This window comes from Streptomyces sp. NPDC052301, assembly GCF_044593395.1.
GTDB lineage: Bacteria > Actinomycetota > Actinomycetes > Streptomycetales > Streptomycetaceae > Streptomyces.
This window is the reverse complement of sequence record NZ_JBIUBE010000021.1, coordinates 57242-112137: the sequence shown is the minus strand read 5'-3', so window position 1 is coordinate 112137 and position 54896 is coordinate 57242. Positions and strand designations below refer to the sequence as shown.

At 69.2% G+C, this 54896-nt stretch carries 53 protein-coding genes, 1 tRNA gene and 7 pseudogenes (1 of these 61 cut by a window edge); 23 read left to right on the top strand and 38 right to left on the bottom strand.

The window, feature by feature from the left end; all coding sequences use genetic code 11:
- Positions 1-262, top strand: partial view of an STAS domain-containing protein gene (locus ACIHEJ_RS37835; protein WP_400142381.1) — the 3' portion only. Its footprint begins 77 nt before the window's first position; 262 of the gene's 339 nt are visible here — the last part of the coding sequence; the start codon falls outside the window, past its left edge; its stop codon occupies positions 260-262.
- Positions 263-304: 42 nt separating this feature from the next.
- Here ACIHEJ_RS37835 and ACIHEJ_RS37830 read toward each other — a convergent pair whose 3' ends face one another.
- Together ACIHEJ_RS37830 and ACIHEJ_RS37825 are read right to left on the bottom strand one after the other, a co-directional pair.
- A complete protein-coding gene (locus ACIHEJ_RS37830) occupies positions 305-634 on the bottom strand; it encodes a WhiB family transcriptional regulator (protein WP_400142380.1) in 330 nt (109 codons plus the stop codon).
- Positions 635-1040: 406 nt separating this feature from the next.
- Positions 1041-1886, bottom strand: a complete 846-nt coding sequence (locus ACIHEJ_RS37825) for an RNA polymerase sigma factor SigF (protein ID WP_400142379.1) — start codon at positions 1884-1886, stop codon at positions 1041-1043.
- 344 nt (positions 1887-2230) lie between these two features.
- On the opposite strand from ACIHEJ_RS37825, the gene ACIHEJ_RS37820 reads away from it, so the two are divergent.
- Positions 2231-2458 (top strand): hypothetical protein, encoded by a 228-nt coding sequence (locus ACIHEJ_RS37820; protein ID WP_400142378.1) that lies wholly within the window; start codon positions 2231-2233, stop codon positions 2456-2458.
- A gap of 604 nt (positions 2459-3062) precedes the next feature.
- On the opposite strand, the gene ACIHEJ_RS37815 is transcribed toward ACIHEJ_RS37820, so the two are convergent.
- Positions 3063-4652, bottom strand: coding sequence for a SpoIIE family protein phosphatase (locus ACIHEJ_RS37815; protein WP_400142377.1), 1590 nt, complete (start codon positions 4650-4652; stop codon positions 3063-3065).
- Entirely contained in the window at positions 4649-5179 is a 531-nt protein-coding gene (locus tag ACIHEJ_RS37810; RefSeq protein ID WP_400142376.1) for a methanogen output domain 1-containing protein, read from the bottom strand. The genes ACIHEJ_RS37815 and ACIHEJ_RS37810 overlap by 4 nt, the downstream gene beginning before the upstream one ends.
- Positions 5180-5995: 816 nt before the next feature.
- On the opposite strand from ACIHEJ_RS37810, the gene ACIHEJ_RS37805 reads away from it, so the two are divergent.
- Both ACIHEJ_RS37805 and ACIHEJ_RS37800 read left to right on the top strand, forming a co-directional pair.
- Positions 5996-6637 (top strand): hypothetical protein, encoded by a 642-nt coding sequence (locus ACIHEJ_RS37805; RefSeq protein ID WP_400142375.1) that lies wholly within the window; start codon positions 5996-5998, stop codon positions 6635-6637.
- A 1250-nt stretch (positions 6638-7887) separates the two neighbouring features.
- Entirely contained in the window at positions 7888-8307 is a 420-nt protein-coding gene (locus ACIHEJ_RS37800; protein ID WP_400142374.1) for a hypothetical protein, read from the top strand.
- A 13-nt stretch (positions 8308-8320) separates the two neighbouring features.
- Here the strand turns inward: ACIHEJ_RS37800 and ACIHEJ_RS37795 are convergent.
- Positions 8321-8580 (bottom strand): annotated as a pseudogene (locus tag ACIHEJ_RS37795) (transposase family protein); the annotation flags it as partial.
- 196 nt (positions 8581-8776) lie between these two features.
- Positions 8777-8896 (bottom strand): annotated as a pseudogene (locus ACIHEJ_RS37790) (IS5/IS1182 family transposase); the annotation flags it as partial.
- Positions 8897-9056: 160 nt separating this feature from the next.
- On the opposite strand from ACIHEJ_RS37790, the gene ACIHEJ_RS37785 reads away from it, so the two are divergent.
- Entirely contained in the window at positions 9057-9758 is a 702-nt protein-coding gene (locus tag ACIHEJ_RS37785; protein ID WP_400142373.1) for an SDR family oxidoreductase, read from the top strand.
- 313 nt (positions 9759-10071) lie between these two features.
- On the opposite strand, the gene ACIHEJ_RS37780 is transcribed toward ACIHEJ_RS37785, so the two are convergent.
- Both ACIHEJ_RS37780 and ACIHEJ_RS37775 read right to left on the bottom strand, forming a co-directional pair.
- The gene (locus tag ACIHEJ_RS37780; RefSeq protein WP_400142372.1) at positions 10072-10524 is read right to left on the bottom strand and encodes a hypothetical protein; all 453 of its coding nucleotides are present in this window, start codon (positions 10522-10524) and stop codon (positions 10072-10074) included.
- Between the two features lie 152 nt (positions 10525-10676).
- Positions 10677-10994 (bottom strand): hypothetical protein, encoded by a 318-nt coding sequence (locus ACIHEJ_RS37775; protein WP_400142371.1) that lies wholly within the window; start codon positions 10992-10994, stop codon positions 10677-10679.
- Between the two features lie 262 nt (positions 10995-11256).
- Between ACIHEJ_RS37775 and ACIHEJ_RS37770 the strand changes: the two genes are divergently transcribed.
- On the top strand, positions 11257-11397 hold the full coding sequence (locus ACIHEJ_RS37770; protein WP_400142370.1) for a hypothetical protein: 141 nt from the start codon (positions 11257-11259) through the stop codon (positions 11395-11397).
- A gap of 799 nt (positions 11398-12196) precedes the next feature.
- Here the strand turns inward: ACIHEJ_RS37770 and ACIHEJ_RS37765 are convergent.
- The 4 genes from ACIHEJ_RS37765 to ACIHEJ_RS37750 all read right to left on the bottom strand — a co-directional run bounded on the left by ACIHEJ_RS37765 (position 12197) and on the right by ACIHEJ_RS37750 (position 13704).
- Complete coding sequence (locus tag ACIHEJ_RS37765; RefSeq protein WP_400142369.1) at positions 12197-12814, bottom strand: hypothetical protein; 618 nt, start codon at positions 12812-12814, stop codon at positions 12197-12199.
- A 107-nt stretch (positions 12815-12921) separates the two neighbouring features.
- A tRNA-Met gene (locus ACIHEJ_RS37760) sits at positions 12922-12995 on the bottom strand.
- Between the two features lie 281 nt (positions 12996-13276).
- Complete coding sequence (locus ACIHEJ_RS37755) at positions 13277-13576, bottom strand: hypothetical protein (RefSeq protein ID WP_400142367.1); 300 nt, start codon at positions 13574-13576, stop codon at positions 13277-13279.
- Entirely contained in the window at positions 13573-13704 is a 132-nt protein-coding gene (locus tag ACIHEJ_RS37750; protein WP_400142365.1) for a hypothetical protein, read from the bottom strand. Before ACIHEJ_RS37750 ends, ACIHEJ_RS37755 begins: the two co-directional genes overlap by 4 nt.
- Positions 13705-13773: 69 nt before the next feature.
- Between ACIHEJ_RS37750 and ACIHEJ_RS37745 the strand changes: the two genes are divergently transcribed.
- Together ACIHEJ_RS37745 and ACIHEJ_RS37740 are read left to right on the top strand one after the other, a co-directional pair.
- Positions 13774-14340 carry a hypothetical protein gene (locus ACIHEJ_RS37745; protein WP_400142363.1) on the top strand — a complete coding sequence of 189 codons (567 nt, stop codon included), beginning with the start codon at positions 13774-13776 and terminating at the stop codon, positions 14338-14340.
- A gap of 53 nt (positions 14341-14393) precedes the next feature.
- Positions 14394-14744, top strand: coding sequence for an SDR family oxidoreductase (locus tag ACIHEJ_RS37740; protein ID WP_400142361.1), 351 nt, complete (start codon positions 14394-14396; stop codon positions 14742-14744).
- A 76-nt stretch (positions 14745-14820) separates the two neighbouring features.
- Here ACIHEJ_RS37740 and ACIHEJ_RS37735 read toward each other — a convergent pair whose 3' ends face one another.
- Genes ACIHEJ_RS37735 through ACIHEJ_RS37715 form a run of 5 tightly spaced genes read right to left on the bottom strand, consistent with a single transcriptional unit; the run spans position 14821 to position 19772 of the window.
- Entirely contained in the window at positions 14821-16098 is a 1278-nt protein-coding gene (locus ACIHEJ_RS37735) for an ABC transporter substrate-binding protein (protein WP_400142359.1), read from the bottom strand.
- Between the two features lie 5 nt (positions 16099-16103).
- The gene (locus ACIHEJ_RS37730; RefSeq protein WP_400142357.1) at positions 16104-17357 is read right to left on the bottom strand and encodes a branched-chain amino acid ABC transporter permease; all 1254 of its coding nucleotides are present in this window, start codon (positions 17355-17357) and stop codon (positions 16104-16106) included.
- Positions 17354-18235, bottom strand: coding sequence for a branched-chain amino acid ABC transporter permease (locus tag ACIHEJ_RS37725; protein WP_400142355.1), 882 nt, complete (start codon positions 18233-18235; stop codon positions 17354-17356). The genes ACIHEJ_RS37730 and ACIHEJ_RS37725 overlap by 4 nt, the downstream gene beginning before the upstream one ends.
- 5 nt (positions 18236-18240) lie before the next feature.
- On the bottom strand, positions 18241-19017 hold the full coding sequence (locus ACIHEJ_RS37720) for an ABC transporter ATP-binding protein (protein WP_400142353.1): 777 nt from the start codon (positions 19015-19017) through the stop codon (positions 18241-18243).
- A complete protein-coding gene (locus ACIHEJ_RS37715; RefSeq protein ID WP_400142351.1) occupies positions 19014-19772 on the bottom strand; it encodes an ABC transporter ATP-binding protein in 759 nt (252 codons plus the stop codon). Before ACIHEJ_RS37715 ends, ACIHEJ_RS37720 begins: the two co-directional genes overlap by 4 nt.
- Positions 19773-19960: 188 nt before the next feature.
- Between ACIHEJ_RS37715 and ACIHEJ_RS37710 the strand changes: the two genes are divergently transcribed.
- Positions 19961-21256, top strand: coding sequence for a PucR family transcriptional regulator (locus ACIHEJ_RS37710; RefSeq protein WP_400142349.1), 1296 nt, complete (start codon positions 19961-19963; stop codon positions 21254-21256).
- A 62-nt stretch (positions 21257-21318) separates the two neighbouring features.
- Positions 21319-21918: a TetR/AcrR family transcriptional regulator gene (locus tag ACIHEJ_RS37705; protein WP_400142347.1), complete on the top strand. Its 600-nt coding sequence runs from the start codon at positions 21319-21321 to the stop codon at positions 21916-21918.
- A 180-nt stretch (positions 21919-22098) separates the two neighbouring features.
- Here the strand turns inward: ACIHEJ_RS37705 and ACIHEJ_RS37700 are convergent, their stop codons facing one another.
- From ACIHEJ_RS37700 to ACIHEJ_RS37660, 9 genes and pseudogenes are all read right to left on the bottom strand, one after another.
- Entirely contained in the window at positions 22099-22881 is a 783-nt protein-coding gene (locus tag ACIHEJ_RS37700) for an SDR family oxidoreductase (RefSeq protein ID WP_400142345.1), read from the bottom strand.
- Between the two features lies 1 nt (position 22882).
- Positions 22883-24145 (bottom strand): acyl-CoA dehydrogenase family protein, encoded by a 1263-nt coding sequence (locus ACIHEJ_RS37695; protein ID WP_400142343.1) that lies wholly within the window; start codon positions 24143-24145, stop codon positions 22883-22885.
- Between the two features lie 206 nt (positions 24146-24351).
- Positions 24352-24609, bottom strand: a pseudogene (locus ACIHEJ_RS37690) (enoyl-CoA hydratase-related protein); the annotation flags it as partial.
- 172 nt (positions 24610-24781) lie between these two features.
- Positions 24782-24943, bottom strand: a pseudogene (locus ACIHEJ_RS37685) (enoyl-CoA hydratase/isomerase family protein); the annotation flags it as partial.
- Positions 24940-25758, bottom strand: a complete 819-nt coding sequence (locus ACIHEJ_RS37680) for an SDR family oxidoreductase (protein WP_400142341.1) — start codon at positions 25756-25758, stop codon at positions 24940-24942. The gene ACIHEJ_RS37680 and the pseudogene ACIHEJ_RS37685, both read right to left, overlap by 4 nt.
- A 433-nt stretch (positions 25759-26191) precedes the next feature.
- Positions 26192-26881 carry a TetR/AcrR family transcriptional regulator gene (locus tag ACIHEJ_RS37675; RefSeq protein ID WP_400142339.1) on the bottom strand — a complete coding sequence of 230 codons (690 nt, stop codon included), beginning with the start codon at positions 26879-26881 and terminating at the stop codon, positions 26192-26194.
- A 56-nt stretch (positions 26882-26937) separates the two neighbouring features.
- Positions 26938-28464 carry an AMP-binding protein gene (locus tag ACIHEJ_RS37670; protein WP_400142338.1) on the bottom strand — a complete coding sequence of 509 codons (1527 nt, stop codon included), beginning with the start codon at positions 28462-28464 and terminating at the stop codon, positions 26938-26940.
- A 147-nt stretch (positions 28465-28611) separates the two neighbouring features.
- Entirely contained in the window at positions 28612-29304 is a 693-nt protein-coding gene (locus tag ACIHEJ_RS37665; protein ID WP_400142336.1) for an HAD family hydrolase, read from the bottom strand.
- Positions 29305-29524: 220 nt separating this feature from the next.
- Complete coding sequence (locus ACIHEJ_RS37660; protein ID WP_400142333.1) at positions 29525-30724, bottom strand: acetyl-CoA C-acyltransferase; 1200 nt, start codon at positions 30722-30724, stop codon at positions 29525-29527.
- Between the two features lie 367 nt (positions 30725-31091).
- Here ACIHEJ_RS37660 and ACIHEJ_RS37655 point away from each other — a divergent pair, with 367 nt between their 5' ends.
- Complete coding sequence (locus ACIHEJ_RS37655; protein ID WP_400142391.1) at positions 31092-31934, top strand: alpha/beta fold hydrolase; 843 nt, start codon at positions 31092-31094, stop codon at positions 31932-31934.
- A 46-nt stretch (positions 31935-31980) separates the two neighbouring features.
- The gene (locus ACIHEJ_RS37650; RefSeq protein ID WP_400142331.1) at positions 31981-32802 is read left to right on the top strand and encodes a hypothetical protein; all 822 of its coding nucleotides are present in this window, start codon (positions 31981-31983) and stop codon (positions 32800-32802) included.
- A 202-nt stretch (positions 32803-33004) separates the two neighbouring features.
- Here ACIHEJ_RS37650 and ACIHEJ_RS37645 read toward each other — a convergent pair whose 3' ends face one another.
- Complete coding sequence (locus ACIHEJ_RS37645) at positions 33005-34117, bottom strand: catalase family protein (protein WP_400142329.1); 1113 nt, start codon at positions 34115-34117, stop codon at positions 33005-33007.
- A gap of 1708 nt (positions 34118-35825) precedes the next feature.
- Between ACIHEJ_RS37645 and ACIHEJ_RS37640 the strand changes: the two genes are divergently transcribed.
- Entirely contained in the window at positions 35826-36491 is a 666-nt protein-coding gene (locus ACIHEJ_RS37640; RefSeq protein ID WP_400142327.1) for a peptidoglycan-binding protein, read from the top strand.
- Between the two features lie 87 nt (positions 36492-36578).
- Here ACIHEJ_RS37640 and ACIHEJ_RS37635 read toward each other — a convergent pair whose 3' ends face one another.
- Both ACIHEJ_RS37635 and ACIHEJ_RS37630 read right to left on the bottom strand, forming a co-directional pair.
- Entirely contained in the window at positions 36579-36728 is a 150-nt protein-coding gene (locus ACIHEJ_RS37635; protein WP_400142325.1) for a hypothetical protein, read from the bottom strand.
- The gene (locus ACIHEJ_RS37630; protein ID WP_400142323.1) at positions 36728-37726 is read right to left on the bottom strand and encodes a hypothetical protein; all 999 of its coding nucleotides are present in this window, start codon (positions 37724-37726) and stop codon (positions 36728-36730) included. The genes ACIHEJ_RS37635 and ACIHEJ_RS37630 overlap by 1 nt, the downstream gene beginning before the upstream one ends.
- Here ACIHEJ_RS37630 and ACIHEJ_RS37625 point away from each other — a divergent pair.
- A complete protein-coding gene (locus ACIHEJ_RS37625) occupies positions 37702-37893 on the top strand; it encodes a helicase associated domain-containing protein (RefSeq protein WP_400142321.1) in 192 nt (63 codons plus the stop codon). The genes ACIHEJ_RS37630 and ACIHEJ_RS37625 overlap by 25 nt on opposite strands.
- 69 nt (positions 37894-37962) lie before the next feature.
- Here ACIHEJ_RS37625 and ACIHEJ_RS37620 read toward each other — a convergent pair whose 3' ends face one another.
- Positions 37963-38085, bottom strand: coding sequence for a hypothetical protein (locus ACIHEJ_RS37620; protein WP_400142319.1), 123 nt, complete (start codon positions 38083-38085; stop codon positions 37963-37965).
- A 259-nt stretch (positions 38086-38344) separates the two neighbouring features.
- Between ACIHEJ_RS37620 and ACIHEJ_RS37615 the strand changes: the two genes are divergently transcribed.
- A complete protein-coding gene (locus ACIHEJ_RS37615; protein ID WP_400142317.1) occupies positions 38345-38920 on the top strand; it encodes a hypothetical protein in 576 nt (191 codons plus the stop codon).
- Positions 38921-39012: 92 nt separating this feature from the next.
- Here the strand turns inward: ACIHEJ_RS37615 and ACIHEJ_RS37610 are convergent, their stop codons facing one another.
- On the bottom strand, positions 39013-39555 hold the full coding sequence (locus ACIHEJ_RS37610) for a hypothetical protein (protein WP_400142390.1): 543 nt from the start codon (positions 39553-39555) through the stop codon (positions 39013-39015).
- On the opposite strand from ACIHEJ_RS37610, the gene ACIHEJ_RS37605 reads away from it, so the two are divergent.
- Positions 39436-40284 carry a hypothetical protein gene (locus ACIHEJ_RS37605; RefSeq protein ID WP_400142395.1) on the top strand — a complete coding sequence of 283 codons (849 nt, stop codon included), beginning with the start codon at positions 39436-39438 and terminating at the stop codon, positions 40282-40284. The genes ACIHEJ_RS37610 and ACIHEJ_RS37605 overlap by 120 nt on opposite strands.
- An 896-nt stretch (positions 40285-41180) precedes the next feature.
- Here the strand turns inward: ACIHEJ_RS37605 and ACIHEJ_RS37600 are convergent.
- Positions 41181-42377 carry a helix-turn-helix domain-containing protein gene (locus tag ACIHEJ_RS37600; protein ID WP_400142315.1) on the bottom strand — a complete coding sequence of 399 codons (1197 nt, stop codon included), beginning with the start codon at positions 42375-42377 and terminating at the stop codon, positions 41181-41183.
- A 107-nt stretch (positions 42378-42484) separates the two neighbouring features.
- Between ACIHEJ_RS37600 and ACIHEJ_RS37595 the strand changes: the two are divergent.
- Both ACIHEJ_RS37595 and ACIHEJ_RS37590 read left to right on the top strand, forming a co-directional pair.
- Positions 42485-42921, top strand: a pseudogene (locus tag ACIHEJ_RS37595) (IS5 family transposase); the annotation flags it as partial.
- Between the two features lie 664 nt (positions 42922-43585).
- Positions 43586-44011 carry a GNAT family N-acetyltransferase gene (locus tag ACIHEJ_RS37590; protein WP_400142313.1) on the top strand — a complete coding sequence of 142 codons (426 nt, stop codon included), beginning with the start codon at positions 43586-43588 and terminating at the stop codon, positions 44009-44011.
- A 656-nt stretch (positions 44012-44667) separates the two neighbouring features.
- Here the strand turns inward: ACIHEJ_RS37590 and ACIHEJ_RS37585 are convergent.
- Entirely contained in the window at positions 44668-45633 is a 966-nt protein-coding gene (locus ACIHEJ_RS37585; RefSeq protein WP_400142311.1) for a DUF1152 domain-containing protein, read from the bottom strand.
- Positions 45634-45958: 325 nt separating this feature from the next.
- Between ACIHEJ_RS37585 and ACIHEJ_RS37580 the strand changes: the two are divergent.
- Positions 45959-46236, top strand: a pseudogene (locus ACIHEJ_RS37580) (transposase); the annotation flags it as partial.
- 135 nt (positions 46237-46371) lie between these two features.
- Here the strand turns inward: ACIHEJ_RS37580 and ACIHEJ_RS37575 are convergent.
- Positions 46372-46881: a hypothetical protein gene (locus ACIHEJ_RS37575; protein ID WP_400142309.1), complete on the bottom strand. Its 510-nt coding sequence runs from the start codon at positions 46879-46881 to the stop codon at positions 46372-46374.
- 326 nt (positions 46882-47207) lie between these two features.
- Here ACIHEJ_RS37575 and ACIHEJ_RS37570 point away from each other — a divergent pair, with 326 nt between their 5' ends.
- The gene (locus ACIHEJ_RS37570; RefSeq protein ID WP_400142307.1) at positions 47208-47987 is read left to right on the top strand and encodes an IS5 family transposase; all 780 of its coding nucleotides are present in this window, start codon (positions 47208-47210) and stop codon (positions 47985-47987) included.
- On the opposite strand, the gene ACIHEJ_RS37565 is transcribed toward ACIHEJ_RS37570, so the two are convergent.
- On the bottom strand, positions 47935-48444 hold the full coding sequence (locus ACIHEJ_RS37565) for a hypothetical protein (RefSeq protein ID WP_400142389.1): 510 nt from the start codon (positions 48442-48444) through the stop codon (positions 47935-47937). The two genes, ACIHEJ_RS37570 and ACIHEJ_RS37565, sit on opposite strands and share 53 nt — an antisense overlap.
- Before the next feature lie 1219 nt (positions 48445-49663).
- Here ACIHEJ_RS37565 and ACIHEJ_RS37560 point away from each other — a divergent pair.
- Complete coding sequence (locus ACIHEJ_RS37560; RefSeq protein ID WP_400142305.1) at positions 49664-50434, top strand: transglycosylase SLT domain-containing protein; 771 nt, start codon at positions 49664-49666, stop codon at positions 50432-50434.
- Between the two features lie 359 nt (positions 50435-50793).
- Positions 50794-51583: pseudogene (locus ACIHEJ_RS37555) on the top strand (IS5 family transposase).
- Between the two features lie 16 nt (positions 51584-51599).
- On the opposite strand, the gene ACIHEJ_RS37550 reads toward ACIHEJ_RS37555, so the two are convergent.
- The 3 genes from ACIHEJ_RS37550 to ACIHEJ_RS37540 all read right to left on the bottom strand — a co-directional run bounded on the left by ACIHEJ_RS37550 (position 51600) and on the right by ACIHEJ_RS37540 (position 53943).
- On the bottom strand, positions 51600-51821 hold the full coding sequence (locus ACIHEJ_RS37550; RefSeq protein WP_010981499.1) for a helix-turn-helix transcriptional regulator: 222 nt from the start codon (positions 51819-51821) through the stop codon (positions 51600-51602).
- A complete protein-coding gene (locus tag ACIHEJ_RS37545; RefSeq protein ID WP_400142302.1) occupies positions 51821-52312 on the bottom strand; it encodes a DUF2975 domain-containing protein in 492 nt (163 codons plus the stop codon). The genes ACIHEJ_RS37550 and ACIHEJ_RS37545 overlap by 1 nt, the downstream gene beginning before the upstream one ends.
- A 1025-nt stretch (positions 52313-53337) precedes the next feature.
- A complete protein-coding gene (locus ACIHEJ_RS37540; RefSeq protein ID WP_400142300.1) occupies positions 53338-53943 on the bottom strand; it encodes an MFS transporter in 606 nt (201 codons plus the stop codon).
- On the opposite strand from ACIHEJ_RS37540, the gene ACIHEJ_RS37535 reads away from it, so the two are divergent.
- Positions 53860-54402 carry a dihydrofolate reductase family protein gene (locus tag ACIHEJ_RS37535; RefSeq protein ID WP_400142298.1) on the top strand — a complete coding sequence of 181 codons (543 nt, stop codon included), beginning with the start codon at positions 53860-53862 and terminating at the stop codon, positions 54400-54402. The genes ACIHEJ_RS37540 and ACIHEJ_RS37535 overlap by 84 nt on opposite strands.
- Positions 54403-54896 lie beyond the last annotated feature (494 nt).

The window sequence follows — 54896 nt, the reverse complement described above, 5'->3', positions numbered from 1 at the left end:
CACCGCTCCCGACCTGCACGCCACGTTCGCCGCGCTCGCGCTCCGGCCGGGCCAACGCCTCGTGCTGGACCTGGCGGGCATGGAATTCTGCGACTCCAGCGGCATCACCGCGCTGATCGCCGCGCGCCACCATGCCCACGCCGCCCAGGCCGACATCGCGCTCGCCTCGGTCCCGCACCCCACCCTGCGCGTGCTGCGCATCGTCGGCCTCGACCAGATCTTCACCCTCCACCCCGACAGCGACACCGCCACCCGCTCGTAATCCGTGACGTGCCGGTGTCCCCGGTGGCAGTGGCCCAGCCGTTCAACCACTGGCACTCCAGCGCTCGCGCCGTGTGTGCTCGGCACGGGCCGCTTCGAGCAGACTGCGCCAGGACATCACGGTAGGCCGCCGACGCAGTAGAGCACGGCGCTCCCGCTCCGTCATTCCTCCCCAGATGCCGTGCTCGATACGGCGGTCAAGGGCGAAGGCCAGGCATTCGGTGCGCACCGGGCAGCCGCTGCAGACAGTCTTCGCGCGGTTCTGGGCCGCGCCTTCGACGAACAGTTCGTCCGGGGCAGTGCCACGGCACACCGCATAGGCGCCCCATTCCTCATCAGCAATCACGCAGACGCCGTCCTCTCCACACCCCAACCCGCCGTCTGCCTCGCGACGGGGCGATCAGCGCAGACCGTACGACGGCCGCACGAGGCAAAGAACCCTGCCGACCAGCGACAACCCCTTCGGGTGACCTGTCGCTGACCGGCAACGGCCGCAGCAGACTGGCGCTACGCCCACGCGGCGGCACGATCGTCGCTGTCGTGCCCGCCACGTCACACCCGCCTCTCCCTCCACCCTGCTGCCCGGCCGGAGCCGGTTACGCACCCTGGCGGCAGAACCGCTGCACCTCGCGACCTGCCGCGTGTGCCTTTCCTGGACTGAAGCGGCCTGAGTCTGCCCGTTCATGGTTGTTGGTCCAGGCCCGGATCGACTGATCCGTGGATCAGTGGTGGCCCGCAGCAAGACGCGGCCGCCCACCGCCCAGAGGGCAGCTCCTGTCTCAGTTGGTGGTCAGCATGCCTTCCCGCAGCCGGGCCAGGCAGCGCGAGAGCAGCCGGGAGACGTGCATCTGGGAGACCCCAAGGTGCTCGCCGATCTGGGCCTGGGTGAGTTCCTCCACGAACCGCATGTGGATGATCCGCCGGTCCCGCTCATCGAGGTCGGCGATCAACGGGGCGAGGGCGTGGAAGTCTTCCACGAGTTCCAGCGCCGCGTCCTCGGTGCCGATGAAGTCCTGCAGGGCGCTCTCGCCGTCCTCGCTGCTGCTGATCGCGGCGTCCAGCGAGGAGGAGTTGTAGCCGTTGGAGGCCAAGCGGGCCTCGATCACTTCATCCTCGGGCAGACTCATCAGCTCCGACAGTTCCTTCACCGTCGGCGTCCGGCCCAGCCTGCTGCGCAGTTCCTCGGTGGCGCGGGCGAGCTGGACGCGGGCCTCCTGCAGCCGACGCGGCACGTGCACGGCCCACGTGGTGTCGCGGAAGAACCGCTTGATCTCACCGACGATGTAGGGGATGGCGAAGGAGGTGAACTCCACCTCCCGGGTCAGCTCGAACCGGTCGATGGCCTTGATCAGACCGATCATGCCGACCTGGACGATGTCCTCCATCTCCTCCGGCCCCCGGCTGCGGAACCGGCCGGCCGCGAAGCGGACCAGGGACATGTTCATCTCGATCAGCGTGTTCCGCGCGTAGCTGTACTCCGGCGTTCCCTCCTCCAGCACCGCCAGCTGATCGAAGAAGACCTTGGACAGCTCGCGGGCGTCCTTCGGCGCCACCTGAGAGGGATCGGCGACCTCCGGCAGACCGGCCACGCTCGCGTCCGTCTTCGCCGCAGTCACTGTCGCCATGATGCTTCCCTCCCCTTATCGCTGCACGCCGCCGACCTGCCTCGGGCCGACGACCGGGCGCCTACCCCGGCATCCTCAGGCCATGCCCGCAAAGGAGAGCCGGCGCGTCGCCTGTCCGCGATCATGACCAGCCCGGTCACAGCAACGCTCACGTCGGCAACAAGGTATGTGAGACACGCGAGGGGGTAGGCGCGCCAACCGAAACAGATGCTTCCGGATCGCTGGGCAGCCCGTGCCGCACGGTGACTACGCGAGGTAGGGCGGAGCAACGAGGAAATGAGCATGAAGGTGACGCGTCGGATAGTGAGTGCAGGCGTGTTGCCGCGATCGCGGGAGGCATCGTAGTGGCCGGCGGCAGCTCGGCGATGGCGGCTACTCCCGGGACGGCCGAGCATCACCAGGTCCTCAGCGCGACGGCCCCTGCTGAAAGCCATGGCACGGCCCGACAGCCCGCGGATCCGTGGATCGCCGGCCAGCTGGCAGCTTTCAACCCGTCGGCCGCCCACCGGCTGGCGATCTTCGACCCGTGGATCAAGGACCAGCTGGCTCTGTCCTGTCTCGGCCGGCAGTAAGCGCTGTCGGCGACGCGTGAATCCACCTTTGGAACCCAAGCGTGCTACTGGCCCACTTTTCAGCCGTCGCCGACAAAGCGCGTCGGGTGACCGAGAAGGTCTCTTATGACCAGTGGGCCGTCTCGGCCCGCGGCCCACGACCGCAGCGGCGCCCTTGCCCTCCACCGCCTGGCCGGCATCTGGCCCGGCTGACGCGTACAAGTGCGACGTGGAGGCCACCCCTCCTCCGACCAGTACCGCACGAAGGACTCCCCCGACATGTCTGATCAGCACGCGGCTACCGCCGTCACAGCCGCCGCAGTCATTGCCGTGGTCCTGGTCGCCCGGGCAGCGGTGCTGCAGCAGGGCAACCGAGGACAGGTCAGCCGCACTCCCCGTCCGCCACGCGCTCCCATCGCACCTCGCGCCAAGGGGGCCGCACCATCTACGGCCGGCCAGGCCGGTCATGCCATGCGAGAGGACGTGGCCGCTCTTGCGGTACGAGAGGCGGAAGAGCACGTCCGCCACAGCTGGCAGCGACTCCAAGCAGGCAGCGACCTGCCGGAGTGACCCGGATGCAAGCCGCAGCCGATGCCGGCGTACTGCTTCCTGTCGTTCCGTGCGGTCACTCGGTTGTGGGGAAGCGGGCGGCGAGCAGAGCCCGGTCGTCGGGGAAGGCGGCGTCGGGGTGGTGGTGCAGGAAGCGGTCGCACAGTTCGACGAGGTTCACGCCGGTGGTAGTGCGGGCGCACGCGGTCAGCCGTTGCAGGCCGATGGTGATCTCTTCGCGGCGCCGTTCGATCAGCCCGTCGGTGTAGAGCAGGAGGGTGTCGTCCTTGGCGAGAATGACGTCGGCGTGGCGGTAGGGGATGCCGTGGATGGGGCCGAGGGGCGGTCTGGTGGCCTGGTCGAGGTAGGTGCTGGCGCCGTCGGCGTGGACGAGGAGCGGCGGCGGATGGCCGGCGGCGGCATAGGTCAGCGTGCGGGTGGGGCGGTGGAAGACGAGGTAGCAGGCGGTGACCATCTGCCCGGGGTGATAGCGGCCGAGGAAGGTGTTGAGTTCCTCCAGGACGCTGGTGGGCTGGGTGCCGCAGCGGGGGACGATGTTGCGCAGAGCGGCGGTGATCTGTGCCATGAGGGTGGCCTCACGCAGTCCGTGCCCGGCGACATCCCCGATGCTCAGGCCGATGTGCTCGGCGTCGATGTCGTAGACGTCGTACCAGTCACCGCCCACGGACAGCAGATCGCTGCCGGGGGCGTAGCAGGTGGCCGCCTCGAGGCCGGCAATGTGCGGCTGCTGGGGCAGGAGGCTGCGCTGCAGGCGTTCGGCGACGCGGTGTTCGTGTTCGTGCAGTCCTGCCCGGCGCAGGGCCTGGGCGATCTGCTGCGCCACCGCAGTGCCATGATCGCCAGAGGTGGTCGGATCGGCGCCGTAGACGGCCAGCAGGCCCAGGCGGGTACCGTCGGCCTCGAGCGGCAGGGTGAGCGCCGCCGGCTCCGGATCTGCCGCCGGTTCCGGGTCAGGGGACGGCTGGTGTGCGGTGGGGGGTGTCGGGTGGTCGAGGTCGGTGAAGTCGGCTGCCCTCGGGAGGTGTTCGCCGGGCTGCAGGGGCGGCACCAGACGGGTGGAGTGCAGGTGGAGTCCGACGGCGGTGGCGCCCAGCGCGGCCGGTGCGGCACCTTTCACGGCTCGTGCGACCTCGGTGAGGGAGACCGCGGTCGCCAGGGCGGCGGTCAGGGCGTACAGGCGTTGCAATTGGGTTCGGGTGGCCTGTTCAGCGGCCAGCAGCCGGGTCCGCTCACCCTCCAGGGAGCGACGGAAGGCTACTTCCCGGTTCAGGGCGGCGACCTGCTGGCTGAGGGCGACGAACTGATCGGCCCCGTCCGTCTGCACCAGGTGCAGTTGCGCGGCTGGCAGGGGGCCGTCGAACCACTGGGCGCGCGCACCGTGGCAGCGGAAACGGCGCATCCGCCCGTCGGCGTCCTTGATGGTCACAGCGCCGGGCACTGGGTTGCCGCTGCGCAGCCAGGTGGCCAGGTGGCTGCGCAGCGACGCGTCGTCGGTCGCCACCTCCAGCAGGCTGGCACCCGAGACGAGCCGGCCGTCGCAGCGGCAGGCTGCGGGATTGGCGGCCAGGATGCGGCCGTCGGCCCCGCATAGCAGTACCGGGTTGGGCAGCAGCTTGGTGACGGCCCGAAACAGGCCCAGGGTCATGGCATGACAGCCGGATCGCCGAAGTACTCGCGGCCCGTGACCGTCTCCGGATCGGTGTCGGGCACGAGGTGGACCACGACCCGGCAGCCGGAGTTCCCGCGGGCGATGGTTTCCTGAAGTTCCACGCGTGCGTAGCCGGTGTTGCGCGCGGCGATGGTGCCGAAGACGTTGGACGTCATCATGCACATCGACTCCCGGCCCACCACCTTCTCCGCGAACGGGCACGCCCGGTTGCCCAGCACGATCTTCGTCTCGTCGGCCTCGATGACGTAGAAGTCGCCATTGATGCGGCGCTTGAGGTCCACCAACGCCTCAGCGACCTGCTCCCGGCTCAGCCGCTTGACGCCCAGTGCGTTGAGGTACATCTCATCGATCTGCGTACCGACGGCCTGGCCGACCACACTGATGTAGCCGGACGCCTCCTCCAGACCGATCACGGTTTCCAGCGAAGTCGCCAGCTCACGCACCAGCGTCCGCAGGAACACATCCCGGTCCAGCCCGATCTTCACGTCCGAAACGTGCTCCATGCCCACTCCTTCACCCCTCGCACCGCGCGCAGACACGTCATAGCGGCGGAGAAAGGCCCACCGTACCCGCACAGAGTAGTAACCGTTGCCCGCCAGCAACCAAACAACTTGCAACTCGCCACCGCGAATCGCCCTGGACGCTGTCGAAATCCTGGACGCCCGCACACTCAAGGGACGCGCCACGGGTCGTGATCGCTGTGGACGGTGCCGAGGATCCCGTCATGACCTCTACAACCTGGGGACGCTGCAGGCGCACGGTGCGGCGCGGACGCTCCTCGACGAGCCCACCACCGACGACCTGATACAGGCGGCACAGGCCCTGCTCGACGGGAAGGCCGCGCGACGCGCTGCCCGTATCCCGTTCGTGTGATCGTAGTGTGCGTGCAGTGCGGGCGCCCGGGGAAAATTCCGGGCGCCGACCGCCCTGCGCCTGGCTGCATCGCCTCCTGTGGGCTGTGGGGGTGGTCCCGCGGCGGAGAAGTGGGCGCCGGACCACCCAGGCCCCGCCGGTGCATGGAGCGGGCAAAACACATGTCCACGGCTCGGTTCCGAGCGAGCCGGGGTTCAGAGCGCGGTCGACGCACGAAGTGCTTCTCGCCAGGCCAAGTCGATCATGTTGTTGGGGTGATCAAAGACTGTGTCAGGGGGGTAAGTGCTGAGGTAACCCGGTGGCCTGCATCGACTCGTGAATGCGAGGACGCCGTGGCGTAGTCCGTGGCAGCGACCGGAAGGCCGGGCGGTATGGCGCATACGCGTGCGGATGCGAGGACCAGGCATCCTCGTCATGAGCGCAGGGGAGAGGCCCGCCTGCCGGCGGTGGTCGCGACACTTGCCGCGATCACCCTGTACCTGGTTCTGCCGCAACGCTTGTTGATCGCTCCGCGTTACGTGCTCCCCGCCCTGGAGTGCCTGTTGCTCATTCCGCTCATCGCGATCAACCCCAAACGTCTGACCCGGCAGACGAAGGTCTTCCGGGTGCTCTCACTGACGCTCGTAGCCGTCATTGCGATCAGCAATCTCGTAGCGTTGGTCATCCTGATCCACGAGCTGGTGTACGCCGGGGTGAAGGATGGCCGCTCACTGCTGGTGGCGGCCCTGCAGGTCTGGCTCACCAACATCATCGTGTTCGGTCTGGCCTACTGGGAGCTGGACCGGGGCGGTCCGGTCATTCGCACCCAGGCGCCCCGCTCCGCGCTGCCCCTGGCGGACTTCCGTTTCTCACAGGACGAGAACGACGACGCCGTCCAAGAGGTCGCCGACGGTGCCAGCGGCGCCTCGGACTGGGTTCCCACCCTGGTGGACTACCTGTATGTGTCCGTCACCAACTCCACGGCCTTCAGCCCGACCGACACCATGCCACTGTCGACACGCGCCAAGGTCATGATGGCCATTCAGAGCATCTCCGCCCTCCTGACCTCACTCCTCGTCATTGCGCGGGCCGTCAGCATCCTGCACTGACTGCGGTTCACCGCGACGCAGGGCAGTCGGCAAGTGCCTGGTCCGGGTGATGGAATTCGCCGTTGGCGTCTTCGACTTCGAGGCGCTCCACGGCTTCGTGCAGGGCCTGGGGATGGCGGACACGTGGCTGGATGGGCCAGGTGGGGCGAAGGCGATGTCGAGGACGAGGACGCGGACGATGTCGTAGTCCAGGTCGAGGGCCCGCATCAAGCAGTGGGCCGCCACCGCCCCGCCGGCCGACCACGCGGGCATCCTGCGCCGCTGGGAACTGTTCAACGATGCCTGTACCCTCACCGCTGTCGTGGCGTTCGCTCTTCTCACCTTCCTGGCTCTGCGAGCGACCGCTCCATGCCAGATGGCAGAGAATCCGCAGGAAACGACCTGATCTCGTGGCCAGCGCCTCCGTGCGGCGGAACCAAGGCCCGCTCGGACGCGGCAGCCGGCCGACTGATCGCCCGGTCGGCGAGTGAAGTGTAGGGGCTTGTGCGGCGGTGCTCGCGGAACTTGTGTGTGGTACCGGCTCGCCGACCATCCTCGAATGCCCCACTCGTTGAAGCGACAGGCGGTACTGGCACACGAGGCTACCCGAGCACCGTTGACGTGGCCGTTCAACTACACCTGCGGGCGCTTGGTGACACATGACAATCGGATCGACTAGCGAGAGTTGGAGCAGGCACGCGACCGGGCCCCGCCTTGGCGTGCCGATCCATCCATGTTCGAGTCTGCTCTGCATCTCTTGCGCTCTGCCTCACCGGAGTCCATCCGACAGCCGTGATGGCTACGTCCGTCATCACGGCTGTCGGATGGACTGCAAAGAAGTTCCGCCGATCGCGGACCGAGCCTCTGCGGCTCCCTGCCGAAACCACAGGCGAGGCCTGCTGCTCCCGTACGACACCGCACCAAGAGGCAGGCGGTTCTTGAGGTAGCAGCCCTACGCCGGGCTGGCATCGGTGCACGCCACCAGCCCGGCTGTCCTTTCCGGGCTAGTCCGAGCTGTTGCGCTGCTCGTTGCCGTCGGCCCTGCCGGACACCGACTGTGCGCGGGGGCGAAGCCGGTCCTGGCCGTCTGGCCGGAGGGAGCCCTCGCGGCCCCGGACTGGATCCGCGTGGCTGCCTCCCTTGCCATCCGCACGTGGCCTTTCTAGCCCCGCCTTGTCCTCTGCCCATGGCGACCGCCTCGACTTTCGTCATCCGAGGGCAGCACTCCGAACGCGCCCGGACTGCCGCCTTAGGACTGGCATCATGGGGCGATGAAACGGCTGCCCCTTGTTGTGCTCGTGCTCTTGATAGCAGGCGCAGGCTGCTCGTCCGGAGCTTCGAAGGCCTCGGAGTCGTCTGCCAGTCCGTCGCCGACGAAGCGCTACCTCCACCCGACGCATGACCTGTACCGGGTCACGAGCGACTGCGAGGTGGGCGGAGAACCCCAGATCAGCTTCTGGCTCAAGAACCACGCTGACCATGCGACGGCGTACGACATCCGGTACGACTTCCTCGACAGACACGGGAAGGTCGTCGGCCATGTCGAAGGCGTCTTCTCCGTATCCCCCCACCAAGTGCTTGGCGACGAGGCGCTCTACAGCGACGGCGGCCGCTGCGGGCAGTCCTTCCGACTTGCCTACGTCAACGCCTACGACAACACGAGCGATGGCGCCGACCAGCCCCATTTCTGAGCAGTGATCGTTTTCAGCGTTGCCTCTCCAGGGTGAGGACGGCTTTGGCGATGGCGGTCATGCGGTTGGGGCTGATGCAGGATCTGCGGAAGATCTGCCAGGATTTCAGTCGCGCCATGCCGCGTTCGACGGGAGCTCGGGCCTGGGCGAGGGCACGGTTCACGGTGCGCTGGGTGAGTTCCCGCCGGGCAAACGTCTCAGGCCAGTGGTGACGTGCGGGCCGGCACCGGTGTAGGCGCGGTCGGCGAGGATGGGGACGCCCTGGCGTTCGGCCTGCAGTTCAAGACGATGTCCTCCCCGCCGACGCGGGGGTGATCCGTAACAGCGCAGAGGAGGCAGTGGCAGGGTGGGGAACCCTGCCGCCTCAGGCTGTTCCGCAGAGATCGTGCAGCGTTGCGTGCGGCTGCCGACTAGGCAGTGTCTTGACGATCATGAGCGTGCCCGGATCCGGGCGTTCCCGACCGCCTTGGAGCACTCCGTTGATTACCTGCCGATGGTCCCGCCATCGGCCACAGCGTCGGTTGCTCACTGGCGGGAGCGGCGCAAGTCGCTCCCAGTGGGCGTCAGTTAGATCACCCCTATGATCCACAGTCCTATCAACGACTCAACTGATCGGCATGACACTGCCTTACTCCTGATCCACAGTCAGGAGCGGAGCCGTCGGAGAAAGCCGGGAGCGCGCATCGAAGATCGCTGGGTAGAGTGCAGGCGCTTTGCCCCGATGACCCCGTCGCCGAGGAGGCCGTCCCATGGAACCCGTCACGCTGATCACCGGCGGCTCGACCGGAATCGGCGCCGCCACCGCCCGCGCCCTGCTCAAGCAGGGCCACCGCGTGGCCGTCACCGGACGCGACGCGGGCAAGCTGGCCGCCTTCGCCACCACCGCCGCGGAGGCGGGCGAGCGGCTGCTGGTGATCACCGGCGACGCCAGCGAAGCGGACGCCGTCGCCGCCGCCGTCCGCCACGTGCTGGACACCTGGGGCCAGCTGGACAACGTCATAGCCAACGCTGGTTTCTCCCTGCCCGGCAACCTGGAGACCCACGCCCCTGAGGACATGCGCGCCATGATCCTCACCAACGTCCTGGGCCCCGCCCTGCTGATCCATGAGACCCTGCCCCACCTGAGGACCTCCAAGGGCCGCATCGTGATCATCGGCTCGGTCGCCGGCGTCCGCCACACGCCCGGCAACCTCTACTCCGTGACCAAGTGGGCCGCCCACGCCCTCGCCGAGAACACCCGTCTCCTGGTCGGCCAGGACGGAGTCGGCGTCACCGTTGTCGCCCCCGGCATCGTGGACACCCCCTTCTGGCACGCCCGCGGCGGCACTCCCGAGGCAGCCGCCACGATGACCGCCGAGCAGATCGCGGACACCATTGTGTTCGCCATCAACCAGCCCGCGGGCGTGGACATCAACCACATCACGGTGCGGCCGACGGGGCAGGTTGGCTGAGGTAGAGCTCCCACGGGCCCTACGGAGGCGCCTTTGGCTCCGCCAAGCATGGTGTGGCGCGGGCCGGGGGGCTTGCCGAAGTGCGGTCTGAAGGCGATCCACCGGTCGCTCTCCACCCTCGCCCGGCTCAACCCCAGCACCTGGGCGACGGCGGCCTTGAGGTTGTCGTAGCGCACCCGGCCCCGAGGGACCCCGCCCAGCACCCGCAGCGCGTGCACGTGGCCCTCGAAGAAGGCTTCCTGACCAGCCGAGGCGAACACGCGGTGGACGGCCTTGCCCGAATACGACAGACGGAAGGAGAACAAATAGCAGGTCACCAGTTCTCCCACCAGCCGCACGGCCACGTCACCGAAGTCGACCATCCGCCTCCATGCCAGGCGGATGGGTCTGCGGGATGAACGCCTCGATGGGCGTTTCCCGCCTCCACCGCGATCTGCGTCTTCCGGTCGGCGACATAGCGCCTGACCATCGGATAGGACACGTCGGCGCCATGTTCCTCAAGCAGCCGGTGGAAAATCCGAGTGACCGTGTGCCGCTGCTTGCGCGGCGCGTCCAGGTCCGCCCGCAGGATCCCGTCGATCACGCCCTTGTACGGATCCAGCGCCGATGGCCGCGGCGGCAGCGGCTTGCGCGGCTCCGGCCAGGCTGAGTCCAGGGCCTTGCGCACCCTCCGCCAGGCAACGTTGTGCTTGCGCTCCAACTCCCGCATCGTCATGCCGGCTCGGTGGTCCCGCCGCATCGCCGCGCACAGCTCGACCTTCGACATCTGCGGCATGACCAGGGCCTTTCACCGGGAACACCCCGATGCTGTCCTGGCAAGCCCCCCACTGCCTTCAAAACTGATTAGACACTCCCCCTGCCGCCCAATCACACGGCGGCATCCTGGGGGCCTGCCCAGCGCCGCAGGCCCCCAGGCCGTCACACGGCCTCGGATCGAAGAAGGTCGAACTCCCTCACATCTGACAGGCTTTCTTCGAGTTCAGATCGACTGTAGTTCAGGTAAATGAGTGTCGAGTATTCAGGGAACTCCGACTCCGTGAGCACTCCGTCCTCATCGCGCACATTTCCCTCGATCGAGATCTCTGCGCCATCGATATAGCGATGGAGGAAGTACTCTCCACCCTTATACGAACTCTCCCTTAGATCCAGCCCGATTTTCAGGGCTGCACCTGCCAACTCTGCCGCTTCAGGAACCTTGAGTCCCTTCGCACCGAGCAGAGTAAAGCGCGATTTCATCACTTCACCTCTGAGATCCTCTTACGGCAGCGACCGAGCCGTAGATCATGAAGTTGACCTCGCGGTTGGTCTACTTCGAGAGGCTGCCTCTCAGTCGCCCCAACCCCATCTTCGCCAAATCGGCTCCCTTCAGCGGGCCCGTCCGCGTGCCAACGGATCTGAGGTCTATCCCAGCTTCTTTGGCGCGCGCCGTTGTCCTTGCCCACGAACTCACCACCGGCATAACCGCTGTGTCCTGGCCGCGCATACCGGTGACCACACTGTGCACAGCATCGACATGGACGTCCTCACCCGTGTGGGCGGGCACTCGCCTCACCAGAGCACAGAGCTGCTCGACCGGCTGGTCGCCATGCACGCACTGAGGGCCTGGCGCCAGCTCCGGGACACCGACGAGGTGCTCTGAGAACTGTCCACACAGCACACCAGGGGCCGGTCGCAGTGCGCCATCCACCGCTTCCCTTTCGGTAGCGCACCGTGACGCGTGATCCGATACGGCTCGGTTAGGGCCTTCGGCCTCGCACGTTTCGGTACACGGTTAGTTCGTGCGGCCTTGCCGGTTGCAAGGCAGCGGCCGGAATCGTTCGCTCAAGACCATACATACCCGTGGCGTATCGCAGTTGAGGCTGCGGGTGTGAGCCTACGATCGCTGGTGATGACCAGTCGTCTGCGAACCCTGGGGCCATTTCATGGCACAGCTTGTCCGTCAGCAGCAGGTCGACGTGTTCGTCGGTTACCACGCGTTCGGGCTGCAGGAATCCGATGATGCCGCCCTGGACCTGCTGTTCCCCGACGACTTCGACTTCGGGACGTTCCTGAGCACTCATCCCGGTCGCCTGGACATCACCAGCGCCGGGCATACCCACTCCGCTGCCCTTACGGTCGAGGTGTGGGACGGGTCCCCGCCGAAGCAGGACCCGGCCGCCTGGGAGGAGCAGGCGGAGGCGGACTTCGAATCGGTCAGCGGCCAGGTTGCTGTGTGGTCGATGAGTCTGGGCCGGTTGGACGACCTGATCACGCTCGCGGAGACGGGCGGGGAGTGGCGGGTGCGGGTCAGTTCCTCGGGGCGGGCCGCGGTCAAGGCTCTGGCGGAGAGCGAGGAGAGCATCCAGGGGGGGAGCGTTACCTGGTGCAGTTCTGGCCTGCCGGCTCGTAGCGCACCGTCGCGGTGGAAGCGACTGGCTCGCTCCCACCGCGATGGAGTGTCAGCCGATGATCTTGACGGTGAAGCCGTCGTCAAGACCGTCGAGGATGCGGTTCTTGGAGTAAAAGCTCTTCAGGATGAGACCGCCGGCCTGGTTGTCTTCCTTGGCGATGGGGTTCACGGAGAAGTTGAACTTCCGCACTCCGGGGTCGTAGGAGTGCTCCGCGGCTCCTTCATAGGTGCTCGCGAACGGGTACTCGTCGCAGTCCCGTGCACCGCCGTGGGAGTAGCCGGCGCCCCAGTAGCGCATGCACTGCTTGTTCGCCGCATTGCGATTGTCGTCGTTGCGTTTGGCGCTCACCGTCCGGTGCAGGGGGTCCTTCACCGTCTGTCCCGGCACCTTCTTCGCCGACATGTACGGCTTCGTGTCCTCTGGCTTCGTGAACGCCGTCTTGATGTGCTGGGCTTCGGCGCGCTCTTCCGCTCCCGGCTTCGCACTCAGGACGAGGGTCGTGTCGTAGCTGAAGGTCGCCGCGCCCTTCTTCTCCGGGTTACCGCCACTGGTGGAATTGGACAGGTCGGACGCCGTGTCCCATCGGGGGGCGAGCAAGAACAGCGTTCCCCCGGTGGCGCCCTTGAGCTTCCACGGCGCTGGCGGCTTGAAGCTGCAGCGGTCCACGTCGTCGGTGGCGCCGGTTGCCGACCAGCGTGCGACCTCTCATCAGCTCGGCGCCTCCAAATGCCTCCGGCCCCCTCGACGTTGGTGTCGAGGAGGCCGGTGCGCAGTAGCGGGGACAGGATTTGAACCTGCGACCTCTGGGTTATGAGCCCAGCGAGCTACCGAGCTGCTCCACCCCGCGTCGGTTCGACCAGCATACGGCATATCCGCAGGCCGGGCGGCCACGGCGCCGGAGCGGACCGTGAAAGGTATGCGCGAGGCGTCTGCAGGGGAATCGAAACCCCTCGGCGGCACCGGAGGCCGGTGTACATGGTGGGTCCGTGGACTCCACCCCTGCCTCAGCTCCAGGGGATGCGCAGGGTCACACTGCGGGCAGCTGGTTCCGCTGCTGGATGCTGAAGCGGACACGACGAAGCCCCGCCGGCCCCATGGGGGCTGACGGGGGCTCCTGCGACAGGTCTCTCAGTAGCGCGTCAGGTCCACGACCACATCGCACAGCGGATCATCGGACGGCTGCTGCTCGTACTCGTTGTCCAGATAGCCGGACGTGATTCCCGCGAGGAGACCGGGGCCGGTGTGGCTGATCACCACATCGGCTCCGTAGGTACGGCTTCCGTCGGCTGCGGTCAGGTACAGTCGCATGCGGTCGTCCCCGGTGACCAACAGCCCCTTGAAGACCGGCAGATCCGGCGTGGGGTCGGCGACCAGAGCACGGACGATGCCTGGAAGTCGCTCGAAGACGCCCTGGTGTTCGAATGTCACAGCTTCGCCCAGGCCGGGCACTTGTTCCCCGGCTGGTTCTTGCAGAACGCATTGATGACGCCGATCGTCTGTCCCCTGCCGACGTCGTACCGCTGGTCCTTCGTCTTGCGCGAGTACTGAACGATCACCCAGATTTTCACCATCCTAGGCCGAGGAACGCCGGTCTCGAACTCTACCCCGCCGTACTCAAGCCGCCCGTGACCGTCGTTCTTCTCGGGGTGTTCGTTGACGACAGCGGCAATCGTGCCGCACTTCTTGATGTTGTGACGGCCGGTGAAGTGCTGCCAGCCGAACTCCGAGTTCCCGAACCGGGTGACGATCTTCCGGCCGGTCGGGTCCTTGGCCTGGCATTTGATGCGCTTGTCCTACGGATGAGGTACTGCGGGCAGCGGGCGCTTGGCAACAGCGGTGTCGGCGGTTGCGGTGGTGACCGGTACGAGCAGTGCCGCTGTGGTGAGCAGCGGCAGCAGAGCACGCGCCTTCAATTCTTCCCCCCGAGGAAAATCGAACAGGTGTTGCGCCGCCGTCGATCTTCAGGGAACCCACAGCAGCCACACAAGGGCACGGCCGCCCTTTGGCCTGTTCTCGACCCCAGAAAAGCGAAAGCCCCGCGGCCGGCCTGGTACCGGTGCGGGGCCACGGTTGCCGTTCATCCCGGCGACGTATTTGAGGGCGGGCTTCAGGTCGGTGTCGGCGGACATGAGAATGCCGACGTCGTAGGCGCCTTCGACCGCGAGCGTGACGAAGTCGAGGCAGAGCTGTAGGTCGATGCCCTTTTCCGGTGCCCTCTCGGCCGGCCAGATCCGTGGCGGGGCCTGTGCCCCCTCGGCCGGCCAGTTCCGTGGCGGGGCTGCGCGCCGCCATTGACTCGCCCGCCTACGACAGTTCCAAGGCGGGTCTGTTCGGACTCACCCGCCATGTCGCCGAGGAGGGTGGGCCGCGCGGGGTCCGCGCCAACCTGGTCGTCCCGGGCCTGATCGACACGCCGATGGGCCGCGAGGCCTCGGCCGGGCGGGCGTCGCGTGTCACCTCGTCCAGCCGTATACCGCTCGGGCGCCAGGGCACCGCCCGGGAGGTGGCCGAGGCCGTCACCTTCCTGCTCTCCGACCGCGCCTCTTACGTCACCGGGCAGAGCCTGGTCGTGGACGGAGGGTTGAGCGCCGTGTGAGCACTCCCGTATCCGATGTCGGTTCGGGGGCGGGTCCCCGGAGGTCAGTGCATCGACCGGGCCCGCCCCCGCCTGCTCACTTCGCGAGCGGGCCGAACTCCTTGCGGGTGTCCACCGGCTTGCCGAACAGCTGCCACCGCTCACCCTTGAACCGCATCAGCTGCATCGTCTCGAGCGGGAAGGCGTCGCCGGGGCCCGTGGACATGGTGACCCCGGGCAGCAGCAGGCCCACCTTCACGTCCTTCAGGTTGCGCACCGCGTCCCGCAGCCCTTCCCTGGTCGGGCACTTCATCGTGTCCAAGGCCTTGTGCAGGCTGGAGGCGACGGCCCAGCCGTAGGCGTTGAACTGGTTGGCCGGGTCGGTGTCTGGCGCGTACTTGTGCAGGGCGTTCTTGTAGGTCTTCACCTCCGGATCGTTCGCCCACTGCGGGTCGGCGGGGTCCTTGAAGTAGGTGGCCGAGACCACGCCCTGCACGTTCTTGAACCCGACGGGCTTGAGCACGGCGGCGGACGAGGCCACGTTGTTCACGATGTGGAGCGGGTTCCACTTGGTGTTCCTGGCGTCGGCGGCGAGGGCCTGGCTGCCGAACTTGGGGGTGGTGACGTCCAGCAGCACGTCCGCCTTGGAGCGGGCGAGGCTCGCCATCTGTGCCGACACGGACGGGTCGGTGACCTCGTAACTCTCCTTGGCGACCACCTTGACGCCGCTGCCGGCGACGGCCTTCTGGAACCCGCCGAGCAGGTCCTTGCCGAAGTCGTCGTTCTGGTAGAGGACCGCCACCTTGGCCTTCGGCTTGCTGTCCTTGAGGTACTTGGCGTACACCCGCGCCTCGGCCACGTAGTTGGGCTGCCAGCCGATGGTCCAGGGGTGCTTGTCGTCCGTGCCCCAGGCGGAGGCGCCCGTGGCGACGAAGGGCTGTGGCACCTTCTGCTTGTTGAGGTAGTCCCACACGGCTGCCGTGGACGGGGTGCCCAGGGTCTGGAACACCGCGAAGACCTTCTCCTGCTCGACGAGTCTACGGGCCTCCTCGACCGCCTTGGGCGGCTGGTAGCCGTCGTCGCGGACGACGAACTCGACCTTGCGGCCGTCTATACCGCCCTTGTCGTTGACGTACTTGAAGTAGGCGGCCACGCCCTTGCTGATCGTGCCGTAGGCAGAGGCCGGTCCCGACAGCGGGTAGATCCCGCCCAGCTTGATGGTCTTGTCGGTGATGCCGGTGGTCTGCTGGCCCTTGCAGGCGCCGCCGGCGGCGGTGTCCTGGGCGTCCTGGTCTCGCCGGCTGCTGCAGGCGGTCGCGGTGAGCAGCACGGCGGTCGCGGCCGCGGCCGCCCGCAGAGCGGTCGTCTTGCGCATGTGATTCATTCCTTTTCCGTGCGGGGCGGTGCGCCCACGGGTTCGGCGTCGACAACTGCGGGGTCCGCGGGGGTGAGGATCGCGGAGGGTTCGCATTCGGCTTGGGACTTCGGCTCCGCATCGGGCGCCGAGTCGGACAGGGACTTCCGCTCCTCGTCGGGCGCGGAGTCGGACGGGGACTTCCGCTCCGCGTCGGGCGCCGAGTCGGACGGGGACTTCCGCTCCGCGTCGGGCGCGGGTCCGGTCTCTGGCGTCCGGTCGGGGGCGGTGGGGCGGGGCAGGCGACGGGCGACTGCGCCCAGGACACGACCCGGCAGACCGGCCAGTCCGGTCGGGGCCACGAGCATCACCGTGATGATCAGCAGGCCGAAGACGACTCCCGGTGCCGCCTCGCTGACGTCCTGCGACACGCTCGGCACGTACATCACGAACGCCGCTCCCAGCAGGGGTCCGTACAGCGAGCCGAGCCCCCCGACCACCAGGCCGGCCAGCAGGGTGATGGACAGCACGAAGCTGAAGGAGTCGGGCGAGACGAAGCCGATCACCCAGGTGTACAGGCACCCGGCGACACCCGCGAACATCGCGCTCCACGCGAAGGCGAGGGTCTTGTGCAGCGACAGCCGCACGCCCATGACCTCGGCGGCGCTCTCGTTGTCCCGCACGGCGAGCAGTGCCCGGCCGACCCGGGACCGCAGCAGGTTGCGGGCGAGCAGCAGGGCCACCGCGGTGACGGCGAGGACGACGAAGTACATCCACTGGTCCTCGGCCAGACCGCTCCACGCGGGCGGCTGCAGCTTGTCCACGGTCAGGCCCATGGAGCCGCCCGTCACCGGTTCGAGCCGCTTGAGCAACGGCGGCAGGAACACCGCGAACGAGAGGGTGACCAGGGCCAGGTACAGCCCGCGCAGCCGCAGCGCGGGCACGCCGAACCCGAGGCCCAGCAGGAAGCATCCGGCGGCCGCGACCGGCAGCGTGGCCAGATGGCCGATGTCGTACCGGTCGAGCATCACTGCTGTCGTGTAGGCCCCCGCCGCGAAGAAGGCGCCGTGCCCGAGCGAGATCTGTCCGCCGAAGCCGACCAGCAGGTTCAGCCCGGCCAGCGCCACGGCGTACAGCAGCACCATGGTCAGCTGGAAGACCTGGAAGGGGGCGAAGTAGAACGGTGCGCCTACCGCGGCTGCCGCCGCGAGCAGGACGATGAGCGCGGCCCGCAGGCGTCGGGCGCGGTCCGTGCCGAGGACTGTGGTGATCGTGCTCATGCGCGCTCCACCGCCGCCCGTCCGAACAGGCCCTGGGGCCGGACCAGCAGCACCGCCAGGATGATCACCAGGGGAACGCCGACCTTGAGGTCCTCGCCGATCACGTCCACGTACGCGCCGGTCAGCGTCTCGGCGACGCCCACGAACAGGCCTCCGACGACCGCACCGACCGGGCTGTCGAAGCCCCCGAGGGTGGCCGCGGCGAAGGCGTAGATCAGCACGCCGCCCATCATGTTGGGCTCCAGGAACAGCACCGGGGCGACGAGCACGCCCGAGACCGCGCCGACCGTCGCGGCCAGCCCCCAGCCGAGCATCAGCACCCGTCCCACCCGGATGCCCGACAGCCGGGCGGAGGCCGGGTTGCAGGCGACCGCCCGCATCACCAGGCCGACGGAGGTGTGCTGGAACAGCAGATACAGCAGGCCCATCACGACGGCCACCACTCCGAGGATCCCGAGCGTCGACCAGTCCAGACGCACCCCGGCCAGGTCGAGCCCACCGTCGGGGAACGGCTGCGGGAAGTCCTTCACGGTGAACGACCAGATCAGGCCGGCCAACGCGTTGACGAAGATGAACAGGCCGACCGTGACGATGACCACCGTCAGCTCGGGCGCGCCCTGCACGGGACGGATGACGATCCGCTCGACCAGCATGCCGCCGGCGAAGGACACCCCGAGGGTGGCGGGCAGCGCGAGCCAGAACGGCATTCCGGACGCCACCAGCTGCCATGCGACGTACGTGGACAGCATGGCCAGCTCGCCCTGGGCGAAGTTGACGATCCCGGTGAACCGGTAGATCAGCACCAGGGCCAGCGCCAGGCTGGCGTACACCGCGCCGGAGCCCAGGCCTTCCACCACTTGCTGGAGAAGATCGGTCACGGTGCTCACCCGGCCTTCCGGGAGCGGACGGAGACGCCGAGGTACACCTCAGCGACCTGCTCGTCCTCGCGGATCCGTGCGGCCGGTCCGGACAGCACCAGGCGGCCGGCCTCCAGTACGTGGGCCCGGTGCGCGATGTCCAGCGCCAGCTGGGCGTTCTGCTCGACGACGACCACGGTGGTGCGTTCCTCCTCGTTGACGGCACGGACGATCTCGAACAGCTCACGGGTGACCAGCGGCGCCAGCCCCAGGGACGGCTCGTCCAGGAGCAGCAGCGAGGGCCGCAGCATCAGCGCCCTGCCGATGGCGAGCATCTGCTGCTCCCCGCCGCTGAGACTGCCGGCGGCCTGCCGTGACCGCTCACGCAGTTTGGGGAAGTAGTCGTAGATCCGTTCCAGGTCGGCCGCCACGGCCGCGCGCCCGGCACTGCCTCGGCGCCGGGTGTGGGCGCCGACGCGCAGGTTCTCCTCGACGGTCAGGTCGTTGAAGGTGCCCCGGCCCTCGGGGACGTGCGCCACACCGAGCCTGGCGGCCTGCTCCGGCGAGCGGCCCAGCAGCTCGGTGCCGTCCAGGGTGACCGAGCCGCGGCCGCGGACCATGCCGCTCAGTGCCCGCAGTGTCGTGGTCTTGCCCGCGCCGTTCGGTCCGAGGATCGCGCACACCTCACCGCGGGTGACGGAGAAGTCGAGGCCCTGCAGCACGCGGGCCTGACCGTATCCGGCGTGCAGTCCGGAGACCTTGAGAAAGTCCGGCTCCGTGCGCTCGGTGGTGGACTCGCTCATGCGGCCACCCCCAGGTACGCCTCGACGACCGCCGGGTCGCGCTGGATCTCCTCCGGCGAGCCCTCGGCGATCTTGCGGCCGAAATCGAGGCAGACCACCTTGTCGCACAGGCCCATCACGAAGCCCATGTGGTGTTCGACCACCACGAGCGTGAGATCGAACTCCTGGCGCACCGAGCGGACCAGATCCGCGAATTGGTCGACCTCGCCGTGGCTGAGCCCGTTGACGGGTTCGTCGAGCAGCAGCAGCCGCGGCCGTACCGCGAGCGCCCGGGCGAGTTCGACGCGTTTGAGCGTGCCGAACGGCAGCCCGGAGGCGGGGTGGTCGGCGACGTCCGCCAGGCCGAGCCGCCGTAGCAGGTCGTCCGCGTGGTCACGTAGTTCTCTCTCCTCCCGCCGGACGCGGGGCAGCCGGAGCCCCGCGGCGAGGTGTCCGGTGCGCCCCCGGCTGTGGGCGCCCACCATGACGTTCTCCCGGACCGTGAGCCGCGGGAACAGGCCGAGGTTCTGGAAGGTGCGGGCGATACCGCGCCCGGCCACGGCGTGCGGCGGAAGGGCGAGCAGGTCCTCACCCTCGAACTGCACCGTTCCCTCATCGGGGGTGCAGCGCCTGGTGAGGCAGTTGAACAAGGTGGTCTTGCCGGCTCCGTTGGGCCCGATGAGCCCTACGGCGGTGCTCGGCTCGACGGTGAACGCGACACCGTCGAGTGCCGTGATCCCGCCGAAGCGCACGGTGATACCGTCGACCGCGAGCATGAGTGACGCCCCTTCCGACGTGCTGGGGGGTGGGCGAGCGTCACAGTAGGTGGGCGCGTTCCAGCCGCACATTGGTTGTGAGCACCCAACTTCCCGGTCACCGGACTGTGCGCCGCGCACAGGTGCCGGGAGATGTCTCACGCCGGGCCTGTTGACGGAGCACGAGGCGAACGGCGCCGATCGGCGCCATGTCTCGCCGTGCCGTCCTCGGCACTCCCCCACTCTCCGAACCGCTCCGCCGGGAGCGGCGGCTGCTCCTGCACGCCGTCCACGACCGGGTCGAGGAGGTGGCGGAGACCGCCGTCGAGGTGATGCGCGCAGAGATCCCGTCGTACGCACTGCAGGACGAGCGGTTCTTCGACGACGTACGGGATCAGGTGCTCGAGCACTACCGGATGCAGTTGGCGGCGCTGGCCGGCGACCGGGACATCGCCCCGGAGGACCTGGTCTTCAGCCGGGCGGCAGCCATGCGGCGAGCACGCGCCGGGTTCGCCCTGGAGGACTGGATCAGTGCCTTCCGGGTCGGCCGGCAGGTGCTGTGGGACGCGCTGCTGGAGTGCGCGGGCACGTCCGCCGAGGCCCAGCAGGCCGCGCTGTCCCTCGTCACCCCGCTGATGCGGTACGTCGACTACGCCAGCACCCATGCCGCGCAGGCCTACGTCGAGTACCAGCAGCACGTGGTGGCGGACGCGGACCGGGAGCGGCGGGATCTCCTCGACCAGCTCCTGGCCGGCGTGGCACCGACACGCGGTCCGCTGTTCGCCGCGGCACAGGCGTACGGCATCGGACCGCGCTCGCCGATGATGGCGGTCGTGGCGGTGTGTGTGGGCGACACGCGCACCGGGGACCTCACCACGGCCGAGAACGGGTACGCCACCAGCGCGTCGATCAGCGTCGCCGGGCCCTGGGCCGGCAGAACCCTGGTCGTCGTGCGTCACGACGAGGTGGTGGCCGTGCCAGTGGTCCGGGCCGGTATGAGCGCGAAGGACATCTGCGCCCACTTCGAGGCGGTGCAGATGCGGCTGGCGCGGGAGGGGACCCTGCTCTCCATGGGCATCAGCACGGTCGCCCGGGGCGCGTCCGAACTGCCGCGCGCCTATGAGGAGGCGCGGGGCGCCCTCGATCTGGTACCGGGCGGGGGCGGGGTGGCGGCGCTGCCACGGCTGTCCCCGTTCGACTACCTGGCGCTGCGCGCCGACGACCTCGCCCGTCAGCTGGTCGATCCCCGGGTACGGGCGCTGCTGGAGGAGGACCGCAGACGTGGCGACACGCTGGCCGCCACGATTCGGGCCTTCGCGGAGGCGGACCTCAATCTGCGGCTGGCCGCCGACCGGCTGCGGGTGCACCACAACACGGCGCACTACCGGTTGCGCCGGATCGAGGAACGCACCGGCCGCAATCCGCGCCGGATCGCCGACCTCCTGGAACTGCTGGTCGCCCTCGCCATCCGCGACGGGGCCGGGGAAGGCGGGGATTGCCAGTGAGCGGCATCGTGGAGTCTGCTGGGGCCGAGGCGACACGTCAGCGGCCGGAGAGGCAGGCAAGCATGGTCCCCTCGGAGGGCCACGCCGGTGAGGACCGCTCGAGCCGGCGTGCGCTGCTGGACGCCGCGCTGGAGGTGTTCACCGAGCGCGGCTACACCGACGCCGGTCTCACCGAGATCGCGGCGCGCTCCGGCATCCCGGTGGGCAGCCTCTTCCAGCACTACGGCGGAAAGCGAGGGCTTTACCTCGCCCTGTGGGAGGAGTTCCGGGAAGAGCAGCAGGGCAGGACCGCGGCCACGCTGGCCGCCGAGCGCAGCCGTGGGGTGGACGACCCGATCGCCCTCTTCGTGGCGGGAGCCAGGGCGTATCTGGAGGGCGCCTGGGACAACCGGCGGCTCGGCGGACTCCTCGCGCGGGACGACGGCCCCGCGGGCTTCGACGCGCTGCGCCGCCAGTGGGACCGCGCATGGGTACGGCGCAACGCCCGGCTCCTGGAAGTGGACGAGCAGCGACGCGCCGGGCGGGTCCGGGTGAGCGTGCTGACCACCGTCATCGGAGGGGCGGCGCGCGAACTGGCCGACTGCGGGGACGAGACGGAGGCCCGGGAGATCGTGGACGAGGTGTGCGGCATCCTGATCCATCTGTCGGCGCCGCCCGGCTGAAACGCCCGGTTCATGCCTGCCCGGGGTGCCGGCGGAACTCGACGGCGCGGGCCTCGCACACTTCGAGGCGCACGCTCATTGACCGGCCGGATCCGGTCGGAGACGGGCGACCCGGTGAAGTCGACGCCGAGGTTTCGAGCCAACGGCTCACCACCCCGGCGTCGGTTCCCACGACGTCCGCTAGACGCCCGTGCCGGCTCCTCGCCTGAACGAGAGCGCGTCACCGAGGAGTTGCCCGCCGTCGATCACCAACGTCTCGCCGGTGATCCAACTCGCGGCGTCCGAGACGAGAAAGGCGACCGCCGAGGCGATGTCGGCAGGCTCCCCTATGCGCCCGAGCGCCGTAGCGGCGGACACGGCCTGCTCGTGCTCCTTCCACAGAGTCTCGGCCAGCTTCGTGCGCACCACACCCGGTGCCACCGCGTTGACGCGAACCTTCGGCGAGAGTTCCAGGGCCAGTTGCTTCGTGAGGTGGATCAGTGCGGCCTTCGACGCGTTGTACAACCCGATGTTCGCCTCGAAGGCCATGCCACCGACCGACGCGGTGTTGACCACCGCGCCACCGTGCTCGCCCATCCAGGCCCGCGTGGCCAGACCCGTCCACAGGACGGGAGCCCACAGGTTCACGTCGAAGGTCTTGGCGAACCGGCCGTGGTCCTGGTCGATGACGGGACCGAAGGCCGGGTTGGTCCCCGCGTTGTTGACGAGGATGTCCAGGCTCCCGAAGCGCTCGAGCGTCACATCGACACAGCGGCGGGCCGCTTCTTCGTCGACGGCGTGCGCGCCGACGCCGACCGCCGTGCCCCCGACCTGGGCCGCGGCGGCGTCCGCCGCCTCCTGGGACCGGGAGGTGAGGACGACGTTTCCGCCGGCCGCGGCGATGGCCTGGGCGATCGCCAGCCCGATACCGCGCGAGGCGCCGGTGACGACGGCGGTGCGACCGGTGAGATCGAGTCCGTTCATCTCAGTTCACCGCCACCTCGTGGCCGCCGCCCGCGCCGTTGGCCGCCGCGGTGTCCGCGTCGCGGTACTGCCGCAGTTCGTGCCTGGCGATGGCCCGCTTGTGGACCTCGTCCGGACCGTCCGCCAGCCGCAGCGTCCGCAGTTGCGCGTACATCATCGCCAGCGGGAAGTCCTCGGTCACTCCTGCTGCTCCGTGCACCTGGATCGCGCGGTCGATGATCTTCAACGCGATGTTCGGGGCGGCCACCTTGATGGCCGCGATCTCGGTGCGCGCTTCCTTGTTCCCGACCGTGTCCATCAGATACGCGGCCTTGAGCGTGAGCAGGCGGATCATCTCGATGTCGATGCGCGCTTCCGCGATCCAGTCCTGGATGTTGGACCGTTCGGCAACCGGAGCGCCGAAGGTCACCCGTGACTGCGCGCGCCGGCACATCAGCTCCAGCGCCCGTTCGGCCGCGCCGATGGCCCGCATGCAGTGGTGGATACGGCCGGGCCCGAGCCGGGCCTGGCTGATCGCGAAACCCTCGCCCTCGCCCTTGAGGACGTCCTTGGCCGGCACCCGCACGTCGGTGAAGTCGATCTCGGCGTGCCCCTCACGGTCCTGGTAGCCGAACACCGGCAGGCCGCGCATCACCGTGATCCCGGGGGCGTCGATCGGGACGACCATCATCGACTGCTGCCGGTGCGGAGCAGCGGTGGGGTCCGTCTTCCCCATGACGATGAGCACCTTGCAGTTGCGGTGCAGGGCGTTGGACGCGAACCACTTGCGGCCGTTGAGGACGTACTCGTCGCCGTCGCGCTCCATCCGCAGCTCGATGTTGGTGGCGTCGGAGCTGGCGACACGCGGCTCGGTCATCGCGAAGGCGGAGGCCATCGTCCCGTCGAGCAGGGGCTTGAGGTACTTCTCCTTGTGCTCGTCGCTGCCGAACAGCGTGAGCACCTCCATGTTGCCCGTGTCGGGAGCGTTGCAGTTGCACGCCTCGGAGGCGATGTGGCTGCGCCCCATGATCTCCGCCAGCGGCGCGTACTCGAGGTTCGTCAGCCCGGGGCCCCACTCCGGGTGCGGGTGGAAGAGGTTCCACAGTCCACGCGCCCGCGCCTGCGCCTTGAGTTCCTCGATGATCGGCGGATGGAAGTGCGGGTCACCCGACGCGCGCATCTGCTCGTGGTACACCTCCTCGGCGGGGTAGACGTGCGAATCCATGAACTCGAGCAGATCCGCCTGGTACTTCTTGGCGCGGTCCGACATCTCAAACAGGGACATCCGAACTCCTGACGGGTAGGGAGGGAAAGTTCGGCGGGCGCTTGTCGAGGTGACTGGCCACGCCTACGACGACAGCGGATCCGTGGAAGGCCTGGAGCATGAGGGCTTCGGCCCGTGTCACGGAATCGGCAGTAGGTGCCGTCCGCGTCGATGCTCAACTGGCTCTTGATGGTGGCCATGGATACCGGCGAGCAGCACCTCGCCGGATCGGCGGCGTACGCGACAGCGGCATCGACCACACTGCCGATGGGGACCAGGTGGTCGAGGAGTCCGATGCGCAGTGCCTCCTCGGCATCCACCATGCGACTCGACAGCAGCAGATCCGCTGCCCGGCTGTGCCCCACCAGCCGGGGCAACAGCCAGGGGGTCCCGTACTCGGCGATCAGCCCGCGTTGCGCGAATGCCGTGGTGTACCGGGCCGCGGGCGAGCCGAAGCGGATGTCGCAGTACAGCGCCTCCACCATGCCCAGGCCGGCCGCCACCCCGTTGATCGCACCGATCAACGGTTTGCGCAGGGTCAGCGGCACGTCGCGCGCGGCGCCGCGCCCTGTCCGCCGCGGAGACCTCGCCGACCGTTTGCGGCCGCTGGACGTCGGCTCCGGCGCAGAATCCGCGTCCCGCGCCGGTGATTACGATGGCGCGTACGTCCGGGTCGTCTTCGGCGGCGTCGAGCAGCGTGAAGTAGCGGTCTTCGAGTTCGTCGGTCCAGGCGTTCAGCTTGGCGGGCCTGTTGAAGGTGAGCACCAGCACCGGCCCGCGATGCTCGGCGAGGACGAGCTCGCCCGGCGCACCGGTCATGACTGCGCCAGCAGGGAGCTCTGGTAACGGCGCATCCCGCGCAGCCACCGGTCGTAATCGGAGCCCTTCTGCCGGTACATGTCCAGAACTTCCTCATGCGGAAGGATCAGGAAGCGCTCGTCCTCGATCGCGGCCAGGACGGCGTCGGCGACCTCGGCCGGCTCCAGGACGTCCCCGGCGGACGTGACGGCCTGGGTGGCCGCTCTCCCCAGGACGTCCCCGGAGTCCTTTCCGGAGTACAGCAGCCTGGTGTTCACCCCCATCGGGCACAGACAGCTGGCACGGACCCCGCGATCGCCGTAGGTGACGCTCAGCCATTCGGCGAAGGCGACGGCCGCGTGTTTGGTGACGGCGTACGTGGCGGAGCCGACCTGGGTGAGCAGCCCGGCCGCCGATGCCGTGCTGACGAAGTAGCCCTGACCGCGCTCTAGCCACTGCGGTACCAGCAGCCTTGCGGCACGGATGTGGGCCCGCAGGTTGACGTCGATCGAGAGGTCCCAGTCCTGTTCGCTCGCGTCGAGACCGAGAGCCCCGGCGATGCCCGCGTTCGCGAAGTAGAGATCGACCGGACCGAAGGCGCTCTCCGCCAGGTCGATCAACCGCTGGATCTGGGCGGTGTCCGACGCGTCAGCGCCGGCGCTGACAGTGCTTCCCGGATGGCCGGCGTTGACCCGATCCGACACCGCCCGCGCGCTGTCCGCGTCGAGGTCCGCGACGACGACCCGGGCACCCTCGCGAGCGAGCCGTGCGACGAGCGCGCTGCCGATGCCACCGCCACCACCGGTGACGACGGCGACTCTTTGTGCAACGTTCACAACGGACCCTCTCCGTGACGTGGGCCTGAGGTGCTGCGGCACGGCCCCCGAGGCGATACGACCCTGGCTCCCCTCACCTGTATAATTGAATCTGGCGTCAAGTTCAATAACTGGTCGCGCGTGACCGCACCGACCAGGCGTCTTGCGGAGCAGCTCACCAGCCGGCGCCGGCCCTGTCTCGCCGGTCCTCCGAGGTACGAGCGGCTCACGGCACCGATCGGCAGGAGACTTGGGCTCGGTCCGGTGAAAAGCGAGGGAACCGGAAGCGGGTGAACGCCTTCGCCGGGAGAGAGTGCCCGGCGGAACAGAGTGTGACGAGTCCCGGAGTGAGCATGAACTCACTCAAGCTGGTCGGCGTCGCCCATGGGGCGCCAGGATCCAGGATCGTCGAGAGATCGTGGGCGGCAGGCTCCGCCCCGGTCGGATCGCCGAGTCAGCGGTGGCCGGGGAACCGCAGGGCGTTCGCCCATAGCCGGGTGACCGTGGACACGAGTTCCTCGAAGTCCGGTGCACCTTCTTCTTGCTGCCCGCCGAGCACGAAGGCGTTGTAGGCCATGACGCTGACCATGCCCGACAGCGCACGGGAGGCCATCAGCGGATCGACCTCACGGTCCGCGACGCCCCGCGCCTGCAGGTCAGCGATGCCACGGGCGTTGCGGCGGATGAACGCATCCGCGCGCCTGCTCCGGAACTCACGGAACTCCGGCTCCACCTGGGCGACCTGCTCAAGCAGGGCCATCAGTTTCGCATTCCGTTTGTATGCCTCGAGATACGCACGGTTGCTCGCCTGGAGTACCGCATAGGGATCGTCGGCACCCTGCACCCGGCCCATGCCCGGGTGCATCATGTCCTCCTGCGCCTCCAGGAGGACGGCGGCAAGCACCTCTTCCTTGTTGGCGAAGTAGGTGTAGAAGGACCCCGCCGCGCACTGAGCCTCTTTGGTGATGTCGGTCAGGCGGGTGTCGAGGTAGCCGTCCCGTTCGAACACCTTCCGCGCGGCCTTGACCAGAGCGGCCCGGGTCCGCGCTCCACGCTTCGTCGTGGGCGGCTCGCGAAGATGCGAGAGGGGCGCCATGGGCGGTGCCTTCTCGCCGTCGATCTCCTCGGGCGCAGTGGTGTCCATCCCGGAGACTGTACTTGAATCCGACGCCATGGTCACAAACTCGCGAGCCGGGGGGCTCAGGGGCGGCGGGCGGCGACATCGGCGGGCGCCCTGTCGCGGGTCAGAGCGGTACGGTCGATGGACCGCTTGAGGATCTTGCCGGACGGGCCCTTCGGCAGCGTGTCGACGAACCTGACGATGCGCGGGATCTTGTAGGCGGACAGCCGCTCCCGCGCCCACTCCGACACCTCGGCGGCACCGAGCTCCGAACCGGGACGGGCGGCGATGAGCGCGGCGACCTCCTCGCCGTAGTGGTCGTCGGGGACACCGATCACGGCTGCCTCGATGATGTCCGGGTGCTCGTAGAGGACCTCCTCCACCTCACCGGGGTAGACGTTGTAACCGCCGCGGATGATCAGGTCCTTGATTCGGTCGACGATGCGCAGGTCGCCGTCGGTGTCCGTTTCGCCGAGGTCGCCGGTCCGGAACCAGCCGTCGGGCGAGATCGCCGCGGCGGTGTCCGCGGGGCGGTTCCAGTAGCCGCGCATCACCGTGGGTCCCTTGATGTGGACCTCGCCGACGGTGCCCGGCGGACACTCGTTGCCCTCGATGTCCCGCACCTGGACGTGCACCCCCGGGACCGCCCGGCCGGTGTACCCGGTCTTGCCGCCGCGGTCGATGTCGTTGAAGGTGCCGAACGCGGTGGTCTCGGTGAGCCCGTAGCCTTCGAGGATGGTGCAGCCGAAGCGGGCCTCGAAGGCCCGGGCGATCTCTCCGGGCAGCGACGCGCCGCCGGAGACGGCGACACGGAGTTGGGCGAAGTCCGCCGGGTTCGCATAGCCCGCCGCGTGCAGCATCGCGTTCCACATGGTCGGTACGCCGGCCATGATGGTGAGCCGGTCGCGGCGCAGCATCTCCAGCATCGACGCCGGGTCGAATCGGGCCAGCAACGACATCGAACCACCCACGGTCAACGTCGCCATCATGACCGCCGCCTGCCCGAACACGTGGAACAGCGGGAGTCCGGTGCCGGTGCGGTCGGTGCTCGACGCGCGGCTGCACTCGGCGCCGATCTCCCCGGCGGACAACAGGTTGCCGACTGTGAGTTGGGCACCCTTCGGCCGCCCCGTCGTACCCGAGGTGTACAGGATGGCCGCGGTGTCGTTGCGGTCCCGGTCGACGACGGGGACGGGTTCGGCATCGCTGCCGGTCGCGCCGGGGGACAGTGTCCAGGAGGGCACCTCGAGGGTCGCGGCCGCCTCCGCGACGGCCGGGCCGAGGGCGTGCCAGGCGACCGCCAACGAGCACCCGGCATCGCCGAGGACGTACTCGACCTCAGCCCGGGTGGCCATCGTGTTGACCGGCACCACGACACAGCCCGCGGCCTGAATCCCGAGGTAAGCCACGACGAACTCGGGCACCGACGGCGCTGCGAGCAGCACCCGGTCCCCGGGAGCGAGGCCCGCGGCAGTCAGGGCACCCGCGTACCGTACGCTCGCGTCGCACAGTTGCCGGTAGGTCCACTGCTCCGCACCGCCGCGCAACGCGACGTTGTCGGGGGTGGCGGCCGCATGGCGGCTGACAGGATCGAAAACGCTGGTCATGAGCGGTGCCTTCCCGGGATGTGAGCAGGTGACGGTGCGGGTCTCACCCGCCGATCAGTGGACTTGGCCCGGCCTCGGCCTCAAGTCCTCGCACGGCGTGGCCGGAGGTGCGTATCGCCGCAGGTAAACCACGGTCGACGGCGGAGGTCATGGACGATCTCGGTGCGCCTGATCGGGCGATCGGCCGATCGGCCCTGCGGCGATGCCGAAGACGTCGGCGAGTTGGCGGCGGGTGTCGGCGGCACTGGTGTGCAGGACGCCCCCGATGCCGATCCGGGCCGCTCCGTCGAGGTTCTGCTGCAGATCGTCGATCATGACGGCCTCCTCGGGGTCCACGCCGAGGCGTTCACACGCGATCGCGTAGATCCGCCGGGAAGGCTTGCGGATCCCGACCTCGGCGGAGATGACGACCACGTCGGCCACAGCGGTGAGGTCGACACCGTCGTAGGTTCCGGTTCCGAACGAATTGGACACCAGCGCCACGGGATACCCGGCGCCGCGAAGATCATCGAGCAGAGTGAGCATGTCCGGGTCGATCGACATTCCCGCTTGCATCCGGGCAGTGAGCCCCTCGGCCGCCACGTCCGCGCCGTGGGCACGAAGACGCTCGGCGAATCCTCGTTCGAAGGCTTCGGTGTCGATACGGCCGCGCTCGTGGTCGGCCAGAAGGGTGCGTGAGGGCTGATCCCGGCTGAGCAGGTCCAGCGGCAGGCGCGGATCGCCGCCGAGCGAGGCACCGAAGTCGGTGAACGCCTGCAACACACTGGAGGTGATGACCCCGCCGAAGTCCACGAGGACCGCGGTTCGGGCTTTTTCGACCACGTTCTGCACGGTGTCCATACCTCTCTCTCGCGGCCGGCCTGCCACCGGCCAACACGACGGCGGCCCTGGTCTGTCGGCTCTCATGGGACGTGCGCCCCTCCATCGATTCCGCGAGGCCGACGGCTCCCGGCCTGGTGGAAGCGGCAGGACCGCGGCCGGCTGGGCGGCCGGGCCCGGTGCCGCGACTCCCCCGTGCCCGGCCGGCCTTGCCGTCGGCGGTCCAGCAGGGACGCGGATCTCAGACGACCTCGAACAGCCCGGCGGCGCCCATTCCGCCGCCGACGCACATCGAGATCACCACGTACCGCACACCTCGGCGCCTGCCCTCGATCAGTGCGTGCCCCACCAGGCGGGCTCCGGTCATGCCGTACGGATGACCGACCGAGATCGCGCCGCCATTGACGTTGAACCGCTCCGGGTCGATGTGCAGTTCGTCGCGGCAGTACAACGCCTGGGAAGCGAACGCCTCGTTGAGTTCCCACAGGCCGATGTCGTCGATGGTGAGGCTGTGCTGCTTCAGCAGTTTCGGAATGGCGAACACGGGGCCGATCCCCATCTCGTCCGGCCCACAACCGGCAACGGCCATACCCCGGTAGACGCCGAGCGGCTCCAGCCCGCGGCGCTCGGCCTCCCCCGCCTCCATCAACACCGACGCCGAAGCCCCGTCCGACAGTTGAGAGGAGTTGCCCGCCGTCACGCTGGAATGCGCGCTCACCTGACCGTCCGGCAGCACCGGCGCCAATCCGGCCAGGCCCTCGAGCGTGGTCGACGCGCGGTTGCCCTCGTCCCGGGTCAGGGTCACGGCCTCCTCCCGCACCTCCCCCGACTGCTTGTCGAGCACCTTCTTGACGCTGTTGAGCGCGACGATCTCCTGGTCGAACCGGCCGGCCTCCTGGGCCGCCGCGGTGCGCTGCTGCGACACCAGCGCGAACTCGTCCTGACGTTCCCGGCTCACGCCGTAGCGTTCGGCGACGATCTCCGCGGTGTGCAACATCGGCATGTAGATGCTCGGCTTGTGCTCGACCAGCCAGGGATCTGTCATGCGGTGGGTGTTCATGTGGTCGTTCTGCGCCAAGGAGATCGACTCGACACCGGCGCCGACAGCGACCTGCATGCCGTCGCCGACGATCTGCTTGGCGGCCGTCGCGATGGCCATCAGGCCCGACGAGCACTGCCGGTCGATCGTCATCCCCGACACGGTGTCCGGAAGTCCGGCACGGAGAACGGCCTGACGCGCGACGTTGACACCGGAGGTCCCCTGCTGGACGGCGCAGCCGAAGATCACATCCTCGACCTCGCCCCCCTCGAGCCCGGCGCGCCGCACCGCGTGAGAGAGGGCGTGGGCAGCAAGTTCCTGCGCCTGGGTGTCGTTGAACGCGCCGCGGTAGGCCTTTCCGATCGGCGTCCGTGCCGTCGAAACGATGACTGCTTCCCTCATGTCGCCTCACTGATTCCTGTTGTTCCGGAGCGTCCGGGAGCTTCGGGAGGGGAATCCCGCGTTCCGGGAGCCGGGATCGATGCCGGTAGGCGGTGCCGAACGCCGTTCCGGGCGTTGTGAGCGGTCTTGACCGTCTCCTCCGTTCACCGATGGCATGGCGCATGACCGAGGGGGTGACGGGGGCAAGCCTCCGGACTGGTTATAGTTGAATCCGGCGTCATGTTCAACCATGGTCCCGGCCTCTTCGGCGCGACGTCGGCCGAAACAGAGCGCGCACTCCCGCCGCCGGGAAGACGCGCACGCTCCCGACCTTGACAATCCGGCGCCACGCCTGAAAGCTGACCGACCAGTCGGTATGGAGGGTCGGATCGTGACCGAGCTGAGCATTTCCACCGCTGCGGGGGCGTTCGACGCGATCGTGGCGGGTCCGCCCGAGGGCCGCCCGGTGCTGCTGTTGCACGGCTTCCCACAGACGGCGCTGGTGTGGCGACGGCAGATCGCGGCGTTGGCCGCTCACGGCTACCGGGTGGTGGCACCGGACCAGCGTGGGTACTCCCCCGGGGTCCGTCCCGGGCGGCCCGAGGACTACCGCATCGGCGTCCTCGTCGATGACGTGGTCGCTCTCACAGAGGAACTCGGCTGGGCGGCGTTCGATCTGGTCGGCCATGACTGGGGAGGCGCGGTGGCCTGGTGGACCGCCGATGCCCACCCCGGCCGGGTCCGTACGCTGACGGTTGTCTCGACCCCGCACCCCGGCGCCCTGGCCACCACCCTGCGCAGCGACCGGGATCAGCGCGAACGCTCGCATTACATGATCGACTGGCGCGAGACGCCCGCGACGGAAGAGCGCATGCTCGCCGACGACGCCGCGGAACTTCGCGCCTTCTACTCCGAGAAGGTCCCCCAGGCCAGTGCCGAGACCTACGTCCGGCACCTGTCTCAGCCGGGTGCTCTCACCGCAGCGCTCAACTGGTACCGGGCCGGCCGCCCCGACGGGGCGATCGGTGTCATCGACGTGCCCACGCTGTACGTCTGGAGCACGGAGGACAGCGCGTTCGGCCCGGCGGCCGCTCAGGAGACCGGGCAGTGGGTCAGCGGGCCCTACCGGTTCGAGACCCTCCAGGGCGTCAGCCACTGGGTCCCCGAGGAGGCACCGGAGACGCTGAGCCGTCTGCTGCTCGCGCACCTGCAAGCGCACGGCGCGCACTGAACCACGACGAATACCTCACTTGTCGGCTCTCCGAAAAGGTGAACCCATGAAGACTGCACGAGCGGCATGGCGCCGACTCGAGCCCGTTCACGCCATGATCTACTTCGCCCCGGAGGCAAGGCGGCGGTACGCGGACCTCGGGCTGAGCGGACGCGCCGGGTACTTCGCCTCCCGAAGCGCCGCCTTCGGCCGGGCATCCGCTGAGCTGGTCATCTCGACCTTCTACAACTTCAACCCCCGTTTCGTCCGGAAGGCGGTCGACGGGGTCTGGGACGCGGCGACGCCGCAGCAGGTCCTGGACGCGCGGTATGCCGCCGCGAGCGAGGCACTGCGACGGGCCGGGATCCACGAGCAGCCCGATTTCGACGAGGTCCTCGCGCTGACCACCCGAGCCGCTGAGGCGGCCTGCGAACAGGCGCAGGGGCGCCCGCTGTTCGCCGCGCATGCCGCCCTGCCCTGGCCGGAGGAACCGGTACTGCGGCTGTGGCACGCCCAGACGCTGCTTCGGGAGTTCCGCGGAGACGGCCATGTCGCATGCTTGCTGAGCGAGGGCATCGGGGGCCTGGAGGCCCTGATTCTGCACGCTGCCACCGGTGAGGTTCCCGTCGACTTCCTCCAGGCGAGCCGGGCATGGCCCGCGGAGGAGTGGGCCGCCACCGCGGAAGACCTGCGCACGCGAGGTCTCCTCGACGGCGACTCCCTCAGCTCCGAAGGCGTACTCCTGCGCCGGCACATCGAGGACCGCACCGACCGCCTGGCCCTTCCCGCCTACGCCGCCCTGGGTGACGCCGACTGCGAGCGCCTCGCCGAACTCGCGAGTCCCTTCGGACACGCCGTCGTGGAAGCCGGCCTCCTCAAGCTCGGCTGACAGGACCCGCCAGGTCCTCGACAGTGCGCGGCATGCCGTAGGGGTGATGGCGCGTCGAGGTGGCGCCGTCCGGAGCGACGGGCGTGCCCTGGAACCTGTGGCGGGACAACGGCGGCTGCCCGGCGTCGGGGCGGGCATCGTACACACCGGGCCGGCGCCGGCCGCACCCGGTGTGTACGGGCACGGCCGGCGTGGGAGAGGCTCAGCCCAGCAGCTCGGCGCTGCCGGCCGGTTCGCGCCGCTGCTGTCCGTTGATGCGGTGCCGTTCGATGGACGAGCGCCGGTACACCTCCTGCCGCACCCGCTGGATCTCACCGATAGGCCGGTGTTCCTCGCGTGATCGCCACGGCGTGATCGACGTGGCGTCGGCGGCCGCGAGGTTGTCGTTCCCACCGATGTCCTGGCGCGGGAGGTCCACCCGGGCGACCGTCACCCAGGGGGACAGGTCCTCGGGCCACTTGACGGACGTGTTGTCCACCGGCATCCGGGCCAGATCGGTGTTGAGCTGGACCTGGAGCTCGAAGGCGTGGTCTCGCTCCGCGGCCTCGGCCACCAGGGTGCGGCGGAATGCCTCGTTGTCCGCGTGCACGTCCACGATCTGGTGCGTGAGGGAGTCCAGGGACGCGGCCGTCGGCACGGTACGGATCTTGGCGATGTGGTCGCCGTACCGGAAGGCGCCCATGCTGTTGTAGGTGTACGACAACAGGTTCCTGCGCGGGACCGCAGTGAACGAGAGCATGGCGAGCAGTTCGTCCCACAGCCAGCTGTCGGGATCGGTGAGCGTCTGCCGGCGGGTCAGGAACTCCGCCATCCAGGTCTTGCGGCGGGCCGGGTCCACCAGGGCCTCGGGCAGTTCCGCGAACAATTCCTCGATCACCATGTAGTCGTAGGCGGTGTTCGCGAAGAAGACCTCGTTGTTGATCAGGTTGAGATCGAAGGTGCCGCTGTCGCGTTCGTCGTCCAGCAGCGAGGGGCCGGCCACCCCGAACAGTTTGATGCCCATGCCGCATGCCGCGCCCAGCTGGTGGTCGGGGCGATGGTGGCCCAAGCCGTTCGAGTAGCGGACGACGGCGTCGTACGCGGTCGGCCGGGCGAAGATTCCCTGCCCGTAGAAGCCGGGGTTGTCGCCGACCGTGACCGTGGCCTTGAGGAGGCCGTAGGTCTTTCCGTGGGCGGTGCGGACAGCACGGCCGACGGTCTCGCGCTCGACCGAGGCGCGAGTACGGCTCGCCACCTGGGCGACGACTGCTTCCAACTCCTCGTGGTACGACGGGCGTTCAGCGGGACGGTAGTCCTCGTAGCGAACGGGATTCATGGTGCCGCCTCTCTGTCGTGATGCACTGCCCACGACGCTAACGCGCAATTAGATTGTGCACAACTTAACTGTGGGCAATCGCACGCGTCCTGCGGCGCGCCGGGGAGCCGGCAAGTGGCTCAGCCACCGGTTTCCGCTTTGCTGCTCGGTGAGCCGCTACTGGTGGGAGAGGCGCTGCTGCTGCCAGAAGCACTGGCGGAGGGCCGCGTGGAAGGCGTTGCCGTCCGCGAAGGCGGGCTGGGACGGCGGCTACTGGAGGGTGGGGGGCGGCTTCGTCTTCACGGGTGGCGGCGCACTGGTGGTGGCGGCAGAAGGCCCGGAGGCCGGTGACCTGCCGCGAGGTGCCGTCGGCACAGGACGCCGGAGCCCCTCGGTGTTTCGGTCCCGGACGCCCTTTCGCGCCAGGTGCGTGGGCACTCGCTCCGGCGAAGCCGGTGCATCGCTGACGCGAGCTCGGGCCCTGCGCAGGATGACTCCGGGATCGAGTCCGCTCGTGGCGCCGTCGACTGGTGAAGCACCGATGCGGTGGCGACGCCTCCGCGGATGGTGAAAGCGGCTGCGGCAAGAGAGCAGACGGCATACTTCTTCTGCCGCGACCCACGGTCGTACCGGTCTGTCGGCTGGTCTTGCAAGGGAGTTGGCGACCCGGGAAGGGGGGACCCGGAGGAGCCCGGTCCCGCGTCGAGGCGGACCTCCGGCATCGCCGCGTCGACGGCAGGAGCACCGTGCTCAATCGCCGGCTGACATGCGGGGTGGTCCACAGTTCGCCGAATCCGGGCTCTGCAGGACGAGAGGTGCGGCTGGTCCACGGCGCGGGCTGTGCATGAGGCGTGGGTTACATACCGGCGGCTGGATGAGGGCAAAGCCGCGCCGCCTGCGTATTGCCTGCCAGGGACGAAGGAAGAAGGGAAAGCCGCCGCGCCCTGCGCAGAAGCCGGTGATCAGGGACCCGACACCTGGGAGCTGACCGCCGCTGAGGAAGAAATGGCCCGTCAGAAACGAGAAAGCCGAGGAGGACCCGGTGGGTCGCAACGACGCCAACCCGGAGCGGACTCCCGCCTCAGGCCCTGACATCGTGCAAGAGACCAGGGACTCCTTCCAAGCCGTGCTGGACGCTTTGGCTGCCGCACGCGCCGACCTCCTGCGCGACGAGCAGCAGGAACCCGTCGAGGGCCCGTCTGGGGCCCGGACCCGGCACGGTCAGCCGACCGGGGATGCCCGCTTTCCCCAGCCGACCCCGTCCTCGGCCCCGACCCCGGATTTCTCCGCATCCGGCGGGGCACTGCCGGTCAAACGTGTGCCGGCAGGCACGCGACCGGAGGGTCCCGGGCCCCACCGTCCACCTGCCGCCGAGTCGCCGCAGACCGGCGGCCTGCGCCGGTCCGACGCCCCGGAGGCTGTCGTGGCGGAGCCACCGGGGTTGCCCAGACGGCCGGAGGCCGTCCCGCCCCCGTCGCCGCAGACCGACGGCCTGCGCCAGTCCGACGCCCCGGAGGCTGTCGTGGCGGAGCCACCGGGGTTGCCCAGACGGCCGGAGGCCGTCCCGCCCCCGTCGCCGCAGACCGGCGGCCTGCGCCAGTCCGACGCCCCGGAGGCTGTCGTGGCGGAGCCACCGGGGTTGCCCAGAGGGCTGGAGGCCGTCCCGGCCCCGTCGCCGGGAAAGCCGCCGCCGCCCAGTGGACCGGGCCCCGAGGTTGTGGCACCCACGATGGATTTCCCCCATCCGGCTCCCTGGCAGGAGAGCGGGCGGAGCAGGAGCCCCAGGCCGGGCACCGATTGGTCGGACGTCCCCCTCTGTCCGGCCGTCCCGTTCGACCAGCTCACCACGGCGCCCGCGAAGGGATCTGCGTCCTCCGTCCGCCCACACGGGAGGAAGACCAGTCGCAGGCGGCGGCGAGTCACCAGCCGCAGGGACCTGCGGGTCGCCGGAATCTTCGGGCTGGGCGCAGCGAGCGGATTACTCCTCGCCACGTGGCTGCTGCTCTTCCACAACGCCGAGCCGGCGGCCTCGCCGTCCCCGCCTTCCGGACACATGGAAGCTCCCCTGCCGACGAGTCCCGCGCCGAAGGACCCCCCTCCCCCGACTCCAGGACAGCCAGACCGCCCTCAGCCCGGCGCACCGGATCCGCCGCTCCCCGAAATCCCGGGCACGGGCGTCCTGCGCCAAGGCGACAGCGGCCATGGAGTCTACGAGCTGCAGGTACGACTCCAGCAGATACCGGGCATCTACGACGGCGGCGCCATAGACGGCCGCTACGGCGCGGAGGTCCGAGCGGCCGTGACACTCTTTCAGAAGCGGTACGGCGTGCGCGGCGACGAGAGCGGGGTCTACGGCGCCAACACACGTCTTGCGCTCATGCTGCGGACCAAGTAACCAGCGGCAGAGGCATGCAGGACTACGCAAAGGGGCCGATCGCACCATGTGTCGCGGAGGATCGTCGTCGTTGTGGCCCACCCTCCGTCAACCGCGCTTGCGGCGCAGGACCTTCGCCCCGTACCAGCGGCAGACGTTGAGGGCGAGGTGGAGGTCGAAGGCATTGGCGTCGACGTCGAGTCGGTAGTGGTCGAGGGTCTGCTGGACGCGGTGGTGGACGGTGTTGCGGTGGACCATCAACTCGTCGGCGGTGTCGGTGTAGCTGCGGTTGGTGGCGAGGAAACGCGCAGCGTCTCGCGGAGGACTTCGCGGCGGGGGTCGTCGACGGCGAGGTCTCGGAGGGTGTCGGAGACGAAGTCGGCCAGTTCGCGGGGCTCGTCGGCCAGGAGGGCGACGGGGGCCACGCGTGCGAAGGCGACCGCCCGCGGGGCGCCGGCCCCCGCGGACAGGGCGACGGCTTTGGCGCGTGCCGCGGCGCGGGTGCTGCGGCGGAAGCCGTCGAGGCCCGGGCGAACGGTGCCGAGGGCGAGCCGCACCGGTAGCGCGGCGTCGGCCAGCTCGGCGGCGACGGTGTCTGGATCCACCGGGCAGCCGGGCCTGACCGCGAGCCAGATACGGGCGTCCGCCTCGTCCCTGGGGACCAGCAGGGGACGGCCCTGTGCGTGCAGGACGGTGTGCAGCAGCAAGGTCAGCCGGTCGAAGACCGCGGTGGGGGTCGGTGGTCGCCGTGGTCCGTTCAGCCAGCCCTCGACGGCCAGATGACTGCCGGACAACCGGTAGTCGAGGGCGGCCTCCGCCTGAGGCAGATCGACGCTGGGGTTCTCGAGGAGCTGGTCTACCCAGTGCTGGCGCAGCATGCCGCGGGTGTCCACCCGGCGTTCGCGTTCCTGCTCGTACGCGCGGCCCACCTGGTCGCAGACGTCGCAGACCCTGTCCAGGTAGGCCGAGCTGAGGCTGACCAGGGTGATGACGGTGCCCACCGGGTCCGGCAGCCCCCCGTCGGACCGCTTCGCCGAGGACCAGGTCCATGCTCGGCGCATGGCCGAGACGGTAGGCGCGGAGAGCGGGACGTCGCGCTGGGCGAGCCGGCGGGCGTAGGAGACGACTGAGTCGGGCGCGTCCACGGTCTGCGGATCGATGCGGTTGATGATGACGTGCAGGGCAGTGACGATGTTCTCGGTGATGCTGATCTCGAGCAGTCCACGCAGTGATGCGCCAAGGACACCTCCGCGCACCCCGCAAACACACCGAGACCGTCATCATCGGCGACGGGGACGGCGAGGACAGCGAGGAGCAGGAGCTCAAGCTGGGCGCCTGGATCAGCAACCGACGCAGCAGAGCCGCACCACTGACACCCGAACGCATCGAACAACCGGCCGCCATCGGCATGCGCTGGACATGAAAGGCCCGCGCTGCGTGACCCCATCGACGAGCAACGGCCACTCTTGGAGGAGCCCGAGGCGCTCCGGCTCTACAACGGCGGGCTGGCGTCCTCGGTGACGGGTACCTGCGGGAAGAGATGCTCTTCGAAGGCGGTCACCGCGAAGAGCAGGGCCATCAACGCGATAGGCGTAAGCAGGGCGAGCAGGATCACAGGACCTCCCGAAGGTTGGTCTGTGGCACCTGGAGGGGCCAAGCCCATGATGCGTCCGAATGGGGGAACGCGCACTCCGGCCATGGGGACGCCTTGCAGGCGGCCGGGGGGAGCGGCCGGCGGCGCAAGCGTTCGGTGGGCCTTCACGTCGGCGGTGCCGTGGACGAGGACCGTTCGGGTGCCCCCAGAGTTACCAAGACGGTAATGGGGGGACGGCCGGGACACGGCGCTGCCGCCCCTGTTGCTCTACGGTTACCCGATGACGTTCTCGCCCTCCCTGCTCGGCCTGCTCCGCGACGATTCCAGGGCTGCTGAACTCGCCATGTGGCCTTTCGACTTCGACGTCCTCGTCGCGCTCTACGGGCCAATCACCCACGTTGAGCCTGTGCGTCTGGCCTCGGGCGAGCCGCTGGAGGCGATCGCAAAGGACGGCGGAGGCGGCACCTTTTTCTTCTGCGGGACCGGTGACAGTGAGGATCGGCCCGTGCTGTTCGCCGACTCCGAGGGCTCCGCGGGGATCGTCGGCGCCAACCTCCGTGACGCGCTACTGCTGCTGGCCGTGCTGCCATGCGCGGGACAGGCGCTGAACCTGGAGAGGCAGGGACGCGTCGTGAATGAGGCGATGCTGTTGGCGCTGCAGGAGGAAGAGGACGAGGAACTCAGTGAGGCGGCCGACATGGACGACCTGCCCGAGCGGCGGGCCGAGTTCCTCTACCGTCTCGGGCTGACCCCGCCGCCGCTCACCGAGTTGCTGGACCTGGCCCGCCAGGCTGCAGCCCTGGACCCTTCATACGTCCTCCTGAACGAGGACGGCCGCGCATACCAACAGGGTTGACCTGCTGGTTGGGAGGCCGGGCTCGCCTGCGCATGCACTGGCAGATTGTCGGCTGTTTGCCTAAAGCGTCGTCGCAGTCGTCGAGAGCGGGGTCACGACTTCCACCGGGCACGTAGGCCGGAGGCTGGGCGGCGCGGGTGGTGCATACCCACTGCTCGCGGCTGCCGTGGCGGCCCGTGCGCCCGTGCCCCCGTGCGCCCGTGCGCCCGTGCGCCGGACGGCGATGCGCGGACGGCGATGCGCGGACGGCGATGCGCGGCCAGGCGACACGACGGGCGGGTCAGACGCCGGTAGCCGGGCGGGTGCGTGGTCAGGGGTCGGACGCGGCGGGGGGGAGCACGCACCCCAACCCCAGCGGGTATCAGGAGGGCCGGGATGCCGGCCCTGAGCCTGTCAAGGAGCGAGTTGCGTTTGGCGGGATGCGGATCGTCACCGCGTTCGGGTGCCGTCGCGGTGGCAGCGGTCGGCACTTGGGCGTCAACGGGGCGGGGTCGGGGTCGGGCCGGGGGCAACGCATGACCGGCGAGGCGAAGGAGTTCCTCGCGGTCGTCCTCGGGCAGGCCGAGCGCCGTGGCGAGCAGCCGCACCGTTTCACGGGGGGGCCGGGCAACCCTGCCGTGCTCGAGATCGCGGATTGCCCGAACGCTCAGCCCCGAGCGTTCGGCGAGCTCCTCCTGCGTCAGCCGGCGCCGCTGCGCCGGGCGCGCAACAGCGCCTCTGAGCCGCCCTCGCTGGACCTGCGCAGGCGAGTACATCACAGGGCGTCTGCCGGGAAAACTGCCGGTCTTTCTTCCGGCTGTTCTGCCTGGTCACCGCTGTGGGAGCTGCGGACGATCGACACCACAAACCCGAACGAGAGGAACAAGCGCATGCGTCGCTCGCCCCGAACCAGTTCTCGTGTCAGCCGCTTCGGTGCACCTGTGGTCATCACCGGGATGGCCGTCATCGCGGCACTGACTTCAGCCCAGTCCGCCTCGGCCCTCACCATTCACCCCACGGGCCACACCTGCCGCAGCGAGACCGCAGGCAGCTTCGCCCCGGTCGCCTTCAACGTCTCCCTCGACTCCTGCTCTCTCGGCAACGGAGGCTATGGGGTCAGTCCCCAGGCCGGTATCCACAACCCGGGCGGTGTGCCGATCGACATCTGCGCGCATGCGGTCGACGTGAACACGGGGAACTGGGCCTACGACTACGGGTGCGCGGGCTGGAACAGCCAGACCAGCTGGGACTGGAAGCCCAAGACCTACCACGACCTGCCTACGGGAACCTACGTGATATCGGTCGGGTTCTGGGCCAACAACTCCAGCGGCAGCCTCTCGTACTACGGGGATATCCAGAGCCCCAGGATCACCGTGACACCGTAACCGGCCGACGGGGAAAGCAACCGGCCTGCCAGAGCGTGCCCTGCCTTCACTAGGAGGCAGGGCACCATGCCGTTGAAGCGATCTGCACGCGTACGGTCGCGAAGCCGGCGGTAGGAGCGGTGTCCCTACCGCGCCGCCCCTGACACCTGAGGAGCCGCGAGCGGACCCGCTCCCGCCGCGCCGCGTCCTCGGGCAACCTCGCGACGGCGCGAGGCCGGGTGCGAGAGCCCAGGCGCTCCGCACGCCGCGCTGCGCGGACCCGGGCGGCCAGGGCGCCGGCGGCGAGGCGGACCCGCTCGTTGGGCGCGGACCGCTTTCGGGTCAGCGGGCGCAGCACGGCTTGGTCCTCGGTGTCGCGCAACGCGCCCCGCTGAACGGCTCCCGTGGGCCCCCAAGCAAGCGGAGCCGCCGCGAACCCGGCCTGAGCCCAGCGAGCTACCGAGCTGCTCCGTCCCGTACCTGTCGTTCATGCCCTTGCCCACGCGGCTTCGGTCACTTCAAGCAGCAGCGTTTCGTCCATCACTTGGGTGACGATGGGCGGTCGGCGGGGCCGTGGATGTTCACGCGAAATGGTTCTGGCTCGCTGCCCGTGAACCGGTCACGGTGGGTCGTGCGACGTAGCTCAAAAGTTGTGGTTCTGGTGCGCTTCTTTGGCGAGAAGGCATCGCGCCGCGGAGGTGACCCGCTAGCGAACGTACTGTTGGTCCGGAGGTTGATCTTTCGGTAGGTCGCGTGCTCTCGCCAGATCAACGATGGGTCGCAGCGCGTCGGGGTAGTCGAGTTCGGCTGCAGCTTCCTGATGGCTCAGCTTCGCTCCGGGCACGGGATCGAGTCGGCACGCCACGATCTGGCCGGCCCACCACTGGGCTGCGGTCCATCGCGCCCTCGGGCACGTCTCAGCGCGTGCTGTTGGGTCCTGCCACTACGTGGAGGGGCAGGGTGATGGACTGCCATGGTGGGGTCGCGGTGCCGCGGACGGTGCAGTCGTTGTCTGTGGAGGTGATGGAGCGGTAGGCCGTCGTGAGCGTGGGGTTCCGGCGTGGTAGATCCACGTCCACGGGTTGCCAGGGCGCTTCCTTCCAGGGCGCGTCGAATTGGGCGGCGGGGCCGGTTGGGGCGTTCATGGCGGTGAAGACGAGGTCGCCTTCGGTGCACAGTGGCAGATCGTCGATGTTGATGGATTCGGTGCCGTCGCGGGGGTCCGATTCGCCCTCGATCCATGGTCCGGCGGCGGTGATTCCCCGGAATGCGTCGACCGCGGTCTGGGCGGCGGTGACTCGCGGCCAGCGAATGATGATCCGATCGAGCGTGTCCAGCGGCCTGGCACCGACGACTGCGAAGAGCAGCAGGCGGCCACGGTAGTTGATCTGCCCGGCCGGCCGGTAGGTGTTGCCGGCCGTGTCGGTCACGGTGACCGCACCCGAGCCCGCACCGGTGAGCGCGACGGTGACGATCAGCGTTTCACCGCGGGCGACTGCGTGCAGCACCCACAGATCGGCCCCGATGGTCGACGGCGGACCGTAAGGGGGCCTGGAGTCGTTGTTGCTGATCCGGGCGACATAGGCAGCGCTGCTCGTGGTCCGGAGGACGTGCGGGCCGTGGTGGGACGGCAGTGCGGGAAGCGAGCCCTGATCGGAGGAGAGTGCGGTGACCGTCAACAGCGCGGTGAGCAGAGTGCCGTAGCGTGCCGCGGTGCTTCTCCGACGTCCGTGTCCGGCCCGGTGGCCGGCTGCCTCTGCCTTTGGGGGTATGGCCGGTTCGTCTGGCGGGACGACTGAGATACGCGGATCGTCACGGTCGATGGGTGCCATCACGGCGGGAGCGGTCGGCAACTGGGCGTCGACGCGCCCCGGTCGGGTCGGCGGTAGCGCCTGACGGGCAAGACGAAAGAATTCCTCGCGCTCGTCCTCCGGCAGGCCGAGGGCCGTGGCGAGTAGCCGTACGGTTTCCCGGCGCGGCCGGGCAACCCTGCCGCGCTCGAGGTCACGGATCGCCCGCACGCTCAGTCCCGAGCGTTCGGCGAGCTCCTCCTGCGTCAGCCCGGCCCCGCTGCGCCGGGCGCCTAACAGCGCCCCGAATCCGCCCTCGCCCATCACGCCCCCGCCGGATGATCTGGACCTGCGCAGGCGAGTACACCACAGGGGTATCTGCCGGGAAAACTGCCGGTGCTTCTTCCGGCCGTTCTGCCGTGGGGCTGCGGATGATCGGCACCCGAAGCCCTCGGTCGTGTCCGCAAAGTGGTGGCGTCGTCGGTTCGTTCGTGGTGCGTCGTCATGAACTGACTGATGAGTCGAGGGCGGTGATCGAGCCGTTGCCGGCTCCGTCCCGGATGGGCCGACCGGTGCGGAACCGCAGGCAGGTGGTCAACGGCATCCTGTGGAAGTTGTCAACGGGGGCGGCCTGGCGGGATCTGCCCGAGCGCTACGGGCCGTGGAAGACGGTCTATGAACGCTTCCGCCGCTGGTCGGCCGACGGCACCTGGGACCGGCTTCTGGCCCACGTCCAGCAGTATTCCGATGCCGACGGTGCGGTCGACTGGTCGGTCGTCTGCATCGACTCGACGACCGTGCGGGCTCACCAGCTTGCGGCTGGAGCCCGAAAAAGGGGCAGCTCTGCCCGGGCGAGGCGATCGGCCGGCGGGCCAGGCCTGCCCTGGCTTCCAGCCGCCGCCGCGCGCCTTCTCCTGCAGCTTGCCGATGCCGACCTTGACGGTCATCTTGACGGCGCTGAGGACGAGCGCCAGCTCCGGATCACGGCTCTTGTAGCCGTCCATCGCCTTGAGGAACTCGGCCGGGGGCAGCTTCTCGGCGACACCCAGCTCCGCCATCGTGGCGACGTAGGCGTCGCGCAGCCGCCCTCGCCCGCCCCAGCTGGCGCCCCGACACCCGCGCCACCGTCATCTCCCGGGCCCGGATCAACATGCACCGCAAGATGCTGCACCTGGCCGCGGCCACCGGACAGTACCCCGCCGCGGTTCTCTTGGACTGCGCCGTGCGTCCGCATGATCAGGATGCTGCGGCGGACGACCGCGGCACGCATCCGGAGACGGCATCCGGCCTGACGGCCACACCCGGGCCAGGTTCATTGCCGGCCTGCGTGTCCACGGAGACAGATCGCTGCTCGATGCCGACGCAACCGCCCTGGGGGCCGAGGGCCTGCCGATGGCCGAGGATGTGCGGCCGGCCGCGCCGCCGACGTCCTCACCGCAGCGAGAAGACCGCCGCCTGACCCGCTTTTCGTGCCGCGCCCGGCGGCCCACGCCGTGCGCTGGCGGGCCTCGAAGGAGATAGGAGGTGCTTGCATGCTGCTGGATCATGGCTCAGTCGTGGTGTGTGGTGCGCTTGGCCGTCAAGCCGCGCCGTGCATATGCGGTGCGGTCAGCCAGTCCAGCAGCGCGCGAGATGGCGCCGTCAGCGCGGACGTCGTAGCCCTCTACGGCGGCGTCACCTTCTGGGAGACCCCCAACGGCGAGCCGGTCTCCATGGCCGGTGTAACCCCCCAGTCCACGGGCCAGGTCCGGGCGGCCCCGGTGTTCACGCCGGAACACCCGCGCGGTCACGGCTACGCGGGCGCAGTGACGGCGGAAGTGAGCCGCACCGCCGTGACGGCCGGGGCGGCCCACGTGGTCCTTTTCACCGACCTCGCCAACCCCACAAGCAACGCCTTCCACCAGCGGATCGGCTACCGCAAGGTGGTGGACTTCGCGGTGCGGGGGTTCGGGGACTGAGGCCGCGTGCAGACGGCTGGAGGCATCGCTGAACGATCGCGGCTGCGGGCGTGGTTGGGAGGACGTCCACCGCGTCAAGGGGCTGCGCTGGCGTGCCCCGAGTGCCGGGCGGGCGTCCGCGTGGGTCCAACGAGTCCCCGGCACACCGCCTGCTGGAGCCGGCCATGGCCGCCCGGGCCGGGGGAAATCTGACGAACGCGGGCCGTCCCCGCGGGCGCGGGGAGCACGCACTGGGAGGTGAGGAGCCGGGCCCGGTGCAGGGACCATTCCCGCGTCGGCGCGGGGAGCAGCCGCTGCTGACGAGTTCTATGCTCACCGCATGGACCATTCCCGCGCGGGCGCGGGGAGCAGACTTCCTGACCTGCCGCTTTATCGCTCCAGAGACACGTTTCCGTGGACTTTTGCAGATTCCGACAAAAGCGCCAAACCGCCTCCCCTTTCTTGGCGGAGCCAGCAAGCGAGCGGCGTAATCCGCGCCGCGTCCCGTACGAGATCTCTCTACAGCACCTCATCGACCGGTCAACACCCTGAGGTGAACGCGCCAGGCAGTGGTGGTTGACGCCAGGACCCTAACCACGTTGAACGTTGCAGCGGGCACGCGTGCGGACACCTATCTGCACGGATGCGGACCCCGCTCGCGCGTAGCGGAGGAAGGCTCAGTGCGGGAATGCCCGAGATGGACGCTGACGGGGCAGCGTGGTGCGGAACTGCTCGATCACGGAACTCACCTGCCGCATCAGCGATGTCCCCTCCAGCAGGTCGAGGTACAGATTGCGGCGGGCCAGTCCGGGCAGGTCCACGCAGAAATACAGCGCCATCAGCGGGTTGACGAACAACTCGCTGCCCTTGGTCCTTTCTGTGAACCGGACGTCGCCGAAGTCACCGCGCACGGCGGCGGCGACCGATCCGTTCACGATGCTGGGGTGGCTCGCGGTGTGGCGCTGGGCATGCGCCACCGCGTCGAGATACAGCGCGCCCTCCCGCCCTGACCCGAGCAGCGAGAACGCGCCGAGATAGGAGCCGTCCCGGTCCAGGGCGGCCAGGTTTTCCAGCACGAGGGAGTGACTCACACCGTGATAGGCGTCGACCCCGAAGCCGAGGCAGGCAACCAGGCGGTGGGGGACCTCGTCGAGCCTGCTCACGGCGGCCAGACTCGCCATGTCCTCCTCCGGGGTGCCGAGACCGTGCTCGTCACCGCGCATCAGGATGTCGGTCCCGCCGTCCACGAGCACGACCGCGTCGACACCGCCGAGATGCGTGATCAGCGCCCGGTATGCCGCCCGCAGCGGACCTACGCCGATGCTCGGGAACGCGTACACGGTCGGCGGCAGATCCTGTGTCACGAGCCACTGAGCGAGCGTCCGTTCCGGGAAGTAGTCGCCGCGCACGGGGGTGTCGGGTCCGACGGCCGCGACATCCTGATCCACCCACACATTGAGGTTCAGGCCGTACAGGTCGGCGAAGGACAGGTTCGCGAGGTGCACCTCCTTGCCCGCCGACCGCAGCGCCAGTGCGAGCGGCAGTCCGGCGTACACGTCGAAGCCACCGCCCGCACCGGCTATGAGAACCCGCCGCGCGTCACGCAAGCGGGTGAAGAACGCCGGTTCCCTCAGAGAGATCACCGCATGAAGCTAGCAGCAGGATGAGCCGGCACCGCAGCCGATCAAGCGTCACTGAGTTCGGTCAAGGTCCGACAAGACAGGACACAGGTCGTCAGGGAAAACGGTCTGACACGCCCCGCCCGGCGTCGTGGTCGAGGGCCGCGACCGGCACGGTCGGCCTCGCGGTCGGGCTTGTGGTCGGCCCCCACCACGGCAGCTCGGCCGGTCTGCAGCGGCACCGTGGCGGGTGATAGGGAATCGGCCGGCACTGAGACGTCGATCCCCCGCCCGCCGCGCCGCAGCCGTCCAGGAAGGCGACCAGAGCGCGGCATCATCGCGGCCTGCGCCGCTGAGGCTCACCCACAGGCGGCGGGCATACGACCGGCCCGACCTGCGGAGATCGTTACGCGGCAAGCGCATCGGAGTCCAGCTCGCCCCCAAAGGCATCGAGTCCAGCGAACGATTGGGTCGTCGCAGGTGGGTGATCGAGAGGACGATGTCGTGGCTGTCCGGCTACCGCCGACTCAACCCCCGATACGAGCGCGATCCCCGAACTACCCGGCCTTACTCGGACTCGCCGCCGCCCTGTGCTGCTACAAGCATCTCGTCCGCCTCACCACATAGGACACGGTCTAAGAAGCCGTATCTCAACCGATCTTGGAACGTGCAGGCCGAACAGGGGGGCTGGTTGAGTGATCTTCCGGCGGTGAGCAAGGCCGTCCTCACCCTGGAGAAGCACCGATGAAGAGACTCATTGTGCTATTCAGCCTCGCCGGCGCCGTCGCCTTGGTCCACGAAGGCGACGCCACGCCAGGGCGACGGGCCGCCGAGTGTCTGGGTGAGACGTTCCTGCGAGGGATGGAGTGAGCGTCGGGCCGCATTGACGAACTTCAAGTGCCCCTGGTCCAAGGCGGTGTGGATCGGTCGGAGCTCCTCAAGATCCGCTGGCTGACGATCGTGGAAGAGGATGGTGAAATCCTCGATGACATCGCAGAGCTGGAGAGCTGCTGCGGCCGCCTCGGGATTCGCCACCAAGCTCAGCGACTGGATCGAGGCATTGAACGGTCCCCATGCGACTGCAGGTCTGCGCCGTTCGAGGAACGCCTCACGCAGCTCCATCTCGACGGCGCCGAAAGCCTGCAGGAACCTCTCGTAGGCGGACGTCTGTGCCTCCTGAAGCCACTTTCGATTCTCGCTGCGCCGCCCAACGACCCCGCCTGCAACGACGCCCACGATGGTGGCCGTGACACCGCCTACGGTGGATATCAAGAGCTCCCATGGAACAGCCATTTCAAACCCCCTGGGTGGTTGTCAGAAGCCGTCTCAACCGACCTTGGAACGTGTGGGTCGAACAGGGTCTTGGTTGAGTGAACTTCCGGCGGTAGGTGCATGGAGGCAGGGCCTCCTGGTAGCTCGGGGGTGCGACCCCGTTCCGAGCGGTTCCCGGAGGCCCTGTTGTCGTTGTTGTACGCGCCCGATCCCGTCCGCTTCAGCTCGCCTGCCGTGTCGTGCGATTGTCTCGCGCACGTGGACGGCAACGCGGCCGATCACCCCGATCGGGTGCGCCGGTATCCGTCGGACATGACGGATGCGGAGTGGGCGGCCATCCGGCCGTTGCTGCCGGTGCCGGCATGGCTCCAGGGGCGGGGCGGACAGCCCGAGGGCTACTGCCACCGCCAGATGCTGGTGCAATCCGCTACCTGGTCGCGGGCGGGATCTCCTGGCGGGCGATGCCCGCAGACTTCCCCGATTGGAGCCGGGTCTACGCCTTCTTCAGCCGCTGGCGCGAGCACGGGCTGATCACAGAGTTCCACGACCGGCTGCGCGGACGGGTCAGGGAGCGCGAAGGCCGTGAGGCCGAGCCCACGGCAGGGATCATCGACGCGCAGTCGGTGCGGGCCGCCGCGACGGTGCCGGCCGCCTCACGCGGCTACGACGGCGGGAAGAAGGTACCCGGACGCAAGCGGCACATCGTGACCGACACACTCGGTCTGCTGCTGGTCGCCGTGGTCACCGCCGCGAACATCGGCGACCGGGACGCTGCGACGGGCCTGCTGGGGCGAGTGCGCCGACTGCACCGTGACATCACCCTGGTCTGGGCCGACGGCGGTTACACCGACGACCTGGTCGACTGGTGCCGGCAGAAACTCGCCCTCACGCTGGAGATCGTCAAGCGCACCGACGACTTGAAGGGGTTCGTGGTGCTGCCGAGACGCTGGGTGGCAGAGCGCACATTCGCATGGTTGATGAACTCCCGCCGCCTGGCCCGCGATTACGAAACTCTGCCCGCTACCAGCGAGGCGATGATCCGGTGGTCGATGATCACGCGGATGGGCCGGCGTCTGGCAAAGGCACGGGCCGCCGGCCGGCGCTGAACATCCCCGACGTCTCCTGCACGAGCCACCCGCGTTCCGCCAGGCGCCTGGCCTTCGAGCGCACCCCCTCGACCTTCGCCGGCGTCGTCTCCAGACCCAGCTGCACCGCGATCTCCCTGGCCTTCAGCGATCCCTGACCCGCTGAGGGCCGCTCCTCCAGCACACCCAGGATCCGCTGGTAGTCCGGTGTCAGCACCGTCACCGGCAACCCGTCCCGCCAGGGCGGCACCGTCGAGCCCGGCACAGGTGAGGGCGCTGTTTCCTGCTCCGCCTCGGACTCGGTCATGGCAGTGGACTCGGCCGCGGAGACAGCCAGGGCCTCGACCAGCTCCTCCCGCGCGATCACCCGCCGGTCCAGCTCGATCTCCGCGGCCTCCAACACGCCGGCCAGCCGCGCGACTTCTTCCCGAAGACCCTCCACCCGCACCCGGGCAGCCGTCTCCCGCTCCTCCAGCATTCCCAGCACCGACGCCACCGCGCATCCCTCAGCCACCAAGCGGACACAAGACGCCGCATCCCTGCCTCAGGGCGTGCAAAACCATGCCTGACCAGCAGAAATCAAACGATCACGTTCGGTTGAGATACGGCTTCTAAGGGGCCGAAGGCAGAGGGTGGCACGCAGAACACATCGGTGAGTCGTTGGCGGGGGCCTCCGCCAGTGAGGGAGGCACTTGGCGTCACCGGGCGGACGGCAGGTCCCACAACCGGCACCGCGCACTGGGCACAGCAGCCGACAGCCGCTGCGCTCGAGCTCAGTGACACGGCGGTCGGGTCTGGGCCGAGTGCGGCGAGCTGACGGTCAAGAGCTGCGAACACGGTGCTGCCGGACGATGATCGAGTAGCCGGCCGTCGGGGTCGGGCCGGCGGTCGAGGCCGGCGGACTGTCCGGCCAGGGGCATCACGTGCTCGGCCGGCGCCCGAGGCAGCCGCTTGCCAGGGCGCGAGAAGCCGTCGCTCCAGCACGGTCCGGTCACCGCAGACGAGCGCGCCGACGGCCACACGGGGACGGCACGGAAGCGGAGAACCGGTTCCCAGTCGCAGACATGCGTTCGGACGGCCGAGCGGCCGGACTGCCGTCGGTCCCGAACCAGGGGCCGGCCTTCAGTGATCCACTCTCCGGGAGGTCAGGGGATCCGGCCGGACACGGTCAGCACTCCGCGGCGCTTGGGCGCCGCGCCCTTCTCGGCCTCGCCGGACCACACCTGGCACCGGCCGTCCTCGCCGGGCTCGCCCGCGCGGGTTCCGGCCGAAGCCGGAACCGCCGAGCACCTGGGTCTCGTGGCGTCGCGCTCCGCCAGGCGTGAGCCCGAACACATGCGCCGGTCCGTGAAACAGGCACAGGTTCATACCCGAATGGGCGATTTTGCCCGATAGGGCGTGAAGGTTCGACGCATTATGATTTACGCCTTTGTGATGCTTCATTCAAATAAGGTGACCCAAGTCACTTACGATGCATCTTAGTGCTTCAAATCCATCTCAACCCCCCAATCCCTCCCTGTAGGTGACGAGTGGATCTAGCCAGGCAACGAGCCTGATTAGTAAAAGAGGGAATTGTCGATTTATTCCCGGCGGGCTAAGAATGAGCGCCCCGCAGCGCATCGCTGAACGAAATGCGGTGCAGTGTGCCGTTGAACTGGCAACTGCGGGTCGTGCACCTCCTGGAAAAGGACCGTTCCATGTCCCGTCACGTCCCCAAGCGCGCTCACAGGGCACGCCGGCTCATCGCCGGTGGCGCCGTCACCGTCGGCACCCTCGCCCTGGTCTCCACCGCCGGACTGGGCACGGCCCAGGCCGCCACCACTGCGGCCACCTACCCCTTCCAGCCCGCTGGCAGCCTCGCCGGCCCCCAGCCCGTCCCCGGCGGCTGGAACGCCATCGCCAACCCCCTCCCCGCCCCGTACGTCATCCAGCCCGGACAGGTCCTGATCCTCCCCCTCAGGCCGGCCCCCGCCCCGAAACCGGCCCCCGCTGCTCCGAAGCCTGCCCCTGCTCCGAAGCCGGCTCCCGCCCCGAAGCCTGCTCCCGCCCCGAAGGCGGCCCCGGCCCCGAAGCCTGCTCCGGCTCCGAAGAAGGCAACCGCCCCGAAGGCCGCCTCCAAGACGACCACCGCCGACGGCAAGACCTACACCAACAACCTCGACGGCTGGATCAAGCACTCCCTGGCGGTCATGGCCCAGCACCACATCCCCGGCACCTACAACGGGATCCACCGCAACGTGATGCGGGAATCCTCCGGCAACCCCAAGGCCATCAACCTCTGGGACTCCAACGCCAAGGCCGGCACCCCCTCCAAGGGCCTGCTCCAGGTGATCCAGCCCACCTTCGACGCCTACCACGTGCCGGGCACCTCGAAGGACATCTACGACCCCGTCGCCAACATCACCGCAGCCTGCAACTACGCCTACCACCGCTACGGCTCCATCGACAACGTCAACGGACCCTACTGACCGGGCGATTGCCCTTGCTCGCGGTGGCGACACCACCTGACCACCGCCACCGCGAGCAGCACCGGCACATCAGCCGGACGCGAATCCAACAGAGCCCGCCTCCGCCGAGGAAACGCAGGCGTGCCGAGTTCCAGAAGGACGCTTCCCGCGAGCAGGTGTGCACGGACCAGGATCAGGCCGGTCGGCGCAGCTCATGCAGAAGGGCCCTGCAGCAGTCGGGCCCTTTCTTGTCGCAGCGGGGACAAGAAATGAACCTGCGACCTCTGGGTTAACCAGCTCCGACAAAAGCTGTTGATCATGTGGCTGTTGGCTTGTCTGCTCGTTGGTCTGGTCGTGGGAAACGCCAGTCGCGACCGGGGATCGTGTCGGACGAACTGTGGTCGCCCGTCGAGCCGTCCCTGCCCGAGTCGGCGCCGAAGCTGATCGAGGGCAGACCTCGAGTGCCGGACCGGCAGGCACTGTGCGGGATCCTCTTCGTCCTGCACACGGAATCCAATGGGGGTATCTGCCCCAGGAGCTGGGCTTCGGCTCGGGTATGACCTGCTGGCGGCGCCTGGCGGCCTGCAACGAGGCCGGGGTCTGGGATCAGCTGCACATACTGCTGCTGGAGGAGCTGCGGTCGAAGAACCAGCTGGACTGGTCTCGGGCGGTGATCGACTCCTCGCACGTGCGGGCGGCCCGGCGGGGCCCGAAAGCGGTCCCAGCCCGGTCGACCGAGCACGTCCGGGCAGCAAGCACCACCTCATCGTCGACGGGCAGGGCATCCCGCTCGCGGTGTCGCTGACCGTCGGCAACCGCAACGACGTGACCCAGCTCCTGCCCCTGCTCGACCAGATCCCGGCGATCGCCGGCCGGGTCGGCAGACCGCGCCGACGTCCGGACGCGCTGCTGGCTGATCGCGGCTACGACCACGACAAGTACCGTCGCCTGCTCTGGCAACGCGGGATCCGTCCCGTGATCGCGAAGCGCGGCGAGCCCCACGGCAGCGGCCTGGGCCTCTTCCGCTACGTCGTCGAGCGCACGATCTCCTGGCTCCACGGCTTCCGTCGCCTGCGCATCCGCTGGAAACGACGAAGCGACATCCACGAGGCGATACTCGGACTCGCCGTCTGCCTCATCACCCACCGCCACGTCCAACAGCTTTGGTAGGGACAGTTAAGGCACGTCATCCGCCTGCGGCGTCCTCGGCCTCCCAGCGCAGCAGGTCGCCCGGCTGGCACTTGAGCACCTCGCAGAGCGCGGCGAGCGTAGCGAAGCGCACCGCCTTGGCGCGGCCGTTCTTGAGTACCGCCAGGTTGGCGGGCGTGATCCCTACGCGGTCCGCGAGCTCGCCCACGGACATCTTCCGCCTGGCCAGCATCACGTCGATGTCGACGGCGATGGGCATCAGATCACCTCGTCCAACTCGGCCTGCATCTGCGCCGCTTCGACGTCGCGTGCGACGGCCTGGGCGAGCAGCATCCGCAGCACGAGCACGATGAGCGCGACCCCCAGGACGGCCACGCCGACCCCGCCCATGATGAGGGTGACGCCCGGGTCGTCCCGCTGGCCCGGCGCGTTGAGGGCCGTGACCGCGAACCACATGAGGGCAGCCGCCACGATCGCACCGATCACGCCGTCCACGTACCGGAAGGCGGCGTGGGAGAACACGGTTCCGCGGCGCACCATCGTCACCAGCCGCCAGACGCAGACCAGGGCGACCTGGGCCGACACCATGCCCAGGATCGTGATCACGCGCAGCGCGGTCAGCGGGAGCGACCCGTCCTCCGGGTCACGCCCGCCGGCCAGGGCCCACACCATCCCTGCCTGTACGAACACGGTGCCGGCGAGCACCACCACGAGCACGGCACGCAGCGCGCGCACTGCCAGCTTCCCCACAACCCATCCCTCCATCGATTTACGATGGGAATCTATCGAGTTTCGATAGGTGAGGCAAGGTGGGGACGGAGGACGGGCGGGGGTCTGCGCCATGGCGGGATGCCGCCGCCCCCTCCCCGGCATGGCGTGGGGAGCTCTTGGTTGGGAGCTCCTGGCACGCTGCCACTGCCCCGGCCGGCCGGGGCTCGCCTGGTTCTCCGCTGCTGGGCAGGCTGGTACCCCGGAATGCGTAAGATCGCTGCTCACTGCGACGACGAGCACGAGTGCGAGAGACAGTACTGCCCGGTGAGCCCTGCGGGGCCGACCGCCGCCACCGGGTCCAGGAGCAGCAGCTCAAGTGCGGGCAGTACGCAGCGCAAGGCGGCCGGGGAGCTGCTGCGCCGGCACCACGTACAGACAGACCGCGACCAGCGCCGCGGCCACGGCCGGCAATGGGGCTTCTGCGCGGCGTTCGTGCCGCGAACGGGCGCCGCCGGGCCTCATCACGCTCGGCCCGCGTCAATCGCCCCCCACCTCCTGATGTCCGGCCGCCGCAGGGGCCGCCAGGGTCCCGCCTTCCCGTGGCGGCCTGCGCATCGCGCCGGAACCGGTTCCGGGCGGGGCCGCGTGCGCCGGACAACGCGGTTCCGGCTCGTCAAGCAGGCCGGCACCGCCGGCCCGGCCCCCGGGCGGGTACATCTGCGGCACCCTCACCGGCAACGACGTCTTCACCCCGCAGCGCGACGCCTCCCCCGGGCACCTGCCCGAAGACCCCTTTCGCCCGGCCCGGCCCGCGCCGGCGTCTCCTGACCGGCCCTCGCCTCACTGCGCCCGGCCCGGGGCGGCCCGCCGCACCGCGTACCCCTGCCGCGCAGCAACAGCCCCGACACGATGCGGGCCCCGTCTGCGCCCATGGGCGCCCGACCAGGGCGGTGTCCCGGTGAGGACCCGGGCTTGCGGACTGCTCTGACGGCGCGGCCGACAGCCTGGCGCAGGACGGGGCGAGCCGGACTCGGGGCGGCCGTGCCGCAGCCGGCCGAGAGGGGTCAGCCGCGGGGCAGGAGGAGGCGGGAGAGAGCGGCGGTAACCAGGAGGAGGACGGCGACGGTGAACAGGCCGATGCGCATGCCCGCCAGACAGAAGCCGCCGCCGGAGCCGGCGAGCAGGCTGCCGAAGAGGGCGACGGCCAGCGCACCGCCCAGCTGTCGGAAGGAGTTCAGCAGCCCCGAAGCGGTCCCCGCCCGCCTGGCCGGGACGGCGTCCATCAGCAGTGCGGTCAGCGCGGGTACCGCCAGCGCCCCGCCGACGCTCAGCGGCAGCAGCAGGACCAGCACCAGCCACAGTGGCGTGTGCGCGCCCGGCAGCAGCATGGCCAGCATCGCTGCGATGAAGATCAGCTGGCCGGCCACGATCACCGGCCGCCGCCCGACGCGCTCCGCCAGCCGCGGCGAGACCACATTGGTGGCCGTCACCACCGCCGACATCGGGACGAACATCAGCCCCGCCTCGATCCCCGACATCCCGCGCAGCTGCTGGTAGTACAGGCCGAGGAGGAAGATCCCGTGAGCATGAGTGCCGATGGCTACGTGACCACACCGAGCGGGTGGCCCGCCCTGACCGCGGACCCCGCGTTCGTCTCCGGCGAAAGCCACGGCATCCGGGAGTTCCTCGAAGACTGCGAAGCGGCTCTGATGGGCCGCACCACCTTCGAGCCCGCACTGACCAACAACCGCTGGCCATGGCCGGACCTCGACGTGTTCGTACTCGGCTCACACCGTCCGGACGGCACCCCCGACCACGTCACCACCGACAGTGACCCGATGCGGCTGCTGGGGAAGCTCCGCTCGGCCAACCGGGGTGGCGACGTCCATCTCATCGGCGGCCCGCAGACGATCGGGGCGTTCCACGCCCTCGGCGCACTCGACACCCTCGAACTGGTCGTACTGCCGAGGCTGTTCGGCGGCGGGATGCAGCTGACACCCATGCTCAGCCCCGACACCGGGCTGACCTTCCAGCGCGAGCGTGCTCTCCCGGGCGGTTCAGTGGAGATCGTGTACTCCTGCCGGGGCAGTCGCACTGAACTTCCGGACAAGCCTGCCAGCCAACACTGATCTCCACCAAGACGCAGGTCGCACACGTGGGAGAGGCCGAGTCCACGGCTGCCGCGGATCGCGGAACCGCCCACCAGCGGTGCCAGGAGACTGCCTTTCGGGCCCGGACCACTGAACGTGAACGGGTGATGCCCGGTCGGTTCTTCCGGCAGGTGCTGACCGGCACCGGTAGCCATCTGGGCGTGAGATACACGCAGAGCGGCAGGTTGACCGCCGCGGGGAGGCCCGCCCAGGAGCGGTTCAGGCTGCAGGCCGTGGAACGCCTCGAACGCGAGGACAAGAACGCTGCGGCGCCGGTTCCCGTCAGCTGCCGGGTGAAGTGGTGCAGCCAGCGGTGCACCTGCGCCGGCCCGTATCGAGGCGGGGCCGGGTCGCCGGGCGCTGGTTCGACGGCGGCCGCTATGTAGCGGGCCAGCAGGTGCCGGTCGAGCGCGTCGGTGCCGTGCAGCGCGAGCAGGTCTGCCGGGTCGCCTTGATGCCGGTAGACGGTGGCG

Bases quoted from the DNA above. Each gene is read 5' to 3' on its own strand.
- ACIHEJ_RS37825 (WP_400142379.1), bottom strand. From the start codon at position 1,886: ATGGCGACAGTGACTGCGGCGAAGACGGACGCGAGCGTGGCCGGTCTG.
- ACIHEJ_RS37815 (WP_400142377.1), bottom strand. From the start codon at position 4,652: ATGACCCTGGGCCTGTTTCGGGCCGTCACCAAGCTGCTGCCCAACCCG.
- ACIHEJ_RS37810 (WP_400142376.1), bottom strand. From the start codon at position 5,179: ATGGAGCACGTTTCGGACGTGAAGATCGGGCTGGACCGGGATGTGTTC.
- ACIHEJ_RS37800 (WP_400142374.1), top strand. From the start codon at position 7,888: ATGAAACGGCTGCCCCTTGTTGTGCTCGTGCTCTTGATAGCAGGCGCA.
- ACIHEJ_RS37785 (WP_400142373.1), top strand. From the start codon at position 9,057: ATGGAACCCGTCACGCTGATCACCGGCGGCTCGACCGGAATCGGCGCC.
- ACIHEJ_RS37780 (WP_400142372.1), bottom strand. From the start codon at position 10,524: ATGTCGAAGGTCGAGCTGTGCGCGGCGATGCGGCGGGACCACCGAGCC.
- ACIHEJ_RS37775 (WP_400142371.1), bottom strand. From the start codon at position 10,994: ATGAAATCGCGCTTTACTCTGCTCGGTGCGAAGGGACTCAAGGTTCCT.
- ACIHEJ_RS37735 (WP_400142359.1), bottom strand. From the start codon at position 16,098: ATGCGCAAGACGACCGCTCTGCGGGCGGCCGCGGCCGCGACCGCCGTG.
- ACIHEJ_RS37730 (WP_400142357.1), bottom strand. From the start codon at position 17,357: ATGAGCACGATCACCACAGTCCTCGGCACGGACCGCGCCCGACGCCTG.
- ACIHEJ_RS37720 (WP_400142353.1), bottom strand. From the start codon at position 19,017: ATGAGCGAGTCCACCACCGAGCGCACGGAGCCGGACTTTCTCAAGGTC.
- ACIHEJ_RS37715 (WP_400142351.1), bottom strand. From the start codon at position 19,772: ATGCTCGCGGTCGACGGTATCACCGTGCGCTTCGGCGGGATCACGGCA.
- ACIHEJ_RS37710 (WP_400142349.1), top strand. From the start codon at position 19,961: ATGTCTCGCCGTGCCGTCCTCGGCACTCCCCCACTCTCCGAACCGCTC.
- ACIHEJ_RS37705 (WP_400142347.1), top strand. From the start codon at position 21,319: ATGGTCCCCTCGGAGGGCCACGCCGGTGAGGACCGCTCGAGCCGGCGT.
- ACIHEJ_RS37700 (WP_400142345.1), bottom strand. From the start codon at position 22,881: ATGAACGGACTCGATCTCACCGGTCGCACCGCCGTCGTCACCGGCGCC.
- ACIHEJ_RS37695 (WP_400142343.1), bottom strand. From the start codon at position 24,145: ATGTCCCTGTTTGAGATGTCGGACCGCGCCAAGAAGTACCAGGCGGAT.
- ACIHEJ_RS37675 (WP_400142339.1), bottom strand. From the start codon at position 26,881: ATGGACACCACTGCGCCCGAGGAGATCGACGGCGAGAAGGCACCGCCC.
- ACIHEJ_RS37670 (WP_400142338.1), bottom strand. From the start codon at position 28,464: ATGACCAGCGTTTTCGATCCTGTCAGCCGCCATGCGGCCGCCACCCCC.
- ACIHEJ_RS37665 (WP_400142336.1), bottom strand. From the start codon at position 29,304: ATGGACACCGTGCAGAACGTGGTCGAAAAAGCCCGAACCGCGGTCCTC.
- ACIHEJ_RS37660 (WP_400142333.1), bottom strand. From the start codon at position 30,724: ATGAGGGAAGCAGTCATCGTTTCGACGGCACGGACGCCGATCGGAAAG.
- ACIHEJ_RS37650 (WP_400142331.1), top strand. From the start codon at position 31,981: ATGAAGACTGCACGAGCGGCATGGCGCCGACTCGAGCCCGTTCACGCC.
- ACIHEJ_RS37645 (WP_400142329.1), bottom strand. From the start codon at position 34,117: ATGAATCCCGTTCGCTACGAGGACTACCGTCCCGCTGAACGCCCGTCG.
- ACIHEJ_RS37640 (WP_400142327.1), top strand. From the start codon at position 35,826: ATGGATTTCCCCCATCCGGCTCCCTGGCAGGAGAGCGGGCGGAGCAGG.
- ACIHEJ_RS37635 (WP_400142325.1), bottom strand. From the start codon at position 36,728: ATGGTCCACCGCAACACCGTCCACCACCGCGTCCAGCAGACCCTCGAC.
- ACIHEJ_RS37625 (WP_400142321.1), top strand. From the start codon at position 37,702: ATGCGCCAAGGACACCTCCGCGCACCCCGCAAACACACCGAGACCGTC.
- ACIHEJ_RS37615 (WP_400142317.1), top strand. From the start codon at position 38,345: ATGACGTTCTCGCCCTCCCTGCTCGGCCTGCTCCGCGACGATTCCAGG.
- ACIHEJ_RS37605 (WP_400142395.1), top strand. From the start codon at position 39,436: ATGACCGGCGAGGCGAAGGAGTTCCTCGCGGTCGTCCTCGGGCAGGCC.
- ACIHEJ_RS37600 (WP_400142315.1), bottom strand. From the start codon at position 42,377: ATGGGCGAGGGCGGATTCGGGGCGCTGTTAGGCGCCCGGCGCAGCGGG.
- ACIHEJ_RS37590 (WP_400142313.1), top strand. From the start codon at position 43,586: ATGCTGCTGGATCATGGCTCAGTCGTGGTGTGTGGTGCGCTTGGCCGT.
- ACIHEJ_RS37565 (WP_400142389.1), bottom strand. From the start codon at position 48,444: ATGCTGGAGGAGCGGGAGACGGCTGCCCGGGTGCGGGTGGAGGGTCTT.
- ACIHEJ_RS37560 (WP_400142305.1), top strand. From the start codon at position 49,664: ATGTCCCGTCACGTCCCCAAGCGCGCTCACAGGGCACGCCGGCTCATC.
- ACIHEJ_RS37550 (WP_010981499.1), bottom strand. From the start codon at position 51,821: ATGCCCATCGCCGTCGACATCGACGTGATGCTGGCCAGGCGGAAGATG.
- ACIHEJ_RS37535 (WP_400142298.1), top strand. From the start codon at position 53,860: ATGAGTGCCGATGGCTACGTGACCACACCGAGCGGGTGGCCCGCCCTG.